Genomic DNA, 56934 nt, shown 5'->3' on the forward strand with positions numbered 1-56934 from the left:
CGCTTTTGGATCCGGCGCACCCTGCGCCGCCAGTTTGGCGAGCTCTTCGAAGTAATGCTCATGCCCTGGCGGCGAGACGGTCATCAGCACGCGAGCCGGCTTTTCGCTGATATTCGTGATGTTGTGCGGTATCCCCGGCGGGATGAACAGATAGGTTCCGGGCGTTGCGCGGACCGTCCTGTCGCCGACGTGCCACTCACACTCGCCCTCGAGCAGGTAGAAGGTTTCCTCCTGCACTCGATGAACGTGCTGCCCAGTGGCGAACCCCGCCGGGATCGTCCAATCGAACATGCTAGTGTGTTTGGTATTTTCGCCGGTGACGAGGAAAACCATAGGGTGTCCGCGCAGCATGACCCCCTTCCTCTCATCGGGCATGCGAATGACGACGTCGGCGCTCATGTGATCCTCCTTCGGCTAGGTGCCTGCTTTTGCAAGCACGTCTCCAAGATCTGCGGTCGGCGCCGGGAAGTCGTGAATTTGTTCCCAAATATCTGCTAAAATCATCGAATGACAGTCGGGAGCGACCTCTATCAGTTCGGCCCGTTCCGCCTCGATGCGGAGGTGGGCATTCTGTACCGAGGGACCGAGCCGACCATGCTTGGGCAGCGTGCCGTGGCTTTGCTGTGCAGGCTTCTTGAAAACGCCGGCGCGCCGGTGTCCAAGGATGTGCTGGTCGAAGCCGCCTGGGGCGGGTTGGCGGTCGCAGATAACAATCTGACGGTTCAGATCGCAGCCTTGCGCCGCGTGCTGGCAGAGACGGCAGATGCTGAGACCTGGATCGAAACGCTGCCGCGCCACGGCTACCGCTATGTCGGACCTGCAGTCGCTACCAACGTTTCTGATGCGTCGGCGACCGCGGGGGCAGGGGCGGCATCAACACCGACATTGCCTGACAAGCCGTCTATCGCCGTCCTGCCATTCTCGAACCTGAGCGGCGATCCGGAGCAGGAATACTTCGCCGATGGGATGGTCGACGACATCATCACGGGTTTGGCGCGGATCAACTGGGTTTTCGTCATAGCGCGAAATTCGACCTTCACCTACAAAGGCCGCGCCGTGGATGTGAAGCAGGTCGGCCATGAGCTTGGTGTGCGCTATGTGCTCGAGGGTAGTGTACGCAAGGTCGGCGATAGCGTGCGCGTGACCGGCCAAATGATCGACGCTTCAACCGGCGCGCACGTTTGGGCAGAGCGCTACGACCGCAGCTCACAAGATATTTTCGCGCTTCAAGACCAGATCGCACTGTCAGTAGTGGGCGCGCTAGCGTCGAGCGTACGGAAAGCCGAGATCGAACGCGTCAGGCGGAAACGCCCTGACAGTCTCGATGCCTACGATCTCGTGCTGCGCGCCCAGCCCGACGTCGATTCAGGTATGCCGGAGCAGGTGACGAGAGCATTGGCGCTTCTGGATCGTTCGATCGCGCTCGAACCCACTTATGCGCTTGCACATGGCAATGCCGCGATGTGCCACCACTGCCTATTCCTTCGCGCCGGCCTTAAGGAGGTCAACCGCGCTGCCTCTATCCGACACGCCCGATTGGCCATCGTCCACGGGCAGGACGATGCGCTCGCTTTGACATGGGCTGGATTTTCCATCGGCATGGACGGGCACGATCGCTCCGCCGCATTCACGGTGTTGGAAGCTGCACTGGCTATCAGCCCGTCATCCGCGCTGACATACATACTCGGCAGCGTCGTTCTCGGATGGGGAGGCGAAGCCGAACGCGCGTTAGAATGGAGCGAGCAGGGTATGCGGCTGAGCCCCTTCGATTCTTGGGCTTGGGCCGCATTTGATGCGCAAGCCATGAGCCATCTGCTGCGTGGCCGTTACGAAGAAGCCTGTCGTGCCGCCTACAAGTCCGTTCACGCCAATCCGGCACATAGCATCACTTATGTGCAATTGGCCGCTGCGCTGGTCAAACTTGGCCGGCTAGACGAAGCGAGGGCCGCCGCCGCGCGTGTCCGTGAACTGCATCCAACGTTTCGCTACTCTCGACAGTTCGCGGCGGTTAACTGTGCCCCGGCGCTCGCCGAATGCCTTGGTGATGCGCTAAGTACGACTGGCCTGCCGGAATAGCGGCAAAGATTCTGCACGTCTCCATATTCACCGGCTCGCGCCATCATCCGCAATCTTGGGGCATCTGCGGGTCAGGCCGTGAGGTCGGCCGGGACATATTGGTCTGCTTCTGAAAATCGATGCCTGGTAAGGCGACGAAGAAGTTCAGGTGCTCCGACAGCGGCCCCTTGCAGTAGGACGGCCGGTCTTGTGTGCCGTCGGCTCTCCATGCTCTGCGGCCCGAGCCGCCCGACAAAAGGCCCGGTATGACTTGGCGGCCAAACGATAAAATGCCGCTGATCGAGGCGCTACGCCTTGAACGCCCCGTTCGAAGTCGACTCTCGTCGGTCGGAGTGTCTGGGTTCGCCATCGGCTTGCTCATTGCGGGTAGCTCTTATGGATACCTTTGTGAAGAATCCGCACCTCCTCTCCCTGCCGGTCTTTTGTAGACGGCAGGATGAGGTCGAGTCCGATGCGAGCTGTCGATTCGCCTTGCGGCATAGCCCTTGCAAACTGTAGCGACGGGATCGGCGTCGGGTCGGATTCGGTCAAATCCCGCCAGGATCTCGATGCGGCGGTCGAGGCCTTATCGAAGGAGGCTGGAGGTGTGGAAATAAATTTCTTGACGTTCATTGCATACGTATGCATATTTTGACGATCTTTTTGAATGCGGGATGCAAGTCCTTTCAAATGTCGTGCCGGTCAGATTTGCCAGGCTGCGGTCCTGTGCTGGATCTTTGAGGGCGGTCACCTGGGGATTTGTTCCTGCGTTCCGTCGCGGGATCACAAGGAGGAAGTGATGAAAAAGATGGTTTCAATGGGGATGGCTGCTCTTGCTGCCGTGCTGCTATCCACGTCAGCGAATGCCGGCAAGTCCGACGATACGATTAACGTCGTGTGGGATCGTGAAACCACGACACTCGATTTCTACTATGCCATCGACCATGAGGCATTGAGCCTGGCCAGGAATGTGTGGGACGGGCTTGTCGATCGCGACCCCGCAACTGGCAAAATCCTTCCCAACCTTGCGACGGAGTGGTCGTGGGAATCCGATACCAGCCTTGTCATGACGCTGCGCGAAGGTGTGCGCTTCCAAAACGGCGAGGAATTCGATGCCGACGACGTCGTTTTCACGATGAACTACGTGGCGGACCCCGCCAACAAGGTCCGCTCGCTGATGATGGTTTCGTGGATTGCCGGCGCTGAAAAGATCGATAAGTACAAGGTCCGGATCAAACTCAAGTACCCGCTTGCTTCCGCCCTGGAATATTTATCGCTCGGCGTGCCGATTTATCCGAACGAATATTACGCCAAGGTCGGTCCCAACGGCTTCGCAACCGCACCGATCGGTACCGGCCCCTACAAAGTGGCATCTTTCAAACCCGGCGTCGAATACGCACTTGAGCGAAACGACGATTATTTCAAGGGCGGGTCCAAAAGCTTCCGGCTATTAAAAACGTCGTTGTGCGGACCCAGAAGGACAACAACCTGATGGTTGGTCAGATAATGACCAAGCAGGCGGACTTTATCTGGAGAATTTCCGCCGACCAGACCGACCAGCTTGAAAAAATGCCCGAGGTTCGTGTCGTTCGCTCGCCAACCTACCGAGTCTCGGTCCTTGCTTTCGGCCTTCAGGAAGGGCCGTTTAAGGACGTTCGTGTGCGCAAGGCAGTAGCTTATGCCATCAACCGCAAATCCATCGCGGAAAATCTCGTGCGCGGTGCTTCCGAGCAACTCGACACCATCTGCGCGGTCGCGCAAACGGCTTGTCCCAAGCCTGGTGTCGTCTATGACTACAATCCGGACAAGGCGCGGGAACTTCTCGCGGAGGCGGGTTATCCCGATGGGCTCGACACCACGCTTACGGGATCGTCTTTCCGCTATATCGCCGAGGCTGCGGCCGGCGACCTGAACAAAGCCGGCATTCGCGCAAAACTGGAATTCCTGATCCTTGGGCCATTCCGTGAGAAGTGGACCTCGGGCAAGGCTCCCATCTTCAACCTGGGCACCGGCTTCTGGGGCCTCGGCGATGCTTCTCTGGCCTTCAACAACTACTTCGGCGGCACGGAATCGGATCTCTCGCGTGATCCGATCGTCTTGGATGCCCTCAAGAAGGCGAACGCCGAGCACGATCTGGCCAAGCGTGAGGCGCTCTATAAGCAGGCCCAGGACCGCATCCTGGACCAGGCTTACTGGGTGCCGTTGGTCAGCGTGACGACCAACTATGTGCTGGCCAAGAACCTGAACTTCACGCCTGAGAAGGATGAAGTCCAGCGCTGGTATCTCGCCAACTGGAACTAGGAACCTTTTCGATCGTCCAGCCAGGAGCGAGGGAAGCTTCTCCCGCTCCTGGCTTCAACCAGGGAAAGGCAGCGAATCCGACATGGCCCGCTATGCGATACAACGGCTGTTACTGGCGATCCTGGTCGCCTTTACCGTTTCGGCTGTCTCGTTCGGAACCCTGAGACTGTCGAACGATCTTGCACAGGCGCTTGCCGGTGAATCCGCGACCGTAGAGCAGGTCGAACAGATCCGGATCACCTATGGTTTGAACCGTCCTCTTATCTTCCAGTATTTCGACTGGCTGAAAGGAGTGCTCTCAGGCGACCTTGGAACATCGTATTATTTCAATCAGCCAGTGATGAACATCATCTTCGAACGGATGCCCGTGACGTTCACGCTTGCCAGCATTGCGCTCAGCCTCGCCATCGTCGTGTCAGTGCCACTTGGCATCATTGCGGCCATGAAGCAAAACAGCTGGATCGATCGGCTGGCGCTGTCGGTGGCGGTCGTCGGTCAGGCGATGCCGAGTTTCTGGCTCGGCCTCATGCTGATGTTCTTCTTCGGCGTCCGGATGCAGTGGCTGCCGCTGTCCGGTTCGGACACTTGGGCCAATTTCGTGCTGCCGTCGATCGTGTTGGCCTATTATGCATCGCCCGCCATCATGCGCCTGACGCGGGCGGGCATGATCGAGGTTCTCGGGGCTGATTACATCCGCACCGCCCGCGCGAAAGGGCTGAGCGGCTTCCAGATCATCTTCAAGCATGCGCTTCGCAACGCCATCATGCCTGTCGTGGCGGTGGCGGCCGTGCAATTCGGCTTTCTGCTCGGCGGCTCGACCGTGATCGAGACGGTCTTTGCCATGCAGGGGATCGGTTATTTGAGCTGGGAATCCATCCAGCGCGTTGATTTCCCGGTCGTTCAGGCGATCGTCCTTCTTTTCTCGATGATTTTCGTCGTTCTTACGCTGCTTTCTGACCTGCTGAACGCCTTCATCGATCCTCGGGTGCGTTCATGACCGTGCAAAGTCTGGAAATCGACCAGCCGGCAACGTCGGCAGGGCTTTCCCTGACGCGCAGACTGCTGCGCCACCGGGGTGTCACCGTCGGCGGCTTCCTGGTCCTGCTGACCTTCACAGTCGCTATCCTGGCGCCGCTTTTGGCGCCGACAGATCCCTATCTGCAAAGTTTGACCGAGCGTATGGTGCCGCCGATCTGGGCCGATGGCGGAACGACGGCTCATCTGCTCGGCACGGATTCGCTCGGTCGCGATTATCTCAGCCGTCTGATCTATGGCAGTCAGATTTCGCTGCTGATCGGCTTCGGCACCGCCGCGATCGCGGCGGTTATCGGCATCACCCTAGGCCTGCTGGCCGGCTATTTCGGCGGCCGGGTCGATCTTGCCATCTCCTTCCTGATCACGGTGCGTCTGGCCATGCCGGTGATACTGGTCGCGCTTGCCGTCGTCGGGCTGGTGGGCAATTCGCTGAGCGTGGTCATCATGGTGCTGGGCTTTCTTCTGTGGGACCGGTTCGCGGTGGTGACGCGGGCTTCTGTAATGCGTGTCAGAAATCTCGACTATTTCCTCGCCGCCCGCGCCATCGGCTGTTCGCCGTTGCGCATCATGCTGGGCGAGGTGCTGCCCAATGTCATGGGACCGATCCTGGTCGTTGGAACGCTGGAGGTGGCACACGCCATCTTGCTGGAGGCCGCGCTTTCCTTCCTTGGTCTCGGCGTGCAGCCACCGCTCCCCTCATGGGGGCTGATGATCTCGGAAGGGCGCGACTACATCTACTTCTCGCCATGGGTCATTGCGATCCCCGGTGTCGCGCTCTTTCTGCTCGTCATCGGCATCAACTTCCTCGGCGACGGCATCCGCGACGTCTCCGCCCCAGGAGGCCGGCAATGAACAGGATCCTCGACGTACGCGGCCTGCGGGTCGACATTGCCAGTGAGAACGTCAGCGTTCACGCCGTCAGGGGACTCGACCTTGAGGTCAGTCGCGGCGAGACGCTGTGCGTGGTCGGCGAATCTGGCAGCGGCAAGTCCGTCACCGCCCTGTCCATCCTCAATCTTCTGCCGCGCCAGGCCAACCTCACCGCCGAGCGCATGACGTTCGGCGACATCGATCTGTTGTCCCTCTCGAAACAGCGTTTCGCCGCTCTGCGCGGTAGCCAGATCGGCATGATCTTTCAGGATCCGATGACCAGCCTCAATCCGGCCTATACCATCGGCAACCAGATGATGGAGGTGCATCAGCGCCACCGCCGTGCTGGTAAGGCTGCGGCGCGCGCGCGCGCCATCGAGCTTCTGGAACGCGTCGGTATTTCCAATGCGCAGGCGCGGCTGGCGCAATATCCGCATCAACTGTCAGGTGGCCTGCGCCAGCGCGTGATGATTGCCATGGCGCTGATGTGCGAGCCGGCGCTTATCATTGCCGACGAGCCGACCAGTGCCCTCGACGTCACGATCCAGGTTCAGATCCTGAAGCTTTTGAAGACGCTTCAGACCGATCTCGGCATCGCGGTCATCCTCATCACGCATGATCTGGGCGTCGTTGCTCGGGTCGCTGACCGAGTGGCGGTGATGTATGCCGGCCAGATCGTCGAGACCGGTCCGACGAATGTCGTGTTCGGTACGCCACGCCATCCCTATACGGCCGGGCTTCTGCGCAGCATTCCCGTTCCGGGCAAAGGGGACAGGTACACCCGGCTCCAGGCCATCCCCGGCACCGTGCCTAATCTGACATCTCATATCCATGGCTGCGCCTTCGCGTCCCGTTGCGAACGGAGGCAAGCCGACTGCACGCAAAACGCCGTGCCATTGGAAGGCGACTCGCACGCCTATCGCTGTTTCCACCCGCTGCAAGCAATCAAGGAGGCTCGTCATGCCGTTGGCTGAGACCCATGACCTCCTTCTCGATGTGAAGGACGTCCAGAAGACGTATATGCTTTCGGCCGGCTGGTTCTCGGCCGGCAAGCGCCTGCAAGCGGTGCGGGAGGTTTCGTTGACCTTGCGCAAGGGCGAGACGCTCGGCATCGTTGGTGAATCCGGCTGCGGCAAATCCACTCTCGCCAAGATCCTGCTGAACCTTGTGCCGGCCAACGCTGGCGAGATTTCGGTAGGCGGCCAGCCGGTCGACAGTATTTCGCGCATGGATTTCAGCCGGCGCGTTCAACCGGTCTTCCAGGACCCTTATTCGACGCTCAATCCGCGGCGCACGGTGGTGGAAACGGTGGCCCAGCCGCTCGCCGTCCACAAGATCGGTGACCACCGCTCGCGCAGGGTTGCCGCGACGGACCTGCTGGACAAGGTGGGGCTGCCGAAGCGGGTGCACGACGCCTTTCCGCACCAACTCTCCGGCGGCCAGCGCCAGCGGGTCGCAGTGGCGCGGGCGCTCATTCTCAAGCCCGACCTTTTGATCTGCGACGAACCGACTTCGGCGCTTGATGTCTCCATTCAAGCCCAGATCCTCAATCTGATCCAGGACTTGCAACGCGAACTGGGGATAGGGATCGTTTTCATCAGCCACAACCTGGCTGTGGTAGAGCATGTCGCCGATACCATCGCCGTGATGTACCTTGGACGCGTCGTCGAATCGGGGCCGGCCAAGGCCGTCCTGTCCGATCCTCGTCACCCTTACACGCAGGCGCTGCTTGCGTCGGTTCTGACGCCGGAACCCGATTTGGGGTTGCCGGTAGTCGATCTGGGCACATCCTTTCCCGACCCCACCAATGTGCCGTCCGGTTGCAGCTTTCATACCAGGTGCCGCATCGCCACCGAACGATGCCGTATGGAGGCTCCGAGCAAGCGGGAAGTGGCCAGGCAGATCGTCGAGTGCCACCTGGCATAGGCGTGATCCATTTAACGATGCGCCGGAACGGCGCTGGGCTGACATCAACAGACAAGGAGAGAGTTTGATGCGCGAGCATGGGATGAGCGAGTACAAGCGGATCATCAATTCGCAGGTTCGCGGGCGTAATGCGCCGCGGCCGACCGATCCGGTCGAGCGACGCGAACTGTTGCAGGAAATGCTCGAAGTGTTCGACGAGCCGGTTCCCGACAGCCTGCAGGTCTTCGACCGCTTCATCCCGGCGCCCGGCCGCGAGATCCCGATCCGGGTGTTCCGCCACAAGAAGGCACCAAAGGGCGTGCCGCAGCCGACCATCTACTACATCCACGGCGGCGGTTACATGCTGGGCAGCCTCGACACCCACACGACGCCGCTGTGCAACCTGGCGCTCGCCACCGGCGCGCAGGTCATCTGCGTGCATTACCGGCGCGTCCCCGAGAATCCGTTCCCGGCCGGGCTGGAGGATTGCTACTTCATCCTCAAATGGGTGCATGAGGAGGCCAAGCGCTATTATATCGACGTCGACACCGACAGGGTCGCGGTTGCCGGCGAAAGCTGCGGCGGCGGCCTGACGGCGGCCGTCAGCCTGATGGCGCGCGACCGCAACGGGCCGAAGATCGCGCTGCAGGTCCTGCTCTATCCCGGGCCGATGAACACCGACTACGAGACCGACAGCTACGTGCGCATCAACCACGATCCGCAGTTCAACGGCAAGACGCTGGAATTCATCATGGATTCCTATCTGGTCGGTGTCTCGCGCACAGACCCCTATGCAGTGCCGCTGCAGGCGAAGGACTTCAGCCGCCTGCCGCCGGCCTTCATCCATGTGGCAGACCTCGATCCGCTCTATGACGAGGGCATCCTCTACGGCAAAAAGCTGGAGGAGGCGGGCGTCAAGGCGACGGTGCGAGTCGCCCACGACCTCGAGCACAGCTTCCCGCGCGCGGTCAGGGTTTCGCCGCAAGCGCGCGCTGAATGCCGGGTCCTGTATGCCGCCATCCGCGAAAGCCTGAAGACCGATCCCGATCTCGTGACGGAACTCTGGCAGGACTGACCGCGCGTCCCAAAAGAGGAACGGTACCAGAACGTTTTCGGGGCAGCCGTGAAGTTGCCCCGGAGCGGATCAGCAGGGAAGCACAGGTGAGGTATGAACGGCGCTGACATGCTTTGCGACGTGTTGCTCGTCAACGACGTCGATGTCTGCTTCGCAAATCCGGGCACGTCGGAAATGCATTTCGTGGCGGCGCTGGATCGCAAGCCAAGGATGCGGTGCGTGCTTGGTCTGGCGGAAGGTGTGGTGACCGGTGCTGCCGATGGTTATGCTCGCATGGCCGACAAGCCGGCGGCGACACTGCTGCACACCGGGCCAGGCCTCGCCAACGGTCTCGCCAATCTTCACAATGCGCGCCGCGCGCGCACGCCGATCGTCAACATCGTTGGCGATCATGCAAGCTATCACCTGCAATACGACGCGCCGCTGACCAGCGACATCGAGAGCCTGGCACGGCCGATGTCGCACTGGGTCGGCCGCATCTCAGGGCCCGGCGACGTGCGCGCCCGGACAGAGGAGGCCTACACCGAGGCCCTGCGTCGGCGCGGCGTTTCCACCATGATCCTGCCGGCCGATGCAGCATGGGGCGAACTGTCCGCCGAAATGCCTGTGCCGGTGGCGCGTCCGGCGCCGCTGCCGGTTTCCGCCGATACACTGTCGGCCGCCGCCAGGGCACTGCGCAGCGGCAAGCGCGTGGCGATGATCCTTGCGGGGAAAGCCTTGCGCGCGGTCGCACTCGAGTCGGCCGGGCGCATCGCCGCCGCCACCGGTGCGGCGCTGTTTTCGCAGACCTCGGACCGGACGGAGCGTGGGGCAGGGCAGGTCGCAGCACGGCCGGTCCCTTACAATGTCGAACAGGCTATCCATGCCTTGCGCGAATTCGAGGTGGCGATCTGCGTCGGCGGCAGGCAGCCGGTCAGCTTCTTTGCCTATCCCGGCAAGCCAGGCACCATGCTTGCGCCCGGTTGCGAGGTCATTGAACTGGCCAGCCACGAAAACGATCTTGCCGCGGCGCTCGGCATGCTGGCTGAGGAGATCGGTCTGCGCAAGGATTCGCCCTTCGTGCCCAATCGCTTCACGCAAGACCAGATCCCGATGCCGACGGGACCCCTCAATGCCGATTCCGTCTGCACCGTGGTTGCGCGCGGGCTTCCGGAAAACGCCATCATCTGCGAGGAGTCCATTACCTCTGGAGGCAGGCTGACCACGCTCGCGCCGGGGCTCAGACCGCACGACCACATTCCGCTGACCGGAGGCGCGATCGGCGAAGGCATTCCGCTGGCGGTCGGCGCCGGCATCGCCTGTCCGGATCGCAAGATCGTCGCCATGCAGGCTGACGGCAGCGGCATGTATACGGTCCAAGGTCTGTGGACGCAGGCACGCGAGAGGCTGGACGTAGTGACGATCATCTTCGCCAACCGCGCCTATGCGGTCCTCCAAGGTGAGATGCGCAATGTCGGCGTCAACGATTTCGGCCGCAATGCACGCCGTATGCTGGACCTCGACGCGCCCGACCTCGATTGGTGCTCGCTGGCTCGCGGCATGGGTGTGGAAGCCGCCCGCGCCGAGACGATCGAGCAATTCAGTGATTTGTTCGACACAGCCGTATCGCGAAAAGGACCATTCTTGATCGAAGCCATCATCTGACAGGCTGCGACGCAGAAATACAGGTTTGGAAAGCCCGGACGAGGTGCCGTGCGGCAGCCGTTCCGTCAAAGGTGAGGAGACAATTCGATGCTCGAACATGGAATGAGTGAATACAAACGGATCGCCAACAAGGCACGCGGACGTGACAAGCCGCGCCCGACCGATCCCTCGGAGCGCCGGGAACTGTTCGAGGAATATTGCGCGGTCTTCCGTGAACCCTATCCTGACAGTCTCGAAATCGTCGAGCGGTTCATCCCCGCACCGGGACGCGAGATTCCGATAAGGCTTTACCGGCACAAGGATGCGTCGCCAGACGTTCCGCAGCCCACGCTGCTTTACCTGCATGGCGGGGGTTACATGCTGGGCAGCCTCGATACCCATGCGACAGTCGCCGCCAACATGGCGGTTGGAACGGGAGCGCAGGTGGTGCTGGTGCACTACCGACGGGTTCCGGAAAACCCGTATCCGGCTGGTCTGGAAGACTGCTATTTCATGCTCGAGTGGCTGCACGAAAACGCCAGGCGCTACAACATCGATCCCGACAGAATCGCGGTTCTTGGCGATAGCTGCGGCGGCGGGTTGACTGCGGCCGTCAGTTTGAAGGCACGGGACCAAAAAGGGCCGAAGATCGCGCTGCAGGTACTGCTCTATCCCGGCCCGATGAACACCGACTACCAGACCGACAGCTATATCCGCATCAATCACGATCCGCAGTTCCGCGGCAAGGACCTGGAGTTCATCATGGATTCCTACTTGATCGGCGCTTCGCGGACGGATCCGTATGCTGTGCCGCTACAGGCTACGAATTTCGGCAATCTTCCTCCCGCCTTCATTCACGTGCCGGAACTCGACCCGCTCTACGACGAGGGCATTCTCTACGGCAGGAAACTGACGGAGGCCGGCGTCAAGGCGACGGTCCGTGTTGCGCGTAATCTCGAACACAGCTTCCTTCGCGCGGTGACGGTTTCGCCCGAGGCGCGCGAAGAAGCCCGTGTCCTCTATGAGGCTATCCGCGACGGATTGGGGATCGGCAGGCGTTAGCTTCAAGCGACGGCATGACGGCGGGTCTCCGTGACCGGGCGAGAAAGGCGTGACCTCTCTTTTCGAGGGATCACGCCACCGGCGTCGGTTGGGATTTTTGGCAGTAAATTTCCATTTGTGGACCTGTTCTCGCAATGGGCCCTTTCAAGCGAAAGGGAGACAAAGTTAGCGCTTGACATCAAATGAATACGTATGCAGAAATTGCGCATCAGCGAGGTCATTGATGCAAATCCCGTCCAACGCCGTATCGACATGGATCACACCGCGCGTTTCGGAGACGGACGGCTGCGGCCATATCAACAACACGACGCTGCCGGTATGGTTCGAGGCTGGGCGTCGCGCGTTTTTCCGTGCGGTTTCGCCGGCGCTTTCCTTCGACAATTGGAACATGGCAGTGGTGGCCATGCAGGTACGGTTTCAAAGGCAGATTTATCTGGCCCACGACGTCCGCATCGCGACCTGGATTTCCAAGCTCGGCAACAAGAGCATTGTCGTCAGTGAGGTAGCCTTGCAGAACGAGGCGCCCTGCGCGCTGGGCGAGTGCTCCTACGTTTATTTCGACTACGCCAGCCAGACGGCCGAACGCGTTCCCGATGAGATCCGGCAGCGTTTGGCGCCCATGCTGTGCGAGACCATGAAAGCGATTGCCTCATGACCGAAAACGAGGGGTATTTCTTCGAAGATCTACGAGTCGGCATGTCGGCTTCCATCACGCGCACCGTGACGATCGAGGATATAGAGACCTTTTCCGCCATCACCGGAGACAGCAATCCGATCCATCTCGATGAGGAGTGGGCGTCGAAAACGCGTTTCGGCGGGCGCATCGCGCACGGCATGCTGACCGGCGGTCTCGTCTCGGCCGTGATGGGCACCCGTTTGCCGGGGCCCGGAAACATCTACCTCAGGCAGACGCTCGAATTTCGTGGGCCGGTTCGGCCCGGAGATGCGGTGACGGCCACGGTCTCGGTCACGCGCCTCGATCCGGCCAAGAACCGCGTTTTTCTCGATACGGTCTGCCATTGCGGTGAGAGCGAGGTGCTTCGGGGCGAAGCCGTTTTGCGTGTGCAATCGCGCGTTGAACCCCTATAACGGAGCCATTTTCGATAAAATGGGGAGGCATCCGTGACCGCAAGGACAGAAGGTAGCCGCAAGCCGCTCGCCACGTCGCAGGACGTCGCCAGGCTGGCCGGTGTTTCGCAATCTACGGTTTCGCGAGCGTTGGCGGACCATCCGTCGGTTTCCGAAGATACCCGCAAGAAGGTGTGGGAGGCAGCTGATGCGCTGGGCTATCGGCCCAATGCGCTGGCACGCAGCCTCATCACCCAGCGCTCCGGCCTGATCGCGATCGTGGTGGCATCGATGGACAACCCGTTCTACTGGGAGGTCCTTACTTTGTTCAGCCAGGCCTTGCAGGCAGCCGGCTTGCAATTGCTCTTGTTCACGATCGGGCCGAGGGAAAACTTCGATTCCGTCGTGCGCAAGGTACTTCAGTATCGTGTCGACGGCATCATCGTGGTTTCCGCAGTCCTGTCTTCGCAGGCGATCATCGAGTGCCGCGAGGCTGGTCTGCCGGTCGTCCTTTTCAACCGCTATGTCGACAAGACGGGCCTGAATGTAGTCACCTGCGACAATGTCGAGGGCGGCAAGGCCGTCGCGACCTTTCTTGCCAATACCGGCCACAGGACGTTCGGTTTCATTTCCGGCGTCGAGGACACCTCGACCAACCGCGATCGCCTGGAGGGGTTCCGGCAGCAGCTCGACCATCTCGATCTGCCGATGCCGACCCTGGAATATGGCGGCTACACCTATGAAAGCGGCCGCGAAGCGGTCAAGCGCCTGGTCTTCCAGGGCGAGAGACCCGATGCGATATTCTGCGCCAACGACATCATGGCGATCGGCGCGCTGGACGGCCTGCGACTGGACCTCGGGCTGCGCGTGCCCGACGACATCTCTCTCATCGGCTTTGACGACATCCCGATGGCCAGTTGGTCCGGTATCGAACTCACGACCGTTCGGCAACGGCGCGCACGCATGGTCGAAGCGAGCCTGCAAATCCTGAGCAGCAATCTTGCCGCTCCCGGGCTGGAGCCCGTTTTCCATCTTGAACCCGGACGCCTGATTGTGCGCCAGACGGTTCGTCTCAAGGTAAGCCACGACAGTCAGGTCGTCGCATCAGCATAAGGAAAGCGACATGATACGTCAGCTCAAGCAACCGTCCGCCCCCGTCAATGGACAGGGCAGCGATCCCTCCGTTCGAGCTGCCGTGGAAGCCATCATCGCGGCGGTTTCGGAGCGGGGTGACGCGGCGGTGCGCGACTATTCGGTCAAGTTCGACGCCTGGGACAGGGCCGACTACAGGCTGACCCGCAAGGAGATCATGGAATGCGTGTCGGAACTCCCGGCTCGTGCGATCGAGGACATCAAGTTCGCGCAGGAACAGGTCCGCAACTTCGCGCAGAAGCAGAGAGAATGCCTGGTTGACCTCGAGGTCGAGACCCGGCCCGGCGTCATCCTGGGACACAAGAACATCCCTGTCGGCTCCGTCGGCTGCTACGTACCCGGCGGCAAGTATCCGCTGCTCGCCTCAGCCCATATGTCGGTCATCACGGCGAAGGTGGCGGGGGTCGATCGCATTGCCACCTGCGCGCCGCCTTACAAGGGCAAGCCGGCAGCCGCAATCGTGACCGCCCAGCACCTGGCCGGCGCCGACGAGATCTATTGCCTGGGCGGCGTGCAGGCCATTGCCGCCATGGCGGTCGGAACTGAGACCATTCGCCCGGTCGATATGCTGATCGGCCCGGGCAACGCCTTCGTGGCGGAAGCCAAGCGGCAACTCTTCGGCCGCGTCGGCATCGACCTGTTCGCCGGACCGACGGAAACACTGGTCATCGCTGACGAGACAGCGGACGGCGAGATCTGCGCCACCGATCTGCTGGGCCAGGCCGAGCACGGGCCGGATTCTCCGGCGATCCTGCTGACCACGTCGGAGGTGCTGGCGCGCCAAACGATGGAGCATATCGAGCGGTTACTCACCATCCTGCCGACGGCTGCCCATGCCGAAAAGGCCTGGCGTAACTGCGGTCAGGTTATCGTTTGCGACTCCGACGAAGAGATGATCGCCGAAGCCGACCGCATCGCCTCCGAGCATGTCCAGGTGATGACGAAGGATCCGGACCTGTTCCTGAACCGCATGCGCAATTACGGTTCCCTGTTTTTGGGCGCACGCACCAACGTCGCCTATGGCGACAAGGTGATCGGCACCAACCACACGCTGCCGACGCTGGGCGCGGCGCGCTACACCGGGGGGCTGTGGGTCGGAAAATTCATCAAGACCTGCACGTTCCAGAAGATCCTGACGGATGAGGCGAGCGTCGAGATCGGCGAATACTGTTCGCGCCTGTGCATGCTGGAAGGTTTCGCCGGCCACGCCGAGCAGGCCAATATCAGGCTGCGGCGCCTCGGGCAGAAGAACATCCCCTACGCACAGGCCGCGGAATAGCGCTCCCCGTCATCCGTCGGCGACGTCGCTGAATTTTCACCGGGCGGCGTCCATCGTGGACGCCATGATTGAACTGGTTGTGGGTGGCTGAAGCAATGAGCCGGGCAGGGCAGTCTGACGCACATTTCCTCAACGGAGGAGTGTCTTTCTGGTACTCCGATATCGGAGGGCCTCCGGCGAAGCGCGCGGCTCTGGATGGCAACTGCGACGTCGACATCTGTATCGTCGGCGGTGGCTTCACCGGGCTCTGGGCCGCCTACTACCTTAAACAGCAGGCGTCGAAACTTTCCGTCGCCATCATCGAAAAGGAGTTCGCGGGTTTTGGAGCGTCCGGGCGGAATGGTGGCAACCTGACAGGCCTGTTCACTTGGTCCCGTCAGAATTACCTGAAGCATTGTTCGGCTGAGCGGCTTCTGGCGATGGAGATCGCGGTCCGTAACTCGGTTAACGAGGTCATCGATACGGCAAAGGCGGAAAGCATCGATGCCGACGTCGTCCACGCCGGAAATCTGGCCGTCGCCACCACCGCGGCCCAACTCGGCAGAATCCGGGACCGCCACAAGGATTTCATCGAAAGGCGCGGCTATCGGCCGGAAGAAGTGCAGCTGCTATCGCGCGAGGAGATACTGGATCGCGTCAGAATCGAAGGCGCTCTGGGCGGCATTTTCAACAGCAACTCAGCGCGCGTCCAGCCGGCCAAGCTGGCGCGTGGTCTTGCAGCAGTCGTGGAAGCAATGGGCGTATCGATCTACGAAGGCACGACCGTCCTGGAGATGGACCGGGGTCGGGTCAGGACCACGCACGGCACCGTTCGCGCCGGCATCGTGGTTCGCGCGACGGAAGGTTTCACGCCCCATTTGCCGGGCTACAGTCGCGAGATCGCGGCTATCAACAGCGCCATTATCGTGACCGAACCACTCTCTGACGAGATGTGGCAAAAAATCGGCTGGGCCGGCCACGAGACGGTCAGTGAGAATTCGTACGCCTACAACTACTGCCAGAGGACGCGCGAGGGACGTATCACTATCGGTGGGCGAGGCGTGCCTTATCGTTTCCGCTCCCGCACCGACGTGATGGGGCAGGCGGATGGTGCCACCGTTGACGTCCTCAGGCGCGACTTCATGCGCCTTTTCCCGCAGGCAAAGGACGTCAGGTTCGAGCAGGTCTGGTGCGGCGTGCTCGGTTGGCCACGAGACTGGTGCCCGACGGTGGGTTTCGACAGAAGCGGCGGCTATGCCTGGGCTGGCGGCTATGCCGGATCCGGCGTGGCTATATCAAACCTTGCCGGCCGCACGCTGCGGGATCTCATCCTGGATCAGGGGACCGAACTCACGGCGCTTCCGTGGGTGGGCCATAAATCCCCGAACTGGGAGCCGGAGCCACTTCGCTGGCTCGGTATCCATGCCGGCTACCATCTCTATGGTCTGGCTGACTATATGGAAAAGATGAATGGCAGGAAAACGTCCAAAATTTCTTACATCGCTAATAGATTGACAGGAAGAAACATATAGTCGCGAATGGTTATGAGTAATAATTTCAAATATATTTGATATTCATATTCTATACAGAATGATTTGCGGTCAAAATAAAAGAGGAAGAATGACATGCCGATAAAATACGAGAAGCACGGCGAAATCGCGACGTTCACCATCGAGAACGGCTCCGTGAACCCTCTCACGCCGGCGATGCATTTAGAGATGCTCGAGGCATTGCGTGACTTCACGCGCGATCGCAGCATCAAGGTCGGTATCCTGAAGGGTGCCGGCGACCGAGCCTTCTGCGCCGGTGACGACGTCAAGACGCCGCGCCCGCCGACCAGCGACGAAGACCGCGTCCTGCGTCACTTCTTTGGGCCTGAGAGCGATACGGATTTCAACTATCCGGGGTTCGAGCGCGAGGTCCTGACCTTGCGTCGCTTCAAGCCGATCATCGGTGCGGTGAAGGGCTGGTGCCTTGGCGAAGGGCTGTTCTATCTGCTGCATCTGACCGACATTCGCGTCGCCGGGGAGAGCGCGAAATTCGGATTCCCGGAAATTGCCTATGAGATGGCCGGCGCCAGCGGCTTCACGCGTCTGTACCGGCATCTGCCGCGGACCGTTGCGATGAAGATGCTGATGACCGGCGATCCCATCGATGCTGTCGAGGCAGCGCGCTGCAATCTGGTGAACGACGTCGTGCCCGACACCCAGGTCCTGGAGCGAGCCGAGCAGATTGCGGCGCGGATTTCGCGGCATACGGCGCTGGCCATCCGCCTGGAAATGGAGGCGTTCGTCCGCGGCGAAGACCTCGACAGCAACACCGCCTATGCGATGGCCGATCACCTCTACCGCATCCAGAGAATGAAATACCGCGACTGGGCCGGCGCCGTCGAATTCGAATCGGAAGGCAAGAAATGAGCGTGCTCGATATCCACGGTCGCATGAAAGCCGACCGTATCCGGCTGGAAGCCTACGCCTTTCCGCCCAATGTGCCGGCGCTGGTGTTCGAGGCGGCGAAGGAATGCCCGGATGAGATCGCCCTGTCCTTCTTCGAGGACGGCCTGCAGATCACCTATCGCGACCTTGCAGACCGGATCAGCCGGCTAGCCGGCGGTCTAAGCGCGAGCGGTGTCGGACAAGGCATCCATGTCGGGGTGATGGTGACGAACACGCCGGCCTTCCCGGTGACGTGGTTCGCGCTGCTCAGTCTCGGCGCGGTGATGGTGCCCATCAACACGCGCTATACCGCGCGTGAAGTCGACTATGTGCTGACCAAGGCGGAAGCGACCTATCTTGTGGTCGAGGAGGAAATCCTGGGCAACCTCGACACGGCGGTGCAGAAACTGCCGGTGCCGGCCGAGCGCACCATCGTTGTCGGTGGCGATCGCAACGGCTACGGGAATTGGCAGGCGTTGGTGTCGCACGATGGGCTAGCGCCTGGCTATCATCTGCCTGTCAGCCAATCGAACATCGCAAACATCCAGTTCACCTCCGGCAGCACAGGCTTCCCCAAGGGCTGTGTTCAAACCCATCGGTTCTGGCTGGAGGCCGGTCTGGTGATGGCGAAGGCCTATCAGCCCGAGCATCGGCGAATCCTGGTCTACCAATCCTTCTTCTACATGGATCCCCAGTTCCTCATGCTGGCGGCGATCTTCAATCGTGGAACCGCCTTCATTTCCCGCGGGCCTAGCCGCAAGCACTATGCCGATTGGGTCAACCAGCACAGCATCGACTTCGCCTTCATGCCCGAATTCGTGTTCAAGGATCTGAAGGAAAAAGGCGATAAGCTGCCGTCGCTGAAGCGTGTCAACATTTTCGGCTGGGGCCGCGAGAATCATCAACTGGCACAGGACTGGTTCCCGTTCCCGGTACGCGAATCCTTCGGCATGACCGAGATCGGCACCACGCTCTACCAGCCGGAAGAGGCGGTGCGCATGGTCGGAAGCCGCTCCTGCGGCCTTGAGGCCGCCAACCGGCATTGCAAGGTCATGATCGGCACCGAGCGGGAAGCCGAGCCCGACGAAGTGGGCGAACTCTGGGTGAAAGGCCCGGGCGTCATCAAGGAATATTATGGTGACGCCGACGCCAATGCGAAAAGCTTCGTCGGCGACTGGTTCCGCACAGGCGACCTGTTCAGCCGCGACATTGAAGGTTTCTACTATTACCGGGGCCGCTTGAAGGACACGATCAGACGTAGCGGCGAAAACATCGCCGCCCAGGAAGTCGAGGCGGTGATGCGGGGATGTCCCTACATCGTCGAGGCGGCGGCCGTCGGTGTACCGGACGAAGAGCGCGGACAGGAAGTCAAGGTGTTCGTCACTTGCGTCGACGGCATCGACCTTCGAGACAAGGCGGAACACCTCAACGCCATTTTCGCCGCCTGCGAACGCGATCTCGCGCGGTTCAAGGTTCCCCGCTACATCGAACAGATCGATGCGTTTCCTAGAACGGGCTCGAACAAGATCGACAAGCCGCAGCTTCTCAGGGAGCGGAGCAATATCGAAACGCTGTCTTTCGATCGCAAAAGTGCTGCGTGGGTGAACCTTGCGGCCGGTACGGCTCAATCGACTGTCTGATGTGCAGAATCCGTCGGAGTAAGCCGCGAGTTCCTCTATGCCGAGGATCGATAGGGCTTGATGCGGCAATGCCTCCGACGTTATCCCGGTGTCGATGATAGGATGCCTGACGGTCAATCGTAATCATCAGGGTAGGGGTCCTTGCGTGGAACACCATCTCCAGCGTCTCGCAAGGATAGACCCGAACGAAGAACATGGGGCTATAGCAAAGTCGCATGTGCGTTACCTGTACGGCGACCGTCACGCCGTCCAGCAGGACGCTCTCGTGGCTCCAGTCGAACTGGTAGGCCTCGCTGGGCGCGAAGCTCAGTGGGGTTTAGGTCTCGGGCCTCGGCGCTGCCGCGTTGCTCTTCCCAGTCTTGCGCATGCCGCCACACCGAGCTGGAGCGTCATAGCCGAGACTGTGAAGCTCCTCGAAGATCTGGATCAGCGTCAGACGCTCACGCTGCGGCTTCGCCGCATTCGCCGCATTCGCCGACAGCAGCCGGCTCGCCGTTTTCAGTTCCAGATCGCCGTCAAGACACCAGTCGATATGATCCAGCACCCGTTGCATCCGGACATGAATGCGCGGCCGCCAATACCAGTAGTAGACGTGGCCCCTGCGGAGAAGATTCTGGATTTCGTGGCGCTTTGCCATGCCGGACTGCCTTCACGCTCTGAAGGGCAGGCAGTCCGAATGTGCCTCAGCCCTGTGCCTCAGTTTCGTGCACAAGGACAAGACGACCCCGAAATGGATCCGCAGGGAACGAATTCCTCAATGAAATCAAAAGCTGGAAAACGGTTTGGCTGGGGAACCTGGATTCGAACCAGGACTAACGGAGTCAGAGTCCGTGGGTCTACCGTTAACCTATTCCCCAACGGGCATGTTTTTCAATGCCTTGGCAGAGTGGACTGAAGTGCCCGCCACCGCCGCAGGACGCGTCGACGAAACGCCATGCGCCTGTACGGCCCGCCTTTTAGCCGCCGCCTGAAAATAGTCAAGCCTGCACATGGGTTCAATCGGCGAAACGATCAATCGGCGCGCCGGCCGAACTGCGAGTGCTCGAACAGCACCACCACGACAAGGCCGATGAGCAGCGGGATGATCAGGTAGAGCAGCCGGAACGCCAGCAGAGCCGCCACCACGCGGGCCGGATCCATGTCGGAAAGTCCTGCCAGGAACACCACCTCGAACACGCCGAGGCCGCCCGGCGCGTGCGATATCTGCGCGATCGAGAACGACACGAGGAAGATGCCGAGAACGATCAGGTAACCCGGATTCCCGGCCTCGGGCAGTGCGAAGTAGACGATTCCGGCCGCTGCCAGCAATTCGACCGGACCGACCAGCAACTGGCGCGCCACGATCGGCAGGCGCGGATAATGAAGCTGGAAGGCGCCAAGCTTGAGCGGCTGCAGGTGCAGCCAGCTTCCGAACGCATAGGCCGCGACGATGGCGATCATCGCCAGGCCGGCCCCGGTCGACAACCATTCGTGGCCCATGTCCGAAAAACGGTCGAACAGATGGGGTTCCAGCATCAACACGACGCCGGAGACGAGCAGCGTCGACAGGACGAAGGTGATCCAGCAGACGGCCACCAGGACGCCGACCTCATGCCCCGTCAACCCGCGCGAACCGTAGGCGCGATAGCGAATGACGGCGCCCGACAGCACCGAGCCGCCGATGTTGTGCGACAGCGCATAGGTGGTGAAGGAACACAGCGTCACGAACAGCCAGGGCAGGCGCTTTCCGACATGGGTGAGCGCGATGTGATCGTAGCCGGCGAGCGCGGCATAGGCCGCCACAGCGCAGAGCGCCGACAATAGCCATCGATGCGCCGGGATCGCGGCAAGCCCGTCACCCACGTCGTCGATCGAGATACCACGCAATTCGCCGTAGAGCAGCCATAGCGAGAAAGCGACCGCCGACATTCCGACCACCGGCCAGAAGAAGCGCCGTATGATCATGAACCGAGGGTTTTCGGTTTTTCTTCCAGTCTTGCCTGACACCTTCCCCAACCCGTTCCGCTTTTCAGCAATGCCTCATCGAAGCCGGCACTTCAACCTTAGCCGTCTCAGAGGAGCTTTACGCTTGGTGATCCGGCAGGGCGCTGCTACTGTGGCGCCAACTTAAGGATAATGCGCCTGCGGCGTCCGGGATTCCGGTTCGCGCGGCGCTGGAAGGATCGACAGTGGAAGACCGCGACGCCGGCGCCGATACGCCGGAAGCGGGCGAGTCCCGGCAGGTTCCGGCGCCATCGGCGTCGATGGGCCGTAAGTCCGTCGATAGCCCGAAAATCCCCGCTATGCCGTCCGTGAACGGATGGGCCGCCGACAGGCCGAACGATTCCGGCGAAACGGGGCATTCCCCGAAAGGCCGCAAACGGCGCAAGCGTCGGCGCGGCCGCAAGGTTTTCGCGCGCGACGGACAGCAGCCGGCGACGGATGGCCCCGCGACGGGAACTATTGTCGTTCCGCCGTCCGCACCTGCGGTGCCGGCACCATCGCAGGTCCTGCCTGCGGTCGAACAGCGGAGGCCGCGCCACGAACTGCCGGTCTTCGCCGCCCTTGACCTCGGCACCAACAATTGCCGCCTGCTTATGGCTATTCCGGCGCGCTACGGGCAGTTCCGCGTCATCGACGCCTTCTCGCGCATCGTCCGGCTGGGCGAGGGGCTGTCGGCATCTGGCCGGCTTTCCCAGCAGGCGATGGACCGGGCCGTCGAGGCGCTCAAGGTGTGCGGCGACAAGCTCAGGGCGCGCAAGGTCCGGCGGGCACGGCTGATCGCCACCGAGGCGTGCCGTTCGGCCGAGAACGGGCAGGAATTCCTCGATCGCGTCGAGCGCGAGGCGGGGCTGAAGCTGGAGATCATCGACCGCCAGACGGAAGCGCGGCTTGCCGTTTCGGGATGCGGTTCGCTGGTGGAACGAAACACCAGAGGCGTGGTGCTGTTCGACATCGGCGGCGGCTCGTCGGAGATCGCGTTGATCGACTTGAGCCGCCACCGTTCGCCGCGCCTGGCCAATCATATCGTGTCGTGGACGTCGCTGCCGGTCGGCGTTGTGTCGCTGGCCGAACGCTATGGCGGACGCACTGTCACCGGTGATGTCTTCGATGCGATGGTGGCCGATGTCGCCGACCGCTTGCAGGCCTTCGAAGGGCGCGGGCGACTGGACCATCTCGTCAACGGACCGGACTTCCACCTGCTCGGCACCTCCGGCACGGTGACCACGCTGGCCGGCGTCCATCTCGAACTGGAGCGCTACGACCGTCGCCGCGTCGACGGCCTGTGGATGGACAGCGACAATGTCGACCGCATGATGGCAAGGTTGCTCGGTTGGGATTTTCAGCAGCGCGTCGCCAATCCCTGCATCGGCGCCGATCGGGCCGATCTGGTGCTGGCGGGCTGCGCCATCCTGGAGGCGATCCGCGCGGTCTGGCCGGCGGAGCGCCTGCGCGTGGCAGACCGTGGCTTGCGCGAGGGTATCCTGAGCGAATTGATGGCAGACGAGGGCGCGTGGCGCGACCTGGCACGGGGGCGGTCGTGACGAAAAAACCGGGCAAGACAGGAGGGGCATCGCGCGTGCTGCGAACCCGCGTGAAGAAGAAAAGCGGCTTGAAGGAATCGTCGCGCCGCTGGCTGGAACGGCATCTCAACGACCCGTACGTGCAGCGCTCCAAGGCGGACGGCTACCGCTCGCGCGCCGCCTACAAGCTGATCGAGATCGACGACAAGCATCACCTGCTCAAGCCCGGCATGAAGGTCATAGACCTGGGCGCGGCGCCCGGCGGCTGGTGCCAGGTGGCGGCGGAACGCACGAAGTCGAGCGCCGAGCATCCGCATGTCGTCGGCATCGATTATCTGGAGATGGACGCCGTGCCGGGCGCCGTCATCCTGCTAATGGATTTCCTTGACCCGGAGGCGCCGGCAAAACTGTCCGAAGTGCTGGGCGGCGAGCCCGACGTCGTCCTGTCCGACATGGCAGCCCCCACCACCGGCCATCGCCGCACCGACCATCTGCGTACCATGCATTTGTGCGAAGTGGCGGCCGACTTCGCCGTCTCAGTGCTGAAACCCGGCGGCCATTTTCTCGCCAAGACCTTTCAGGGCGGAACTGAAGGATCGCTGCTGGATATGTTGAAGAAGAATTTCCGCTCCGTCCATCACGTCAAGCCACCGGCCTCGCGCGATGAATCGGTGGAGCTCTATCTGCTCGCCAAGGATTTTCGCGGCCGCACGCCGCCTATCTAAGCGCGGTCAGCCGGTCGTCGAAGTGACCGTCTCCTTCGTTCTGGTGGGTTGGCCCTTGTAGCCGGACACGGCGTTGCCCGCATCCGGCGCCAGCCGCACGAACCAGATCGAGGCGGCAGCCGAAACGGCCGCCACCAGGAAGAAGGCGATGTGGAAATCGCCGAGCGTTAGCGGGCCGCCATGGATGCCGGTCAGCGCCTCCAGGATGCCGCCGGCCAGAGCCACGCCAAGCGCGATGTTGAGCTGTTGCGCCATCGCCGCCAGCGGTGTCGCCTTGCTGATGTCTTCCGGTGCGATGTCGGCATAGGCCAGCGCGTTGACGCCGGTAAAGAACATGGAGCGGATGAAGCCGCCCAACAGGATGATGCCGATCATCACCGCGTAGGGCGTCTGAGGCGTGAAGAAGCCGTAGACGGCGATGGTGCCGGCCGCGATCAGCGAACCGAAGATCAGCACCCGGCGGAAGCCGAAGGCGCGGAAAACCCATGCCGTCGTCAGCTTCATGCCAATGGCGCCGATGGCCGTGACGAAGGTGATCATGCCCGATTGGAACGGCGTCAGCCCGAAAGCGAGCTGGAACATCAGCGGCAGCAGGAACGGCACGGCACCGATGCCGATGCGGAACATGCCGCCGCCCACCACCGATGCGCGGAACACCGGATTGCGCAACAGGTCGAGCGCCAGCAGCGGGCTTTGTGCGCGCCGGGTATGCAACAGGTAGAGTGCGCCGCATACGAAACCGACCAACACGGTGATGAAGCCGGTGGCTGGCGGCAGCGCCGGCAGCGAAATGACCGACAGGCCGAAGACCACACCGGATGCGGCAATTCCGCTGAGCGCAAAGCCGATGAAATCGAGCGGCGGGGTCGGCTCCCGGTCCATATCCGGCAGGAACCGCGTCGCCAGCGCAATGCCGATCAGGCCGATGGGCACGTTGATGAGGAAAATCCAGTGCCAGGAGAAGTAGGTGGTGATGAAACCGCCGACCGGAGGCCCCACAAGCGGGCCGACCAGAGCCGGAACGCTGAGCCACGACATCGCCGCCACGAGGTCGTGCTTCGGCGTCGAGCGGACGAGCACGAGGCGCCCGACAGGCGTCATCATGGCGCCGCCCATGCCCTGCAGGAAGCGCGAGACGACGAAGGCACCGAGCGAATTGGAGAAGGCGCAGGCCACCGAACCGATGACGAAAACGGCGATGGCCGCGCGAAATACGTTCTTCGCGCCGAAGCGATCGGCCATCCAGCCGCTGACCGGGATGAAGATCGCCAGCGACACAAGATAGGAGGTCAGCGCCAGCTTGAGCGCGATAGGACTGGTCTGAATATCGGCCGCGATCGCCGGCAGCGACGTGGCGATCACCGTTGAGTCCATGTTTTCCATGAACAAGGCGACCGCGAGGATGAGCGGTATGAGGCGATTCAAGGCCGTACCCGGATTTGCTGGTCTCGCACGCCGACCGGGGGCAGATCGACAGCGGCGCGGGTTATCACGCCTTGGCGGTCCTGTCGCGTTAATTCCCTGTCACCTTTTGCGATACGAAGCCGATGCGGCGTGTGGCTGCTTTCCATCGGCGGCAAGACGTGTTACCAGCCGGCGCCAATCCTGAAAGGGAAGTTCACGAGTCGGCGCTGTCCATCCCCGGTTTGCAGCGCCTTTCCTGCATTCAAGGTGGCCCATGGCGAAAATCATCGAAACCGCGACCGGCGCTCTGGCGCTGACCTTCGACGACGTGCTGTTGCAGCCCGGCCATTCGGAAGTGATGCCGGGTGAGACCGATATCCGTACGCGCATTGCCGGCGATATCGACCTCAACGTGCCGATCCTTTCGGCGGCCATGGACACCGTCACCGAAGCAAGGCTCGCCATCGCCATGGCGCAGGCGGGCGGCATCGGCGTCATCCACCGCAACTTTTCACCGGCCGATCAGGCAGAGCAGGTGCGGCAGGTCAAGAAATTCGAGTCCGGCATGGTGGTCAATCCCGTCACCATCGGTCCCGACGCGACGCTCGCCGATGCGCTGGCATTGATGAAGGCGCATGGCATTTCCGGCATCCCGGTGGTCGAGAACGGCGGCAGCGGCGGCCACAACGTCGGCCGCCTCGTCGGCATCCTGACCAACCGCGACGTCCGCTTCGCCTCTGACCCGGCGCAGAAGGTCTATGAACTGATGACGCGGGAGAACCTCATCACGGTCAAGGAAACCGTCGATCAGGAGGAAGCCAAGCGGCTGCTCCACCGACATCGCATCGAAAAACTGCTGGTGGTGGACAAACAGGGCAGGTGCGTCGGTCTCATCACCGTCAAGGACATCGAGAAGTCGCAGCTCAACCCGCATGCCAGCAAGGATGCGCAGGGGCGACTCAGGGCGGCGGCGGCGACCAGCGTCGGCGACGACGGCTTCGAGCGCGCCGAACGGCTGATCGATGCCGGCGTCGACCTGCTGGTCATCGACACCGCGCACGGCCATTCGCAGAGGGTTCTGGATGCCGTCGCGCGGGCCAAGAAACTCTCCAATTCCGTGCGCATCCTGGCCGGCAACGTCGCCACCGCCGAGGGCACGCAGGCGCTGATCGACGCCGGCGCCGACGCTGTCAAGGTCGGCATCGGACCGGGCTCCATCTGCACAACCCGCATCGTCGCCGGCGTCGGCGTACCACAACTGTCAGCCATCATGTCGGCTGTCGAGACGGCACAGAAGGCGGGCGTGTCGGTCATCGCCGATGGCGGCATCAAATTCTCCGGCGACCTCGCCAAGGCGCTGGCCGCCGGGGCGGGCGCGGCCATGGTCGGCTCGCTTCTGGCCGGGACGGACGAAAGCCCCGGCGAGGTCTATCTCTACCAGGGACGCTCCTTCAAGGCGTATCGCGGCATGGGCTCGGTCGGTGCCATGGCGCGCGGCTCGGCCGACCGCTACTTCCAGGCGGAAGTGCGCGACACGTTGAAACTGGTTCCCGAAGGGATCGAAGGCCAGGTTCCATACAAGGGACCGGTGGGCGGCGTGCTGCACCAGCTTGCGGGTGGCCTGAAAGCCGCTATGGGTTATGTCGGTGCGCGCGATCTTGCCGATTTCCGCGAGCGCGCCAACTTCGTGCGCATCTCGAACGCCGGACTTCGTGAAAGCCACGCCCATGACGTCACGATCACCCGCGAAAGCCCCAACTACCCTGGCGGAGCCTGATCGGCCGGCGCAGGCGGGACAATTTCTGGATGCGGTGACCGGCCTTTCCCGCCACGCCGCGGCGCTCTGCCTCGCCTCGGTCGTGGTCTTCCTCGTGATGACGACGCTGGAATTCCTCTATTTCGAGCGCCTGAGCGGCGGCCTGCTGTCGCTGGACATGCGCATAACGGGCTTCACGCCGGACGACGCCATGGCCTGGCTGATGGCGCTGGGACGGCGCGGCAGCGAGATCATCATCGTCTGGCATTACCTGACGTTCGATCTTCTGTTCCCGGCGCTGTTTTCAGCGACGCTCGTCAGCCTGATCCTGTGGACCGGCCATCACCTGCCGCGCTTCGCCGCCCTGTCTAAGCAGGGACAGGCGATGCTGGCGCTGGGCCTCGTGCTGCCTTACACGCTGGCCGACTACGTGCAGAACATCGTCGTCATCCGGCTGTTGCTGGATTTCCTCAATGCCAGTCCCGACTCGCTGGCATTCGCCTCGGCGTTGATCGTCACGCGCTTCGCGCTGGTGGTGATTCCGCTTGCCGTGATCGCGACGTTTTACCTGGCTGGACGCAGACGGGCCTGAACAAGCCTCGCGGTATCACAGATCGAAGACGGCGATCCTGCGCTTGTCGAACTTGATACCGACTTCTCCGCGGACCAGCCGGAGCGCCGCTTCGCCGAAGACCGCGCGCCGCCAGCCTTGCAGGGCAGGGACGTCGGCCTCTTCACCTTCAGCGGCGATGCGGTCGATATCGTCGCTGGAGGCCAGGACCTTGGCGGCAACTCCCTGCTTTTCGGCGACGATGCGCAACAGCACCTTGAGCAGTTCGGCGGCCGCGCTGGTGCCTTCCGGCGGCTGGAAGGTCTTTGGCAGCTTCGGCATCTCTTCCTTCGGGATGGCGAGGGCGGCGTTGACGGTACCGAGCAATCCCGCCGCGCTCGATGAGCGCTCCCAACCCTTGGGCGTGGTGCGCAGCCGGGCAAGGGCTGCGGCATCGCGCGGCTGCTGCTGGGCGATCTCGTAGATCGCATCGTCCTTCAGCACCCGTCCGCGCGGCACGTCCCGCTCGCGCGCCTCGCGCTCGCGCCAGGCGGCCACCGCCTGCAGCACGGCCAGTTCCTGCGGCTTGCGCAGGCGCATCTTCAGCCGCTTCCAGGCGTCCTCCGGGCGCGGATCGTAGGTCTCGCGCGCCGTCAACACCGCCATTTCCTCGTTCAGCCAATGGGCACGGTCTTCGCGCTCCAGTTGGGCCGCCAGATGCTTGTAGACGTCGATGAGATGGGTAACGTCGGCCAGAGCATAGTCGAGTTGCTTGTCCGACAGCGGCCGGTGGCGCCAGTCGGTGAAGCGCGAGGACTTGTCGAGCCGTGTCCCGGTGATCTTCTGCACGATCTGGTCGTAGGAAACGCTGTCGCCGAAACCGCACACCATGGCCGCCACCTGGGTGTCGAAAACCGGATGAGGAACGAGGTCGCCGAGATGGACAATGATCTCGATGTCCTGCCGGGCGGCATGGAAGACCTTCGTCACCTTCTCGTTGCCCATCAGGCGGAAGAAGGGGGCGAGGTCGAGATCGGGCGCCAGCGGATCGACCAGCGCCGTCACGCCGGGCGCGGCCATCTGGATCAGGCACAGGATCGGCCAGAAGGTCGTTTCGCGGATGAACTCGGTATCGACGGTGACGAAGTCCGACTTCTCCAGCGCGGCAATGGCGGTTTCGAGTTCGGCTTGTGTGGTAATGACGTGCATCAAATTGCTTTTTCGATGAAGGAAACACCTCTTCCTTTCCAGCCGACAGGGCTTTCGTCAAGGCAAACCGGGCGATGATGGCGCGAAACCGGCCTGCTGCGACCGCCTCGCCTTGACAAAACGGACCTCCCATGCGCTTTTCGCGCCGATTTCGGGGCCGGATTCCAAGGCGCCCAACCATCATGATCTGAACGGAAAATCCGCCATGCACCGCTATCGCAGCCACACCTGCGCTCAATTGAGGAAGGCCGACGTCGGCCAGACCGTCCGCATCTCCGGCTGGGTTCACCGGGTGCGCGACCATGGCGGGCTGCTGTTCATCGACCTGCGCGACCATTATGGCCTCACCCAGATCGTCGCCGATCCCGATTCGCCGGCCTTCAAGGTGGCCGAGACGCTGCGCGGCGAGTGGGTCGTCCGTATCGATGGCGAGGTCAAGGCCCGCACGGAAGAAGCCATCAACCCCAACCTCCAGACCGGCGAGATCGAGGTCTTCGCCAAGGAGATCGAGGTTTTGTCGGCGGCGAAGGAACTGCCGCTGCCGGTGTTCGGCGAGCCGGATTATCCCGAAGACATCCGCCTCAAATACCGCTTCCTCGACCTGCGCCGCGAAACGCTGCACGCAAACATCATGACGCGCACTCGTGTCATTTCCGAGATGCGCAGGCGTATGGGCGAGATCGGCTTCAACGAATTCCAGACACCGATTCTCACCGCTTCGTCGCCCGAAGGCGCGCGCGACTTCCTGGTGCCGAGCCGCATCCACCCCGGCACATTCTACGCGCTGCCGCAGGCGCCACAGCAGTACAAGCAGCTTTTGATGGTTTCGGGCTTCGATCGCTATTTCCAGATCGCGCCTTGCTTCCGCGACGAGGACCCGCGCGCCGATCGCTTCTATGGCGAATTCTACCAGCTCGACCTTGAAATGAGCTTCGTCGAGCAAGAAGACGTGTTTGCCACCATGGAACCGGTGATGCGCGGCGTTTTCGAGACGTTCGCCGAGGGCAAGCCGGTGACGCAGGAATTTCCCCGCATCGCCTACGACGAGGCGATGCGCAAATACGGCACCGACAAGCCGGACCTGCGCAACCCTATCGTCATGCAGGACGTCTCCACGCAATTCCGCGGCTCTGGCTTCAAGGTGTTTGCCAACATCCTGGCCAACGACCCGAAAGCGGAAGTGTGGGCGATCCCCGCCAGGACCGGCGGCAGTCGCGCCTTCTGCGACCGCATGAATTCGTGGGCGCAGGGCGAGGGCCAGCCGGGCCTCGGCTACATCTTCTGGCGCAAGGAAGGCGACAAGATCGAAGGTGCCGGTCCGATCGCCAAGAACATCGGCGAGGAACGCTCCGAGGCGATACGCCAGCAACTTGGCCTTGAAGACGGTGACGCCGCCTTCTTTGTCGCGGGCGATCCGAAAAAGTTCGTCGCTTTCGCCGGTGCGGCACGCACGCGGGCAGGGGAAGAACTGAACCTCGTCGACCGCGACCGTTTCGAATTGTGTTGGATCGTCGATTTCCCGTTCTACGAATGGAATGAGGACGAGAAGAAGATCGACTTCGCCCACAACCCTTTCTCCATGCCGCAAGGCGGCATTGAAGCGTTGACCAGCCAGGATCCGCTGACGATCAAGGCGTTCCAGTACGATATGGTCTGCAATGGCTACGAACTCGCCTCGGGCGGCATTCGCAACCATCTGCCGGAAACCATGGTCAAGGCCTTCGAGATCGTCGGGCTGGATCGCGCCACCGTCGAGGAGCGCTTCGGCGGCCTCTACCGTGCCTTCCAGTACGGCGCGCCGCCGCATGGTGGCATGGCGGCCGGCGTGGATCGTGTGGTGATGCTCCTGGTGGGCGCGAAGAACCTGCGCGAGATCGCCATATTCCCGATGAACCAGCAGGCCTACGACCTGCTGATGAACGCACCTTCGGAAGCCACGCCGCAGCAGTTGCGCGAACTGTCGCTTCGCGTTGCGGCGCCGAAGAAGGAAGACTGACGGACTCAGCCGCCCGTTTTTGAACGATTGACAGCTTGCCGGATTTTCTCGGCAAGCTGTGTGGCTTCGGCCTCGGTGTTCACGGTCAACAGGAAACCCTGCGCCCGCACCGGATCAAGAATCTTCGGCGCCATGAGGATCTTGCCGTCCGCGATGATCGCCAGCGTCCTGCCCACGTTTTCGGTTGAGATTCGCTCGTACTTCTGCGCGCCGGCAGGTGTGAGCGCAACGTTGAACCCCGGCTTGCCTTCGACCCATTCCACATGGCCGACGCTGGTGAAGTCCGCAGGTCCCAACAATGTCCTCGGTTCGACTTCCAGTGTTTGACCGCTACCTTCGACGACAAGTCGCGAGCCGCTTCCGGCTTTCTGGGCGACAAGCCTGATCTCGATGGGGGCAAAGTCCGGATTAGCCTGCGAGATCGCGGGACCCGCAAGAAACATCACCAGCAGGAAAACAAGGCCAAAGACCCCGGTCAGACGCATGCGCTTGCCTCCCGTTGATATCGCTACGGAATCGGCTCTCTGACGACTGTATCGCCGGTGAACGCGGCTTTCACCTAGTGCCGCGACTGCCGCTTCGGCTCGTAGTGGCCATCCGGCCTGCGGTCGAACAGGTCTCGAATCTGCGGGTGGCGCACCGGTTCGTCGGAATCGTCTTCCAGCAGGTTCTGCTCGGAAACGTAGGCGATGTATTCCGTCTCCGAATTTTCGGCCAGCAGGTGATAGAACGGCTGGTCCTTGTTTGGTCGCACCTCGGCGGGAATGGACTGATACCATTCCTCGGTGTTGGCGAACTGCGGATCGACATCGAATATGATGCCGCGGAACGAGAACAGCCGATGGCGAACCACCTGTCCGATCGCAAATTTGGCTGTCTTCATCGTACTCATACTCGCACCTCAACGGCCTATTTGGCGCAGGTGAGCAGTCAATTCAATCCCGTCGCGCTTGACGCGCGGGGAAGCTCACAGTAGCGCCGGAGGGCAATCAACCGCGATTTCGACGAAAGGCCCGATCCAGAACGATGACCGACGTCTTCGGCCTTGTCCTGCCGTTCTTCGGCCTGATCTTCATCGGCTTCGCGGTGGCACGCATCGCCAGACAGCCGCTGGAAGCGCTCGGCTGGATGAACACATTTATCATTTATGTCGCGCTGCCGGCGTTGTTCTTCCAGCTTCTGGCCAAGACGCCGTTCGAAGAGCTCACGGAATGGACCTTCATCCTTGGCTCCGTGGCGGCGACTTACATCGTCTTCTCACTGATGTTCGCCCTGTCGATGCTGATGCCGGGCGGCAATATCGCGGAATCCACAATCAAGGGCCTGTCCGCCGCTTACGGAAATATCGGCTACATGGGGCCGGGCCTTGCGTTGCTTGCCTTCGGCGAACGGGCGGCGGTGCCGGTGGCGCTGATCTTCTGCTTCGAAAACATCGTCCATTTCACCGTCGCGCCGATGATGATGGCGCTGGCGGGCGACGACAACCGCCCTTTGCCGCAACTTGTCCTCGGCGTCGTCCAGCGCATCGTGTTGCATCCCTTCATCATCGCCACGGCCGCCGGCGTCTGTGCCGCCTACTTTCAATTCCAGCCTTGGTTGCCGGTCGAGCGCCTTCTCAGCTATCTGTCCAGCGCCGCCGCCCCTTGCGCGCTGTTCGCAATGGGCGTGACGCTGGCGCTCAGGTCGCTCAAGCGCATTCCCTCAGAGATGGCTCCCATCGCCATCCTGAAACTGATCGTCCATCCGCTGCTGTGCTATGTGCTGCTGAGTTGGATCGGCAATTTCTCGCCGGAATGGGTCTTCTCAGCCGTGCTCCTGGCCTCGCTGCCGACCGCGACCAACGTCTTCGTCATCGCCCAGCAATATAACGTATGGGTGCAGCGCGCCTCCGCCAGCATCCTCATCACCACCTGCCTCTCAGTGGCGACCGTGACCGGCCTGCTCTTCATGATCCGCCACGGCGTCCTGCCGCCGGATCTGTTTCCTTAAGCCTCCAGCGAGCGCGGCGAAGCCGCTGCCGGGCTTCAGCCCCTCGCGCATGAAGAAGCCGCGCAACGGCGAGAAACTGCCCAGCAGGGTAAGGCCGGCGCTGCGCGCCATCTGCGCCGGCAGGAAATCCGACAGCAGCGACATGTTGAGCAGGTTGACCGCGCCGCTGCGCGCCAGGATATCGGGGCGGCGGCGAACGTCGTAGGTGGCGAGAGCCGGGGCTGCGCCGGGATCGCTCCTGTTTCTCGATGCGATATCAATGAGATCGCTGACATCCCTGATGCCGAGGTTAAGCCCCTGTGCGCCGATCGGCGGAAACACATGCGCGGCTTCGCCGACCAGCGCGACACGGTTGGCGGCAAAGCGATGTGGGCTCGCGGCCGCAAGCGGGTAGACCTGCCGTCCGGGCTCGACCGTCACCCGCCCGAGCATCGACTGCGTTCGGCCCTCGACGCGCGCGGAAAGCTCGCCCTCGTCCAGGGCAGTCAGTTCGTCGGCCGTCTCGGGCCGCACCACCCAGACAAGGCTTGAACGATGGCCACCGGGGAGGGGCACCTGCGTGAAGGGGCCGGTTTCGGTGTGGAATTCGGTCGAGGTGAAGGCATGGTCGCTGCGATGCCCGAAATTAAGCACCAGCGCCGCCTGGGGGTAGTTGCGCACCGACGTGCGGATGCCGGCCGCCTCGCGCGCCGGCGACAGGCGGCCGTCTGCGGCGACCGCCAGCAATGCGGAGACCGCACTGCCGTCGGCAAGCGTGGCCGTTGCCCGTTCTGCATCAAGGTGCCAGTCCGAAACCACGGTCTTGCGCCAATCAATACCGGGATGCGCCGCGACGGCTTCGGCAAGCGCCGGGGTCAGCGCGGCATTCGGCAGGTTGAGCCCGAACTGTTCCTCGTCGATCTCGCTGGCGTGGAAGGTCACCGTCGGGCTGCGGATCAGCCGGTTCGTGGCATCGACGATGCGCATCATCTTCAGGGGCGCCGCCTCGTCGCGCAGGCTCTCCAGAACGCCGAGTCGGTCGAGCATGGCGAGCGCCGGATTCATCAGCGCCGTGGTACGGCGGTCGCCGGTCGGCACCGGCGGACCGACAAGCGCAACGGTAAAACCGGCCTGCGCGAAGCCGAGCGCCGCAACAAGTCCGGCCGGGCCGCTGCCGGCGATCAGGATTTGCGGTTCATGCGTGTCCAATTCAGCCTTCTCCGTGGCGGGTCCGGTTGCCTGCCGGATCGTGAAAGGGAATATAGACCCCGGGCCTATCCGATCAACGCGGCTTTTCAGCCTCAGGTCATGACGACGCAGGACAACGATTTCAGTCACCTCGATGCTGCCGGCCGCGCCGCCGCCGCTGTAGCGCGTAAGCCGCGCATCACGGTGACGGCGGTTCTCGTCCTAGCCGTCCTGCTCGCATGGCTGGTCCTCGGCGCGATGGCAGTGCGCGGCGCCGAAGGCGGCCTGCCGGGTGCCGGCGCGCCCGGCGATTTCCTGTTGCGATCCCTGCCGTCGCTGCCGCTTCCGGACGCGCTCGAACGCTTCGCAGCGCTGTGCCTGACGCCACTGCCGGTGAATGGCAGCTGGCCCGCTGCGGAAGCCCCGGCTTTGGTCCTCATGTGGTTCCTGATGGCGATCGCCGCCATGCTGCCCTCGGCCGCGCCGATGATCCGCACCTATTGCGAGATCGCCGATACCGCCCGTGCCAAGGGCGAACCGGTCGTCCATCCGCTCGTCCTAGTGGGCGGCTACCTGACGATCTGGCTTGCCGCGTCGATCGCTTTCGCGGCGGTGACGTTGGTAGTCAGGTACATTGCGCCGGAAGGCCGGCTGCTCGATCCGATTTCCGGTCTCGCGGGCACGGCAGCACTCGCCATTGCCGGCATCTATCAGTTCAGCAACCTCAAGCAGGCCTGCCTGACCAGATGCCGCAACCCTTTCTCCACGCTTTTCGCCCGCTGGAGCGACCGGCCGGCGCGGATTTTCCGGCTCGGGCTGGAACAGGGCGTCTGGTGCCTCGGCTGCTGTTGGGCGTTGATGCTGGTGATGTTCGCCGTCGGCGTGACCAACATCTTCTGGATGGCGCTCATCGGCCTGTTTGCACTTGTCGAAAAGCAGGTAGAAGGGCGGTGGACCAGCCGGGTGGCCGGCACGATACTGCTTGTGTGGGCCGCGATGCTGCTTGTAGTGTCCCACTGAGATCGGGGAATGCCTATGTCCAAGCCAAGCTGGGCGATGAAAGGAGAGCTTGTACTCTCCTGCAATTGCACGGTTTTTTGCCCTTGCGTCTTGTCGTTGGGCAATCATCCGCCAACCGAGGGCTATTGCCAGACCTGGGCCGGGTTCCGCATCGACGCCGGCCATTTCGGCGATACCGATCTGTCGGGCCTCAATCTCGGGCTGGTGATGGAAATTCCGGGCTACATGAGCCGCGGCAACTGGACGGCCGGTCTGTTCATCGACAAGCGCGCTTCGGTTTACGCCACCAAGGCTCTCACCAATATCTTCACCGGCAAGGCCGGCGGCACGACATCGCTGCTGTCGATCCTGGTCGGCAAATTCCTGGGTGTCGAGCAGGTGCCCGTCACCTATGAGACCGAGGGCAAGACGCGTGTCTTCCAGATCCCGAAGATCATCGACGGGGCGGTGACGCCGATCGCCGGCAAGGACAGCGAGCGCGACACCGTCATCCAGAACTCGCAATACTGGATCGCGCCCGAGATTATCGTGGCGAAATCGGACCGCTCGAAGATGCGCGCCTTCGGCCGCAATTGGAATTTCGCCGGCCGTTCGGCCGAAATCTGCAAGCTGGATTGGCGCGGACCGTGAGCAAGAACACCACGAAAGCCCGGCCGGGCGAGAGGGCCAAGGCGAAGGCCAAGCAGATCGCCGAGCGCATTCCGCGCCCGAAAAAGAAGGTGACCTGGCCGCAGGCGCGCGCCTTTTCGGTGCACCTTCTCACCGCATCAGGCTCGTTCCTCGCTTTCGTCTCGCTCGTGGCGGCGAGCGAGGAGCGCTGGACGGCGATGTTCTGGTGGCTCGGGCTGGCGCTGCTGGTCGACGGCATCGACGGTCCCGTGGCACGCAAGCTGGAAGTGAAGGAAATCCTGCCGACATGGTCGGGCGAACTGCTCGACAACATCATCGACTACGTCACCTACGTGATGATCCCCGCCTTCGCGCTCTACCAGCGCGGTTTCATGGGCGAGGGGCTTTCCTTCCTGTCGGCGGCGATCATCGTGGTGTCGAGCGCCATCTACTATGCCGACACCGGCATGAAGACGAAGGAGAACTTCTTCAAGGGCTTCCCGGTGGTGTGGAACATGGTGGTCTTCACCCTGTTCGTCATCGAGCCGGGCCAATGGACGTCGTTCGCGATCGTGGTCATTGCGGGCATCCTCACCTTCGTGCCGATGAACTTCATCCATCCGGTGCGGGTGGTGCGGTTGCGTTCGATCAATCTCGGCATGACGCTGCTCTGGTGTGCCTTCGGCGCACTGGCGCTGGCGCAATCGGCAATGGCGCAGTTCTACAACCAGATCGGCGTGCTCGGCGAACAGGTCGGCCTTTTCACTAAGGTCGGTATCACTGTGACCGGCCTCTACCTGTTCTTCATCGGCGGCGTCATGCAGCTGTTTCCCAAACTCGGCGCGAAGAAAGCCTGATCCATGTCCAAAGCGATCCGTATCCACGCCCATGGCGGTCCCGAAGTCCTGACCTTCGAGGAGGCCGATCCCGGCCGGCCGGGGCCGGGCCAAGCGCTGATCCGCCACACCGCCATAGGCCTGAACTTCATCGACGTCTATTTCCGCACCGGTCTTTATCCCGCACCCAACGGCCTGCCGCTGGTGCCGGGCGGGGAGGGCGCAGGCGTGGTGATCGAGGTCGGCGAGGGCGTCGACTGGCTGAAGCCGGGAGATCGTGTCGCCTACGCCGTCAACGTCGGCGCCTATGCCGAGCAGCGCGTCATAGCCGCCAACCGTCTGGTCAAGGTGCCCGACGGCATCTCCGACGAGCAGGCGGCCGCCATGATGCTGAAGGGCATGACCGCGGAATATCTGCTGAACCGCACCTATAAGGTGAAGGCCGGCGATACCATCCTGTTCCATGCGGCGGCCGGCGGCGTCGGTCTGCTCGCCGGCCAATGGGCCAGGCACATCGGTGCCGTCACCATCGGCACCGCGGGCTCCGCAGACAAGGTGGAACTGGCCAAAGCGCATGGCTACGATCACGTCATCAATTACCGCGAGCAGGATTTCGTCGCTGAGGTGGCGCGCATCACCAATGGGCAAAAGTGCGAAGTCGTCTACGATTCGGTGGGCAAGGACACTTTCGAAGGGTCGCTGGACTGCCTGAAGCCGCTCGGGCTGCTGGCGCTGTTCGGCCAGTCGTCCGGCCCCGTTCCACCGTTCAATCTCGGCGTGCTGTCGCAGAAGGGCTCGCTCTACATCACCCGGCCGACGCTGTTCGTCTACGTGGCGAAGCGCGAAGACCTCGTGGCATCCGCCAAGGCGCTGTTCGATGTCGTTGCCAGCGGGGCGGTCGAAGTGCGGATCAACCAGCGCTATGCGCTGAAGGATGCCGCCAGGGCCCATGCCGACCTGGAGGCACGCCGCACCACCGGGACGACGATCCTTGTGCCCTGACCGTTTGGCAGCCGGCTTTACGCTGAAAATCTTGAAGCTCTTTCAAACGGCTGGCAGCTTTGCGTTTCTTGGCCGGGCCGCTTACCATCATCGCGGGAACACAGAACACGTCTGGAAAACAGACAGGGAGGAACTGTGAGTGAACAACTCGCAACCGGGAACCTCCTTGAGGTTCGCGGTCTGACAAAGATATTTGGCTCGCTTACGGCATGCGATCACATCGACCTGACGATCGCCAGGGGCGAGATCCATGCGCTGCTCGGCGAAAACGGCGCCGGCAAGTCGACGCTGGTCAAGATGCTGTTCGGCTCGCTGGAGCCGCATTCGGGCGAAATCCTGTGGCAGGGACAGCCCGTCCGCATCCAGAACCCCGGCGTCGCCAAGAAGCTCGGCATCGGCATGGTGTTCCAGCATTTCTCGCTGTTCGAGGCGCTGACGGCAGCCGAAAACATCGCGCTCTCGCTGGACGACGGTTCGCCGATCAACCAGATCGCCGCCAAGGCGCGTGCGCTGTCCTATAGCTATGGCCTGCCGCTCGACCCGGATTCGCTGGTCGGCGACCTGTCGGTCGGCGAGCGCCAGCGCATCGAGATCATCCGCTGCCTGTTGCAGCTGCCGCAGCTCATTATCCTCGACGAGCCGACCTCGGTGCTGACGCCGCAAGAAGCCGATAAGCTGTTCGAGACGTTGGAACGGCTGCGCGCCGAAGGAAAATCCATCCTCTATATCTCGCACCGGCTGGAAGAAGTGAAGCGCATCTGCGACCGTGCCACGGTGCTGCGCCACGGCAAGGTGGTCGGCCATTGCAACCCGCGCGAGGAAACGGCGTCTTCGCTGGCCCGCATGATGGTCGGTTCGGAAGTCAAGGCGGTGGTGCGCGCGCCGGTCGAAGGCATCGAGAAGGCGGCTCCGCTGCTTGAAATCCGCAGCCTCACCCGCAAGCCTGCCACCCCATTCTCGATCCCGCTCAAGAACATCGGCCTGACGGTGCGCGCCGGCGAGGTGATCGGCATCGCCGGCGTCGCCGGCAACGGCCAGGGTGAATTCTTCGAAGCCGTCTCGGGTGAAGTGCAGCAGCAGGATGCCGCATCGGTGCGCATTCGCGGCAAGAATGCCGGCCGCCTCGACATCACCGGTCGCCGGCTCCTCGGCGCTGCCTTCGTGCCGGAGGAGAGGCTCGGCCATGGCGCGGCTCCGCGCATGAAGTTGTCGGAGAACCTCCTGCTATCGCGTCACGCGACCGACGGGAAGGCTTTCGTCGGCACCGGCGGCATGGTCAAGGCCAATGCCGTCTACAGCGCCGCCCAACGCATCATCGAGGTGATGGACGTGCGCAAGAGCGCGCCCGACCCGGAAGCCGCAGCCCTTTCGGGCGGCAACCTGCAGAAATTCATCGTCGGCCGCGAACTGGACCGCAGACCGGCCGTGATGGTGGTGAACCAGCCGACCTGGGGCGTCGATGCGGGCGCTGCCGCCCACATCCGCCAGGCGCTGATTGAGCTGGCGCGCTCGGGCTCGGCGGTTCTGGTCATCAGCCAGGACCTCGACGAACTGTTCGAGATTTCCGACGCCATCGCCGTCATGCACAACGGCGAACTGTCGAAGCCGCTGCCGATCGCCGAAGCCACTTTCGAGAAGATCGGCCTGCTGATGGGCGGCGCGGAACCCGGCCATGCCGAACACGCAGCGGAGGTCGTGTGATGCGCCTTGAACTGGTCAAACGCCCGCAGCGCTCGGCATTGTTCTCGGCCCTGTCGCCGTTTATCGCTTTCGCGCTCACGCTGATTGCCGGCGCCATCCTTTTCGCCCTGCTCGGCATCGACCCGGTGTCGGCCTTCTACACCTATTTCATCTCGCCGATCAGCGAGGTGTGGCAGTTGCACGAACTCGCCATCAAGGCCGCACCCTTGATCCTCATCGCGGTCGGCCTGTCCGTGTGCTATCGCGCCAACATTTGGAACATCGGCGCCGAAGGCCAGTTCACGCTGGGCGCCATCGTCGGCTCCATGGTGCCGGTGCTCTATCCCGAGCTGGAAGGCCCGATCGTCCTGCCGCTGATGCTTTTGATGGGCATGATCGGGGGAGGGCTCTATGCCGCCATCCCGGCCTACCTGAAGGCGCGCTTCAACACGAACGAGATCCTGACCAGCCTGATGCTGGTCTATGTGTCGCAGCTTTTCCTCGACTGGCTGGTACGCGGCCCCTGGCGCGACCCTCAGGGCCATGGCTTCCCGCAGACCGTGCAATTCAACGATTCCGCCATCCTGCCCGAACTGATGCCGGCGTCAGGCCGCGCCAACTGGGGCTTCGTCTTCGCGCTCGTCGCCGCCGTCGTGGTCTGGATCATGATGAGCCGCATGCTGAAAGGCTTTGAGGTACGCGTGCTCGGGTCGAGCCCCCGTGCCGGTCGCTTCGCCGGCTTCGGCCTGAACAGGATGATATTCTTCGCCTTCATCCTTTCCGGCGCGCTCGCCGGCCTTGCCGGAATCTCCGTCGTGTCCGGCGAAATCAACCAGTTGAAGCCGGTCATTTCGCCCGGCTACGGCTTCGCCGCCATCATCGTCGCCTTCCTCGGCCGCCTCAATCCGCTCGGCATCGTCGCGGCCGGACTGGTGCTGGCGCTCACCTATCTCGGCGGCGAGGCGGCGCAAACCGCCCTCGGCGTGTCCGACAAGGTGGCGCGCGTCTTTCAGGGTATGCTGCTGTTCTTCGTGCTCGGCTGCGACACGCTTATCCACTACCGCATAAGGCTGGTCGGCCTGCGCGCCAAGGCGCCGGCGACCGACGCCGCGACGGCCGGCAAGCTGGGGGAGGCGCACTGATGGAAATCACGATCAACATCCTGCTGACCATCGCCACGGCGGCGACCCCGCTTCTGGTGGCGGCCATCGGCGAACTGGTGGTGGAACGTTCGGGCGTGCTCAACCTCGGCGTCGAGGGCATGATGATCATGGGCGCCGTGGGCGGCTTCGGCGTCGGCTATCTCACCGGCTCGCCCTGGCTCGGCCTCGTGGCGGCCATTGTGGTCGGCGCGGTTTTCTCGCTGCTGTTCGCGGTCATGACGCTGTCGCTGGCCACCAACCAGGTGGCGACCGGCCTGTCGCTGACACTGCTAGGCCTCGGCCTGTCCGGCATGATCGGCACCGGTTTCGTCGGCCTGCCCGGCGTCAGGCTGCCCGACCTGCACATTCCGCTGCTCAGCGACCTGCCTATCGTCGGCAAACTCGTCTTCGGCCAGGACCCGGTCTTCTACATCTCGATCCTGCTGATCTTCGCCGTCGCCTGGTTCCTGTTCAGGACGCGCGCGGGTCTCACGCTGCGCTCGATCGGCGACAGCCACACCTCCGCCCATGCGCTCGGCATCCAGGTCATCCGTTACCGCTATCTGGCGGTGATCTTCGGCGGTGCCTGCGCAGGTCTCGCCGGTGGCCAGCTTTCGCTCGTCTACACGCCGCAATGGGTGGAGAACATGTCGGCAGGCCGCGGCTGGATCGCGCTGGCGCTGGTCGTGTTCGCCTCCTGGCGGCCGTGGCGGGTGCTGGCCGGCGCCTACATCTTCGGCGCGGTCTGGATCGGCCAGCTTCATGCACAGGCATTCGGTATCCCGGTGCCGTCGCAGCTTCTTTCTTCCTTGCCCTATCTGGCAACGGTCGTGGTTCTTGTTCTAATCTCGCGCAACAAACGTCTGACCATGATGAACACACCGGCATCGTTGGGCCAGCCATTCGTGCCGGATCGCTGATAATAACCAACGGGAAGTCTCAAAGGCACACGGAGAGGAAACACCATGAAGAAACTGCTCATTGCGATGATGACCACGGCAGCGGCGCTGTCCATGGCCGTCACGGCGGAGGCGGCCGACAAGCTGAAGGCGTGCTGGGTCTATGTCGGCCCGATCGGCGATTTCGGCTATTCCTACCAGCACGATCAGGGGCGCCTGCACGCCGAGAAGGAGCTCGGCGACAAGATCGAGACGGCTTATCTCGAAAACGTTTCGGAAGGCCCTGACGCCGACCGCGCCTTCGAGCGCCTGGCGCGCGAAGGCTGCAAGATCATCTTCGGCACCTCCTTCGGGTTCATGGACCCGATGGTGAAGGTCGCCAAGAAGTTCCCCGACATCAAGTTCGAGCACGCCACCGGCTACAAGACTTCGGAGAACCTCGGCGTCTACAACGCCCGCTTCTACGAAGGCCGCTACGTGATGGGCCAGATCGCCGCCAAGATGTCGAAGACCGGCGTCGCCGGCTACATCGTCTCCTTCCCGATCCCGGAAGTGGTGATGGGCATCGACGCCTTCATGCTCGGCGCGCAGTCGGTCAATCCCGACTTCAAGCTGAAGATCGTCTGGGTCAATTCCTGGTTCGATCCGGGCAAGGAGGCCGACGCCGCCAAGGCGCTGTTCGACCAGGGCGCCGACATCATCACCCAGCACACCGACTCGACCGCCGCCCTGCAGGTGGCCGAGGAGCGCGGGCTGAAGGGCTTCGGCCAGTCTTCCGACATGATCAAGTTCGCGCCGAACGCGCAGTTGACCTCGAACACCGACAACTGGGGTCCGTACTACGTCGAGCGCCTCAAGGCGGTTCTCGACGGCACCTGGAAGACGGACAATGTCTGGCTGGGCATCAAGGACGACGCGGTGGAACTGTCGCCCTTCACCAACATGCCCGACGACGTGAAGGCCATGGCCGAAGCCACCAAGAAGAAGATCGCCGACGGCTGGAACCCCTTCACCGGCCCTGTCTTCAAGCAGGACGGCTCGCAGTGGCTGAAGGACGGCGAAGTGGCCGACGACGGCACGCTTCTCGGCCTGAACTTCTACGTCAAGGGCGTGGACGACAAGCTGCCGCAGTAAGCGCAGGTTGTATCAGAAAGCAGGAAAGGGCGCCTGGTGGCGCCCTTTCTTTTGACCGTCCTAGTAATCTACCCGCTGATCGTTGAGATCAGACAGCCTGACCGTAAAGATCGTAGGCGTCGGCGCGATCGATCTTGACCGTCACGATATCGCCGGCCCGCACCGGGCGGCGCGACTGGATATGCACGGCGCCATCGATCTCAGGCGCGTCGTATTTCGTGCGGCCCTTGGCGGCGGTGCCGTTGGCCTCGTCGACGATGACGGACAGGCGTTTGCCGACCTTCTTCTGCAACTGCGCGGCCGAAATCTTCTGCTGGCGCTGCATGAAGCGATGCCAGCGGGCCTCCTTGACCTCCTGCGGCACCGGCTCCAGACCCATGTCGTTGGAGCGCGCGCCGGCAACGGGTTCGTACTTGAAGCAGCCGGCGCGATCGATCTTCGCCTCGTCCAGCCAGTCGAGCAGCATCTGGAAGTCTTCCTCCGTCTCGCCGGGGAAACCGACGATGAAGGTCGAGCGGATGGCGAGGTCAGGACAGGTCTCGCGCCATGAGCGGATGCGTTCCAGCGTCTTTTCGCCGTGCGCGGGCCGCCGCATATTCTTCAGCACCTGCGGCGAGGCGTGCTGGAAGGGAATGTCGAGATAGGGCAGGATTTTTCCATCCGCCATCAGCGGGATGACGTCGGCGACATGCGGGTAGGGGTAGACATAGTGTAGCCGTACCCAGATGCCGAGCTTGCCCAGTTCCTCCGCGAGGTCGAGGAACTTCGCCCGCACTTCGCGTTCGCCGAACAGCGACGTCTGGTACTTGATGTCGATGCCGTAGGCGCTGGTGTCCTGCGAGATGACGAGCAATTCCTTCACGCCCGCCCTGGCCAGCTTCTCGGCCTCGCGCAGCACGTCCGCAGCAGGGCGTGAGACGAGATCGCCGCGCAGGGCAGGGATGATGCAGAAGGTGCAGCGATTGTTGCAACCCTCTGAAATCTTGAGATAGGCGTAGTGGCGCGGCGTGAGCTTGACGCCTTGCGGCGGCAGCAGGTCCACAAACGGATCGTGGGCCGGCGGCGCCGCTTCATGCACCGCCTCCATGACGCTTTCATAGGCCTGCGGCCCGGTGATGGCGAGCACGTTGGGGTGCTTGTCACGGATCAGGTCGGGCGTGGCGCCCATGCAGCCGGTGACGATGACCTTGCCGTTCTCCTTCAGCGCCGTGCCGATGGCACCGAGCGATTCCTCGCGGGCGGAATCGAGGAAACCGCAGGTGTTGACGACGACGAGGTCGGCGCCGTCGTGCTTGCGCGCGATCTCGTAGCCTTCCGCTCGCAGCCGCGTGATGATGCGCTCCGAATCCACGAGCGCCTTCGGGCATCCGAGGCTGACGAAGCTGACGCGAGGGGCTGACATCGGCGGGAAACTTTCAGTTTTTCTGGAAACCGCGGCGCAGTACCACAGTTTTTGCCGCTTGTAATTCGTCGCGTGAAAAGATGCGCCGGCTCAGCCCACGACGCCGTTCACATGCGGCCAGACTTCCAGCGCACCGCGATAGATCATGTCGAGTGCCACGTAGAGGATGATGAGCAGGCCGATATAGGCGATCCAGCGGTGGCGGTGCAGCAGCTTGGCGATGAAGGATGCGGCGAGGCCCATCAATGCGATGGACAGGATGAGGCCGATGATAAGCACGGAGAAATGATCGCGCGCGGCGCCGGCGACGGCGAGCACGTTATCCAGCGACATCGACACGTCGGCGATGACGATCTGCGTGGCGGCCTGCATCAGGGTCTTGCGCGGCGCGCGGCCGGCGATCGTCTTGTCGTTGTTCAGGTCGGCATCCGACAGCGCTTCCGTCGCTTCATGCTCATCTTCGTGCGAAGTGCGCAGTTCGCGCCACATCTTCCAGCACACCCACAGAAGCAGGATGCCGCCTGCCAGCAGCAGGCCGACGATGGCAAGCAGCTTGACGGTGATGGAGGCAAACAGGATGCGCAGTACAGTGGCGGCAAGGACGCCGATCAGAATCGCCTTCTTGCGCTGATCGACCGGCAGGCCGGCCGCGGCAAGACCGATGACGATGGCATTGTCCCCGGCAAGGACGAGATCGATGGCGATGACCTGAAGGAGTGCCGCGAAACCCGCTGCGGTAAAGACTTCCATCGTCCAGGGCACCCCAAGGTTGTCGTGTCAGTGTTTCAATCGGCTACTGCTTCGCCTTGCCCCCTGTCAAGGAAGTTGACGGCCCCGCCCGCCGTGCGAGACTACAGGGGGATGTTGTCGTGCTTCTTCCAGGGGTTCTGCAAATCCTTGTTGCGCAGCATGCGAAGCGCCCGCGCCACCCGGCGCCGCGTCGAATGAGGCATGATGACCTCGTCGACGTAGCCGCGCTCAGCCGCCACGAAAGGCGACAGGAAGCGGTCCTCGTAGCGCTTGGTGTGGGCGGCGATCTTGTCCGTGTCGCCGATGTCCTTGCGGTAGATGATCTCGACGGCCCCCTTGGCACCCATCACCGCGATCTGAGCCGTCGGCCAGGCGTAGTTCATGTCGCCGCGCAGGTGTTTCGATGCCATGACGTCGTAGGCGCCGCCGAAGGCCTTGCGCGTGATCACAGTCACCTTCGGCACCGTGGCCTCGGCATAGGCGAACAGAAGCTTGGCGCCGTGCTTGATGAGGCCGCCATATTCCTGCGCCGTGCCCGGCAGGAAGCCCGGCACGTCGACGAAGGTGACGAGGGGGATGTTGAAGCAGTCGCAGAAGCGCACGAAGCGCGCGGCCTTGCGGCTGGCGTCGGAATCCAGAACGCCCGCCAGCACCATCGGCTGGTTGGCGACGAATCCGACCGTGCGGCCCTCGACACGGCCGAAGCCGGTGACGATGTTCCTGGCGAAGGACGGCTGGATCTCGAAGAAATCACCTTCGTCGCAGGTCTTGAGGATCAGTTCCTTGATATCGTATGGCTTATTGGCGTTTTCCGGGATCAGCCGGTCGAGCGACATATCGTGCTCGGTGATCGGCTCGTAGCATTCAACTTCCGGGATTTCGGCCGTGTTGGAGGCCGGCAACAGATCGACCAGCCGGCGCATCTGCAACAGCGCCTCGACATCATTGTCATAGGCGCCGTCGGCGATCGAGGACTTCGTCGTGTGCACGGAAGCGCCGCCGAGTTCCTCGGCCGTCACTGTCTCGTTGGTGACGGTCTTCACCACATCCGGCCCGGTGACGAACATGTAGGAGGTGTCGCGCACCATGAAGATGAAATCGGTCATCGCCGGCGAATAGACGTCGCCGCCGGCGCAGGGGCCCATGATCAGCGAAATCTGCGGAATGACGCCGGAAGCCAGCACGTTGCGCTGAAAAATTTCGGCGTAGCCACCGAGCGCCGCCACGCCCTCCTGGATGCGGGCGCCGCCGGCGTCGTAGAGGCCGATGATCGGCGCGCGGTTGCGCAACGCCATGTCCTGCACCTTCATCACCTTCTCGGCGTGCGCTTCCGAAAGCGAGCCACCGAACACGGTGAAATCCTTGGCGAAAAGATAGACCGGGCGGCCGTTGACCGTGCCCCAGCCCGTAACGACGCCGTCACCGGCGATCTTCATTTTCTCCATGCCGAAGTCGGTCGAGCGGTGCTCGACATACATATCGAACTCCTCGAACGAACCCTCGTCGAGGAATATCTCGATGCGTTCCCGCGCCGTCAGCTTGCCCTTCTTGTGCTGGCCGTCGATGCGGACCTGACCGCCTCCTGCGCGCGCCATGGCGCGGCGGCGCTCGAGTTCCTGCAACACGTCTTTCATGATGTCCTCCGGGGCGGGTCCTGTCTTGGTAACCACAGGGCGCAGCCTGCGCAAGCGCGGCTTTTGTCCTAGGTCCGGCGTGTTTCGTCGGGCGGGTTTTGCTGCGCTGCAACATAATGCCCTTGCTTTCCGTCGCCGACTCCTCCATATGCACAGGCACAAGGCGCTTGGGCCGGCGAAGGAAGCCGGCTTTCTCTTGAGATTGAGACTGGTTGCGTCTGTTTCCGCCCCGAGAAGATCGGCCGGCGGAAAAGCCCTGCGGCGGAATGCCGTGGGCACGACAGCGCAGCCGAGCGGACAATGCGTCCGCCGCCTTGTCGTTCACAAAATCCATTACATCCGGCGGGTTGCGCCCCGCCGCGATCCTGTTTGCGGCCACGAGGTCGCATGAAAGAAGAAACGTTTTGACCAACGAAAACAATGCGGAGCCGACCGGCTTCGCCGCACTCGGAATTTCCGGCCAGCTTTTGAAGGCCACCCATGCCGCCGGCTTCACCGAACCGAAGCCGATCCAGGTCGAGGCCATTCCGGCTCAGCTGGAGGGCCGCGACGTTCTCGGCATCGCCCAGACCGGCTCGGGCAAGACAGCCGCCTTCGCGCTGCCGATCCTGTCGAAGATCATGGCGCTCGGCACGAAGCGCCGGCCGAAGACGGCGCGCGCGCTGATCCTTGCGCCCACACGCGAGCTCGCCGTGCAGATCGAAGATACCATCAAGATCCTGGCCAAAGGCGCGCATGTCTCCACAGCCCTGGTACTCGGCGGCGTCTCCCGCTTCAGCCAGGTCAAGCGCATCGCGCCCGGCGTCGATTTCCTCGTCGCCACCCCCGGCCGCCTGACCGATCTGGTGCGCGAGAAGGACGTCGATCTCTCCGACACCACCTGGCTGGTGCTGGACGAAGCCGACCGCATGCTCGACATGGGCTTCATCAACGATGTGCGCCGCATCGCCAAGGGCACCCATCCGGGCCGCCAGACGGCGCTGTTTTCGGCCACCATGCCGCAGGAGATCGCCGACCTCGCCAAGGGCCTGCTGCGCGATCCGCTGCGCGTCGAGGTCGCCCCGCAGGGCACGACGGCTGCGGAAATCAAGCAGAGCGTCGTCCTCGCCCGCACGAAACAGAAGCGCCGGCTGCTGTCCACCATGCTGGCCGACGAGGCGATGCGCTCCGTCATCGTCTTTGCCCGCACCAAGCACGGCGCCGACCGCGTCACCAAGGATCTGGAGCGCGACGGCTTCGAAGCCGCCGTCATCCACGGCAACAAGAGCCAGAATGCCCGCCAGAAGGCGCTCAACGGTTTTCGTGACGGCTCGGTGCGCATTCTGGTTGCGACGGACATCGCCGCGCGCGGCATCGACGTGCCCGGCATCAGCCACGTCGTCAACTTCGACCTGCCGGACGAGGCGGAAAGCTACGTCCACCGCATCGGTCGCACAGGCCGCAATGGGCAGGACGGCGTGGCGATCACGCTGGTCGACCCGACCGAGAACGCCAAGCTGCGCCAGGTCGAGAAGATCATCCGCATGAAGCTGCCGGTGATCGCCGATCATCTCGGCGAGCCAGAGCCCGCACGCGAACCGCGCCAGGACGGCGAGCGCCGCCTGGAGGCTGCCAACGACCGTCGGCCACAGCCGCAGGGCCGCAAACCCGGTAATGGCGGACGGAACGAAAGCCGCGGTGAAGCCGGACAGGGCGAGCGTCGTGAGGGCGGGTTCGGCAAGAAGCGCTTCGGCGGCAAGCCGAACGGAAAGCCGGCCTTCGCCAAGAAAGGCGGGGCCGAACGTGCCGTCGACAACGGCAGCGCCAAGCCGTTCCGCGGCAAGAAGCGTTTCGGCGGTCGCAACCGGCCGGCGCGCGCGGCCTGACCTGGCGTCCGACATTTCCCGGCGAGACGCGGTTCCTCAGGAACGCGGGCGTCTCGTCCGGGGAAGGCTCGGCCGCGTTTTCCAGCCTGTGAAAGCCGTGATGAGCCGATGGCGAAGCGAACTGGGCAGCAGCGCCAGTCCCTTCAGCCCGTAGACCAGCCGTCCTGGAAAGGCGATTTCGAAACCGCCGCTTGCGATGCCCTTGCGGATACGGTGTGCCGCATCGCCGGCCGCCATCAGGGCGGGAAGCTTGAAATTGGTCCTCTGCGTCAGCGGCGTATCGATGAAGCCGGGATTGACGACCTGAAGGCGGATGTTGACGCGGTCGAAATCGAACCGCAGCGACTGCGCCATGGCGTTGAGGGCGGCTTTGGTCGCGCCGTAGGCGGCTGTGGTCGGCCAACCGAAATAGGCGCTGATCGACCCTATCATGACCACCTGGCCCTTGCCGCGCTGGCGCATGCGCGCGGCGACCGGCACCAGCCCATGCACGACGCCCATGACGTTGACGTCGAAGCTGCGGCTGAACTTACGCACCGAGAGATTTTCCCCGGACACCGGCACGTAGGCGCCGGCATTGAAGACGGCGAGCACGATCGGCTCGCCGCTCGCTTCAATCGCATCGACGGTGGCCGCCATGCCCTGTTCGTCGCAGACATCGCAGGGGTAGGAGAGGACGCGGCCCGGCAGATCCCTCGTTTCCTCGATCAGGGAATCGATGGGGTCTTCCTCCCGCGCCGTGACGGCGACGGTGAACCCTTCCGCGGCGAGCTCTCTGGCCAGCGCACGGCCAATCCCTGAACTACCGCCGGTAATCCAGGCAATGCCGTCCTTCGGGCTGGCCCGGTAGAGTGCCATTCTCTGTCCTGCTGAAGGTTGCCCCACAAGTGCTCTAGCCGGGGACAAGGCGGAAGGAAAGGATTTTTGCCGCGACAAGGATCAAGTCACCACAAGAACGCCTCCAGTGGGATTCCATGGATAGCCATGCCACTGGTCCAGAGAAAATCCTTCCTTGAAACCGCCGCCTCAGGTTTTTAGACCTGTGGTATTGCAGCACGGAAGGAAAAATCATGCATCGTTCGGTTATCGAGGCGATCGGCAACACGCCGCTCATTCGGCTGCGGCGAGCATCGGAAGCGACCGGTTGCGAGATTCTCGGCAAGGCCGAGTTCATGAATCCCGGCCAGTCGGTCAAGGACCGCGCCGGCCTGTTCATCATCCGGGACGCCGAGAAGCGCGGCCTGCTCAAGCCCGGCGGCGTCATCGTCGAAGGCACGGCCGGCAACACCGGCATCGGCTTGACGCTGGTGGCCAGGGCGCTCGGCTACCGGACCGTCATCGTCATTCCCGAGACGCAGAGCCAGGAGAAGAAGGACACCATCCGCCTGCTCGGCGCCGAATTGATCGAGGTCCCGGCGGTCCCGTACAAGAACCCGAACAACTACGTGAAGCTTTCCGGTCGGCTGGCCGAGCAGATGGCGAAGAGCGAACCGAACGGTGCGATCTGGGCCAATCAGTTCGACAACGTCGCCAACCGCGACGGCCATATCACCACCACCGCGCAGGAAATCTGGGACCAGACCGGCGGCAAGGTCGATGGCTTCGTCTCGGCGGTGGGTTCGGGCGGCACGCTGGCCGGCATCGCCGCCGGCCTGCGCGGGCATAGCAAGGACGTGAAGATCGCCCTTGCCGATCCGCTGGGGGCAGCGCTCTACAATTTCTACACCGACGGCGAATTGAAGTCCGAAGGCAGTTCCATCACCGAGGGCATCGGGCAGGGGCGCATCACCGCCAATCTCGAAGGCTTCCGGCCGGATTTCTCCTATCAGATCAAGGACGAGGAGGCGCTGCCCATCGTCTTCGACCTGATCCAGGAAGAGGGGCTTTGCGTCGGCGGTTCGACCGGCGTCAACATCGCCGGCGCGATCCGCCTGGCGCGCGACCTCGGCCCGGGCCACACCATCGTGACCATTCTGGCCGACTACGGCACACGCTATCAGTCCAAGCTGTTCAACCCTGAATTCCTGCGCGGCAAGAACCTGCCGGTGCCGACCTGGATGGAAGGCAAGAGCGACATTCCGGTTCCGTTCGCGGAGACGCCGTGATGGCGTTCCGGACCCAGGCGCTGTTTCGTGACGACGCCTATCTGAAAACCACCGAAGCCGAGGTCGTCGGGTTGACGGAACGCGGTGGCATCGTGCTGGATCGCACGATCTTCTATGCCACGTCGGGCGGTCAGCCGGGCGACACAGGCTCCTTCGAACGCACCGATGGCGGCCACGTCGCCATCGCCGCCACCGTGACGGGCGAAACGAAGGAGGAGATCATCCATCTGCCGGTGGACGGGCAGGCGTTGCCAGTGGTCGGCGAAAAGGTGAGGCTCTCCATCGACTGGCCGCGCCGGCATCTCCTCATGCGCATGCACGCGGCCTGCCATCTGCTCAGCGTCGTCTGCCCGTTCCCGATCACCGGCGCTTCGGTCGCCGAAAACGACTCGCGCGTCGATTTCGACATTCCAGACACCGGTTACGCTAAGGAAGAGGTGACGGCGCGGCTGATGGAACTGGTCCATGCCGACCACCCGATCTTCATCCGCTGGATTTCCGACGAGGAGTTCGCCGCCAATCCGGGCCTCGTGAAATCGAAGAACGTGCGCCCGCCGAGCGGCACTGGCCGCATCCGGCTGGTCTGCATCGGCGACAACGCCATCGTGGACAGCCAGCCTTGCGGCGGCACACATGTGGCGAGCACAGGCGAGGTGGGTGAAATCCACATCGGCAAGATAGAGAAGAAGGGGCGTGAGAACCGCCGCTTCCGCATCAGGTTCGGACCGCCACCGGTGAATTGATCCATACCCCGGCTCCTGTGTATGAAGAAGCCTGAAGCAGGAGAACGCACATGGCCGAGGACAGCCCCTTCACCGTCGACGCCGACTGGCTCGAACAACGGCTCGGCCAGCCGGGACTGAGCATCGTCGATGCCTCGTGGTATCTGCCGGCGCAAAAGCGCGACGCCCGCGCCGAATACGAGGCCGCACATATTCCCGGCGCCGTGTTCCTCGATCAGGACGACATTTCCGATCCGGACTCGCCCTTGCCGCACACGCTGGCCTCGCCGCAGCACTTTGCCCAGTATGTCGGCACCAGAGGCATATCGGCCGACGACACCATCGTCGTCTACGACGGTCCCGGTTTCTTCTCGGCGCCGCGCGCCTGGTGGATGTTCCGCATCATGGGCGTTTTCCAGGTCTTCATCCTCGAAGGCGGACTGGACGGCTGGAAGGCGGCGGGACGCAAGGTCACCAACGAGCAAACCAGGATCGCCCCTTGCGTCTTCCACGCGGATTTCGACGCCGGGCGCGTCGCCGGTCTGGACGACATGCGCCAGATCGTCGAGGCCGGTGAGGTCCAGGTGGCGGACGCCCGCTCGCCTGGCCGCTTCGCCGGCATCGATCCGGAGCCGCGCGCTGGCGTGCGTGGCGGCCATATGCCTGGCGCCCGTAACGTGCCGGCCTCCGCGCTGTCGGAAAACGGCATGCTCCTGCCGAAGAGTCGGCTGAGGGAAATTGTCGAAGGCGCCGGCATCGACCTGTCGCGTCCGGTCGTCACCTCCTGCGGTTCCGGCATCACAGCGGCTGCGATCACGCTTGCACTGGAAACGCTCGGCCACACCGACAACCGGCTCTACGACGGGTCGTGGACGGAATGGGGTGGTCGCACCGACACGCCGGTGGCGACCGGACCGGCCGCGGCAGGCAAGAAGTGAAAACGGCAGCGATGGACGCGCCCGAACCCATTCAGGTGACGGTCACCTTCCTGGAGATGGCGACGCCGCCAGCGCACTATCCGGCGTTGCCCCACGGCCGGCAGATCGCGCTTCTGCGCACGCACGACATACCGCTGCACTTCTATCGCTACCTGCTGGATCGGGTGGGACGCAAATGGCACTGGGTCAATGCGCTCAGGCTTTCCGACGAGGAACTGGTGGCGGGCCTGCACCGGGAGGACCGAGACATCCGCGTGCTTTATCTCGATGGCGCTCCCGCCGGCTTCTTCGACGTCAAGCCGCACCTGCCGCAAGAGGCCGATCTTGCCTATTTCGGCATGATGGAGCATGCGACGGGGCAGGGGCTCGGCCGCTGGTTCCTCGGTGCCGCCATCGAGGCCTGCTGGTCGCATGGGCCGAAGCGGGTCACGGTGCAGACCTGCACCCTCGACCATCCCGCAGCCCTTCCGCTCTACCAGAAGCTCGGCTTCCAGCCTGTCGCGCAGAAAAAGGAAGTCGTCCAGCCGATGACCTTCACCGAGCGCTCGCAAAGCGTGATGCGGTAACCATTCCTTAACCAAACGGATTCAGGATCGTACCTGGCCGTCATCGACCTGCAACATTGATGCGGTAGACGGAAAAGCGTCGAGGATATGCCGACCGCGGATGAACCGGCGGCGCCACGACGGACGAGGAAGCGGGGCCTTTGCTCCGCTTTTTTGTTGCCCGCGAAAATGCCCTGCCGCCAAGAAAAATGCCCGCCGGTCTCCGGCGGGCATGCAAGGAAGGTCTGGCACGCAAGCGGATCAGGCGGCCAGCACGGCTTTCGGCTCCGCCATTTCGTAGCCGAGCGATTCGGCGACCGCACGGTTGGTGATCTTGCCCTTGTGGACGTTCAGGCCGTTGCGCAGATGCTGGTCGTCGACGATCGCCTTCAACCCCTTGTCGGCAAGCTGGAGCCCGTAGTGCAGTGTGGCGTTGTTGAGCGCATGGGCCGAGGTGACCGGCACGGCGCCGGGCATGTTGGCCACGCAATAGTGGATGACGCCGTCGACCTCGTAGGTCGGATCGGCATGCGTGGTGGCATGCGACGTCTCGAAGCAGCCGCCCTGGTCGATGGCGACGTCGACCAGAACCGAGCCCTTCTTCATGCCAGACAGCATCTCGCGGCTGACCAGTTTGGGCGCCGCGGCACCGGGGATCAGCACCGCGCCGACGACGATGTCTGCGGAAAAGCATTCCTCCTCCAGCGCCTCGACCGTCGAATAGCGGGTGTGGACCCGGCCGTTGAAAAGATCATCGAGCACGCGCAGGCGCGGGATCGAGCGGTCGATGATGGTGACGTCGGCGCCGAGGCCGGCCGCCATGCGCGCGGCCTGCAGGCCGACGACGCCGCCGCCCAGCACGGTGACCTTGCCCGGCAGCACGCCCGGCACGCCGCCGAGCAGTACGCCGCGACCGCCATTGGGCTTCTGCAAGGCGGTAGCGCCGGCCTGGATGGCGAGGCGGCCGGCAACCTCCGACATCGGCGCCAGAAGGGGAAGCCCGCCGCGATCGTCGGTTACCGTCTCGTAGGCGACCGCCGTGACGCCCGAGGCGATCAGACCCTTGGTCTGCTCCGGATCGGGCGCGAGGTGGAGATAGGTATAGAGGATCTGGCCCTCGCGGAGCTGCGCCCACTCGCCCGGCTGCGGTTCCTTCACCTTGACGATCATGTCCGACTTTGCGAACACCTCCGCCGCCGTCCTGGCGATCTGCGCGCCTGCCGCGCGATAGGCGTTGTCATCGGCGCCGATACCGGCGCCGGCGCCCGTCTCGACGAGCACTTCATGGCCGTGCGCGACATATTCGCGGACGGAACCGGGAGTCAGGCCGACGCGGTATTCGTTGTTCTTGATTTCCCTGGGGCAACCGACGCGCATTGTTTTAGTCTCCTCCTGCAGGCCGTTCAGGCCATTTTCTGTATCAACGCATTGGACCATGAAAACGCCCGCATGTGTTTGCGAAATAAGCTTGCATGACGGGCTCTGGATCAATAATCCTTGCGCGAAATTGGAAATTATTCGCAGGATTCACGAAGAATGGCGCTTGATAGGATCGATATCGCTATTCTGGACACACTCCAGAAGGATGGCCGCATTCCCAATGCCGCCCTTGCCGAGAAGATCGGCCTGTCGCAATCGGCCTGCTCCCGGCGGCTCGACAACCTCGAAAAGTCGGGCACGATCCGCGGCTATCACGCCCGTCTTTCCAACGCGGCGCTCGGTCACCAGATGACGGTGATCGTCCATATATCGCTGTCGGGCCAGTTCGAGAAGACGCTGTCCGACTTCGAAGCGGCGATCAAGCGCTGCCCGAACGTCCTGTCGTGCCACCTGATGTCGGGCGAATACGACTATGTGCTGCGCATCGCCGCCCGAGACCTTGCCGACTACGAGCGCATCCACAAGGAATGGCTGTCGGCCATGCCGCATGTGACGAAGATCAATTCGTCCTTTGCGTTGCGCGAAATCGTCGATCGCACCGCGCTCGGCCTGAAACCGGAGATGGCCTGACCGCTGTCAGGCCCGGAAAGCTTCGCTGACGAAGCGGTCCATCGGAATGTCGTACTGCTGCGGATAGATGGTCGGGATACGCTGCAAATCGTAGCCGATGCCGATGACCAGCGGCTTGCGCGGCATCGCCGCCAGCGTGCGGTCGTAGAAACCGCCGCCGTAACCGAGACGATAATTGTCCGGATCGATGCCGACGATGGGCGAGATGACGATATCGGGCAGGACCGGGTCGCCCTGCGACGGAATCGGAATGTTCCACACCCCCTTTTCCAATGGCTCGCCCGCCTTCCAGGCGCGGAAGACCAGCGGATGGCCTTTCTCGACGACCAGGGGCAGGGCGGTGCGGCCGCCGCGCGCATTCACCGAAGCCATCCAGGGCCTCATGTCCGGCTCGCCGCGGAAGGGCCAGTAGAGGCTCACCATCTTGCCGGCGACGTCGCCGATCACCGCGTCGAGCCCCTCGGCGATACGGGCTGCCATGGCCGCACGCGTGTCGGCGGACAGGGCCAGGCGTGCCTGGATGAGCCGTTCGCGCTCGGCCTTGCGCCAGCGCCGCACCTCGGCCGGCATGGTCGCCGGAGCGCGGAAGGCCGGATCCAGTTCATGCATGAAACAGGGTGGCGAGGCATATTGTGCCGGTATGTCGTCGTAGTCGCTTGTCGTCATCTTTGTCTTCCTTTCGTCGCCGAAGCCTATTCCTCCGCCCATGGCGGCGGTTGTCGTAATGCGACATAGGCGCCCGTGTCTGGCAGCGCAAAGGGCGGTTCTGGCTGGACGGGGCAAAATGCGCTAAAAAGCGACTGGATGTCTTGCTGGTGACGAACCCTGAGGGATTTCCGGCATGCGCTACGTTGTCGTCATCGTCGGCTTTGCCGCCTTTTTGATCTGGGACGGAGTTTATAACGACAGCCATTACATTGACGCTGGCGTCAAAAGCCTGCGTCATGTCATCGACTACGTCGCCAGGTAAGTGTGACCGGCCCCGTATCAGCACAATCGCCTAGCGAAAGCCGAGACACGAGAGAATCGCCACCACAACCACGCCGACAACACCGGCATAGAGCGCGTACTGCATTGCAATCTCCGAATTTGGACGAGTTCTCGGAGCTTGTTAGCCGAGCAGCGGCCCGGCCACTTTGATCTGGCGCAAATTTGCTGTTCCGGTCAGAACGCGCTTCCGAAACAAGCGGTTGCGCGGCTGTGCCACGATGATGGCCGAGCCGCGAGCATTCGAAGGCCAGAACCATCCCTGGCGCTTGAGGCCAAAGTGGCCGACGAGATAATTAAATCATTGTAATCTTGCGCCTATTCTCACCTCAGGACGTTGTCTCTCCACAATGCTGCTGAAATCGCGGCGCCAGTGGTCGCGCGAGTCCATGGCCACGCCATGGAAAAGCAGGAGGGCTACGCCGTGCATAAGAGGATCATTGCGGGCCTGGTTGCCATCGCCCTCGTGCTAGGTCTGGTCGTCGTGGTGGGTCCCGGAATCGCGGCGCGCTATCGGTCCGGTCAGGCGTCAGTCCAAAATGTTCAAGCAAAGAGCGGCCCGAGACCGACCGCAGTCGTCACGGCGGCGGCCGAAACGACGGACTTTCCCGTCATGCGCACCACCACCGGGTTCCTGTCGTCGCCTGCAGTGGTCGATATCGGCTCGCGCATATCCAGCCAGATCATGGAAATTCCGGTCAAGGACGGCCAGACGGTCAAGCCGGGCGACGTGCTGTTCAGGCTCGACGACCGCGCCCTCAAGGCGCAACTCGCCAAGGACCGGGCAGGCCTGGCCAAAGACCAGGCGGCGGCCGTCAGTGCGCAGGCCGATCTCGACCGGGCACGCGATATCCTTGCCAAGGGCGCCGGCACCCAGCAGGCTTACGACGAGCAGCTTGCGACCACCAAAGGGCTGGAAGCGGCGGTGCAGGCGGATCAGGCCGCTATCCAGGTCGACCAGGTACAGCTTGCCTATGCGACGATCGCCGCCCCGACCTCCGGACGCCTCGGCCTCATCAACGCATCGGTCGGCGATCTCGTCGGCTCGGGCAATGGCCAGTCGGGCGCAGGTTCGGGACAGCAACCGAGTTCTTCCCAGCCGCTCGTCACCATCACGCAGATGAACCCGCTGACGGTGACCTTCACCCTGCCTGAAACGGATCTTGGCCTTCTGCAGGCCGCTATCGCCTCGCCGGAGCAGGCGACGGTGTCGCTTAGCAGCAAGGACGGTGCGCCACTCGCGCAGGGCGTACTGGATTTCCTCGATTCTTCGGTCGACACGGCGTCCGGCACGATCGCCGCCCGCGCCTCGGTGGACAACGCAGACGGCAAGCTGTGGCCCGGCCTTTATGTCGATGTGGCGATCCGGTTCGGAACGCTGAAGGACGCGGTGACGGTGCCGACCGTCGCCCTACAAGCCGGCCAGAAGGGATCGTATGTCTTCGTCGTCGGCCCCGATGGCAAGGTCTCCATGAAGACCGTGACGATTGCCATGTCGAACGACCGGCAGACGGCTCTCTCGTCCGGTCTGGGCGCGGGTGAGAAGGTGGTGGTGGAAGGGCAGGGGCGCCTTAAAGACGGCACCCCGGTCACCGAGGACAAGGGAGCGGTCAAGGCGGATGTGACCAAGGCGACCACCGCCGGGGCGGAGAAACGGGGATGATTTCCGAATTCTGCATCCGCCGGCCGGTGGCGACGCTATTGATGTCGATTGCCCTGGTCCTCGCCGGCGCCTTCGCCTACAGGCTGCTCCCGGTGGCGGCGCTGCCAAGCGCCGAGTTTCCGGTGGTCAACGTCTCGGCCTCACTGCCGGGCGCTTCGCCCGAGACGATGGCGACCTCGGTCGCCACGCCGCTCATCAAGCAGCTGTCCACCA

Annotated in this window: 54 protein-coding genes, 1 tRNA gene and 1 pseudogene (2 of these 56 only partly in view); 40 read left to right on the plus strand and 16 right to left on the minus strand. The window is 63.0% G+C overall.

Annotation, left to right across the window (positions count from 1 at the left end; all coding sequences use genetic code 11):
• A protein-coding gene (locus tag FGU64_RS03075) for a cupin domain-containing protein (protein WP_139950829.1) crosses the window boundary here: on the minus strand, window positions 1-399 show its 5' portion. Its footprint begins 63 nt before the window's first position; only the first 399 of its 462 coding nucleotides appear in the window; it begins with the start codon at window positions 397-399; its stop codon lies beyond the left edge, outside the window.
• Between the two features lie 108 nt (window positions 400-507).
• Between FGU64_RS03075 and FGU64_RS03080 the strand changes: the two genes are divergently transcribed.
• Window positions 508-2076, plus strand: a complete 1569-nt coding sequence (locus FGU64_RS03080; RefSeq protein WP_139950830.1) for a winged helix-turn-helix domain-containing protein — start codon at window positions 508-510, stop codon at window positions 2074-2076.
• Between the two features lie 357 nt (window positions 2077-2433).
• On the opposite strand, the gene FGU64_RS03085 is transcribed toward FGU64_RS03080, so the two are convergent.
• The gene (locus tag FGU64_RS03085) at window positions 2434-2688 is read right to left on the minus strand and encodes a hypothetical protein (protein ID WP_139950831.1); all 255 of its coding nucleotides are present in this window, start codon (window positions 2686-2688) and stop codon (window positions 2434-2436) included.
• A gap of 166 nt (window positions 2689-2854) precedes the next feature.
• Here FGU64_RS03085 and FGU64_RS23685 point away from each other — a divergent pair, with 166 nt between their 5' ends.
• The 16 genes from FGU64_RS23685 (at window position 2855) to FGU64_RS03165 (ending at window position 19479) form a co-directional block, all read left to right on the plus strand.
• Window positions 2855-3547: an ABC transporter substrate-binding protein gene (locus tag FGU64_RS23685; protein WP_180375620.1), complete on the plus strand. Its 693-nt coding sequence runs from the start codon at window positions 2855-2857 to the stop codon at window positions 3545-3547.
• Window positions 3547-4356: an ABC transporter substrate-binding protein gene (locus FGU64_RS03095; RefSeq protein ID WP_281405286.1), complete on the plus strand. Its 810-nt coding sequence runs from the start codon at window positions 3547-3549 to the stop codon at window positions 4354-4356. Before FGU64_RS23685 ends, FGU64_RS03095 begins: the two co-directional genes overlap by 1 nt.
• 82 nt (window positions 4357-4438) lie before the next feature.
• Window positions 4439-5353 carry an ABC transporter permease gene (locus FGU64_RS03100; protein ID WP_139950834.1) on the plus strand — a complete coding sequence of 305 codons (915 nt, stop codon included), beginning with the start codon at window positions 4439-4441 and terminating at the stop codon, window positions 5351-5353.
• Entirely contained in the window at window positions 5350-6243 is an 894-nt protein-coding gene (locus FGU64_RS03105; protein WP_139950835.1) for an ABC transporter permease, read from the plus strand. Before FGU64_RS03100 ends, FGU64_RS03105 begins: the two co-directional genes overlap by 4 nt.
• Window positions 6240-7235, plus strand: a complete 996-nt coding sequence (locus FGU64_RS03110) for an ABC transporter ATP-binding protein (protein ID WP_139950836.1) — start codon at window positions 6240-6242, stop codon at window positions 7233-7235. Before FGU64_RS03105 ends, FGU64_RS03110 begins: the two co-directional genes overlap by 4 nt.
• Window positions 7222-8187, plus strand: a complete 966-nt coding sequence (locus FGU64_RS03115) for an oligopeptide/dipeptide ABC transporter ATP-binding protein (protein WP_139950837.1) — start codon at window positions 7222-7224, stop codon at window positions 8185-8187. The genes FGU64_RS03110 and FGU64_RS03115 overlap by 14 nt, the downstream gene beginning before the upstream one ends.
• A 67-nt stretch (window positions 8188-8254) precedes the next feature.
• Window positions 8255-9241 (plus strand): alpha/beta hydrolase, encoded by a 987-nt coding sequence (locus FGU64_RS03120; protein ID WP_180375622.1) that lies wholly within the window; start codon window positions 8255-8257, stop codon window positions 9239-9241.
• Between the two features lie 93 nt (window positions 9242-9334).
• Window positions 9335-10885 carry an acetolactate synthase large subunit gene (locus FGU64_RS03125; RefSeq protein ID WP_139950839.1) on the plus strand — a complete coding sequence of 517 codons (1551 nt, stop codon included), beginning with the start codon at window positions 9335-9337 and terminating at the stop codon, window positions 10883-10885.
• Between the two features lie 87 nt (window positions 10886-10972).
• Window positions 10973-11926 carry an alpha/beta hydrolase gene (locus FGU64_RS03130; protein ID WP_139950840.1) on the plus strand — a complete coding sequence of 318 codons (954 nt, stop codon included), beginning with the start codon at window positions 10973-10975 and terminating at the stop codon, window positions 11924-11926.
• Window positions 11927-12149: 223 nt separating this feature from the next.
• A complete protein-coding gene (locus FGU64_RS03135) occupies window positions 12150-12581 on the plus strand; it encodes a thioesterase family protein (protein WP_139950841.1) in 432 nt (143 codons plus the stop codon).
• Window positions 12578-13015: a MaoC family dehydratase gene (locus FGU64_RS03140; RefSeq protein WP_139950842.1), complete on the plus strand. Its 438-nt coding sequence runs from the start codon at window positions 12578-12580 to the stop codon at window positions 13013-13015. The genes FGU64_RS03135 and FGU64_RS03140 overlap by 4 nt, the downstream gene beginning before the upstream one ends.
• A 129-nt stretch (window positions 13016-13144) precedes the next feature.
• Window positions 13145-14107: a LacI family DNA-binding transcriptional regulator gene (locus FGU64_RS03145; RefSeq protein WP_246671231.1), complete on the plus strand. Its 963-nt coding sequence runs from the start codon at window positions 13145-13147 to the stop codon at window positions 14105-14107.
• Between the two features lie 10 nt (window positions 14108-14117).
• Window positions 14118-15425 (plus strand): histidinol dehydrogenase, encoded by a 1308-nt coding sequence (gene hisD, locus FGU64_RS03150; protein ID WP_139950844.1) that lies wholly within the window; start codon window positions 14118-14120, stop codon window positions 15423-15425.
• A 68-nt stretch (window positions 15426-15493) separates the two neighbouring features.
• Complete coding sequence (locus tag FGU64_RS03155) at window positions 15494-16936, plus strand: FAD-dependent oxidoreductase (RefSeq protein ID WP_246671232.1); 1443 nt, start codon at window positions 15494-15496, stop codon at window positions 16934-16936.
• 93 nt (window positions 16937-17029) lie between these two features.
• The gene (locus tag FGU64_RS03160) at window positions 17030-17821 is read left to right on the plus strand and encodes an enoyl-CoA hydratase/isomerase family protein (RefSeq protein WP_139950845.1); all 792 of its coding nucleotides are present in this window, start codon (window positions 17030-17032) and stop codon (window positions 17819-17821) included.
• A complete protein-coding gene (locus tag FGU64_RS03165) occupies window positions 17818-19479 on the plus strand; it encodes a class I adenylate-forming enzyme family protein (protein WP_139950846.1) in 1662 nt (553 codons plus the stop codon). The genes FGU64_RS03160 and FGU64_RS03165 overlap by 4 nt, the downstream gene beginning before the upstream one ends.
• Window positions 19480-19627: 148 nt before the next feature.
• Here the strand turns inward: FGU64_RS03165 and FGU64_RS23475 are convergent.
• The 3 genes and pseudogenes from FGU64_RS23475 to FGU64_RS03185 form a co-directional block, all read right to left on the minus strand.
• Window positions 19628-19948 (minus strand): annotated as a pseudogene (locus FGU64_RS23475) (IS21 family transposase); the annotation flags it as partial.
• Between the two features lie 314 nt (window positions 19949-20262).
• Window positions 20263-20336, minus strand: a tRNA-Gln gene (locus FGU64_RS03180).
• A gap of 154 nt (window positions 20337-20490) precedes the next feature.
• Window positions 20491-21423 carry a lysylphosphatidylglycerol synthase domain-containing protein gene (locus FGU64_RS03185; protein ID WP_139950848.1) on the minus strand — a complete coding sequence of 311 codons (933 nt, stop codon included), beginning with the start codon at window positions 21421-21423 and terminating at the stop codon, window positions 20491-20493.
• Between the two features lie 338 nt (window positions 21424-21761).
• On the opposite strand from FGU64_RS03185, the gene FGU64_RS03190 reads away from it, so the two are divergent.
• Both FGU64_RS03190 and FGU64_RS03195 read left to right on the plus strand, forming a co-directional pair.
• Window positions 21762-23003, plus strand: a complete 1242-nt coding sequence (locus FGU64_RS03190) for a Ppx/GppA phosphatase family protein (RefSeq protein WP_246671316.1) — start codon at window positions 21762-21764, stop codon at window positions 23001-23003.
• Complete coding sequence (locus tag FGU64_RS03195; protein ID WP_139950850.1) at window positions 23000-23707, plus strand: RlmE family RNA methyltransferase; 708 nt, start codon at window positions 23000-23002, stop codon at window positions 23705-23707. The genes FGU64_RS03190 and FGU64_RS03195 overlap by 4 nt, the downstream gene beginning before the upstream one ends.
• A 6-nt stretch (window positions 23708-23713) precedes the next feature.
• On the opposite strand, the gene FGU64_RS03200 is transcribed toward FGU64_RS03195, so the two are convergent.
• Entirely contained in the window at window positions 23714-25132 is a 1419-nt protein-coding gene (locus FGU64_RS03200; protein ID WP_139950851.1) for an MFS transporter, read from the minus strand.
• A gap of 253 nt (window positions 25133-25385) precedes the next feature.
• On the opposite strand from FGU64_RS03200, the gene guaB reads away from it, so the two are divergent.
• Together guaB and FGU64_RS03210 are read left to right on the plus strand one after the other, a co-directional pair.
• The gene (gene guaB, locus FGU64_RS03205) at window positions 25386-26888 is read left to right on the plus strand and encodes an IMP dehydrogenase (RefSeq protein ID WP_139950852.1); all 1503 of its coding nucleotides are present in this window, start codon (window positions 25386-25388) and stop codon (window positions 26886-26888) included.
• Between the two features lie 34 nt (window positions 26889-26922).
• A complete protein-coding gene (locus FGU64_RS03210) occupies window positions 26923-27459 on the plus strand; it encodes a hypothetical protein (RefSeq protein WP_246671233.1) in 537 nt (178 codons plus the stop codon).
• A gap of 15 nt (window positions 27460-27474) precedes the next feature.
• On the opposite strand, the gene rnd is transcribed toward FGU64_RS03210, so the two are convergent.
• Window positions 27475-28626, minus strand: a complete 1152-nt coding sequence (rnd, locus tag FGU64_RS03215) for a ribonuclease D (RefSeq protein ID WP_139950854.1) — start codon at window positions 28624-28626, stop codon at window positions 27475-27477.
• Between the two features lie 205 nt (window positions 28627-28831).
• Here rnd and aspS point away from each other — a divergent pair, with 205 nt between their 5' ends.
• Window positions 28832-30622, plus strand: a complete 1791-nt coding sequence (aspS, locus tag FGU64_RS03220; RefSeq protein WP_139950855.1) for an aspartate--tRNA ligase — start codon at window positions 28832-28834, stop codon at window positions 30620-30622.
• Between the two features lie 5 nt (window positions 30623-30627).
• Here the strand turns inward: aspS and FGU64_RS03225 are convergent, their stop codons facing one another.
• Together FGU64_RS03225 and hspQ are read right to left on the minus strand one after the other, a co-directional pair.
• A complete protein-coding gene (locus tag FGU64_RS03225) occupies window positions 30628-31107 on the minus strand; it encodes a hypothetical protein (RefSeq protein ID WP_139950856.1) in 480 nt (159 codons plus the stop codon).
• 74 nt (window positions 31108-31181) lie between these two features.
• Window positions 31182-31505, minus strand: coding sequence for a heat shock protein HspQ (hspQ, locus tag FGU64_RS03230; RefSeq protein ID WP_136353920.1), 324 nt, complete (start codon window positions 31503-31505; stop codon window positions 31182-31184).
• A gap of 143 nt (window positions 31506-31648) precedes the next feature.
• Here hspQ and FGU64_RS03235 point away from each other — a divergent pair, with 143 nt between their 5' ends.
• The gene (locus tag FGU64_RS03235; protein ID WP_139950857.1) at window positions 31649-32611 is read left to right on the plus strand and encodes an AEC family transporter; all 963 of its coding nucleotides are present in this window, start codon (window positions 31649-31651) and stop codon (window positions 32609-32611) included.
• Here the strand turns inward: FGU64_RS03235 and FGU64_RS03240 are convergent.
• On the minus strand, window positions 32540-33799 hold the full coding sequence (locus FGU64_RS03240) for a UbiH/UbiF family hydroxylase (RefSeq protein WP_139950858.1): 1260 nt from the start codon (window positions 33797-33799) through the stop codon (window positions 32540-32542). The genes FGU64_RS03235 and FGU64_RS03240 overlap by 72 nt on opposite strands.
• 99 nt (window positions 33800-33898) lie before the next feature.
• On the opposite strand from FGU64_RS03240, the gene FGU64_RS03245 reads away from it, so the two are divergent.
• The 8 genes from FGU64_RS03245 to FGU64_RS03280 all read left to right on the plus strand — a co-directional run bounded on the left by FGU64_RS03245 (window position 33899) and on the right by FGU64_RS03280 (window position 42100).
• Window positions 33899-34798, plus strand: a complete 900-nt coding sequence (locus FGU64_RS03245) for a DUF2182 domain-containing protein (protein WP_139955252.1) — start codon at window positions 33899-33901, stop codon at window positions 34796-34798.
• Window positions 34799-34813: 15 nt separating this feature from the next.
• Entirely contained in the window at window positions 34814-35428 is a 615-nt protein-coding gene (locus FGU64_RS03250; RefSeq protein ID WP_136353912.1) for a DUF1326 domain-containing protein, read from the plus strand.
• Entirely contained in the window at window positions 35425-36264 is an 840-nt protein-coding gene (pcsA, locus tag FGU64_RS03255; protein ID WP_139950859.1) for a phosphatidylcholine synthase, read from the plus strand. The genes FGU64_RS03250 and pcsA overlap by 4 nt, the downstream gene beginning before the upstream one ends.
• A gap of 3 nt (window positions 36265-36267) precedes the next feature.
• Window positions 36268-37245: a quinone oxidoreductase gene (locus FGU64_RS03260; protein ID WP_139950860.1), complete on the plus strand. Its 978-nt coding sequence runs from the start codon at window positions 36268-36270 to the stop codon at window positions 37243-37245.
• Between the two features lie 135 nt (window positions 37246-37380).
• A complete protein-coding gene (locus tag FGU64_RS03265) occupies window positions 37381-38946 on the plus strand; it encodes an ABC transporter ATP-binding protein (RefSeq protein ID WP_139950861.1) in 1566 nt (521 codons plus the stop codon).
• On the plus strand, window positions 38943-40067 hold the full coding sequence (locus tag FGU64_RS03270; protein ID WP_139950862.1) for an ABC transporter permease: 1125 nt from the start codon (window positions 38943-38945) through the stop codon (window positions 40065-40067). Before FGU64_RS03265 ends, FGU64_RS03270 begins: the two co-directional genes overlap by 4 nt.
• A complete protein-coding gene (locus FGU64_RS03275) occupies window positions 40067-40987 on the plus strand; it encodes an ABC transporter permease (RefSeq protein ID WP_139950863.1) in 921 nt (306 codons plus the stop codon). The genes FGU64_RS03270 and FGU64_RS03275 overlap by 1 nt, the downstream gene beginning before the upstream one ends.
• 45 nt (window positions 40988-41032) lie before the next feature.
• A complete protein-coding gene (locus FGU64_RS03280; RefSeq protein WP_139950864.1) occupies window positions 41033-42100 on the plus strand; it encodes a BMP family ABC transporter substrate-binding protein in 1068 nt (355 codons plus the stop codon).
• Between the two features lie 88 nt (window positions 42101-42188).
• Here the strand turns inward: FGU64_RS03280 and rimO are convergent, their stop codons facing one another.
• The 3 genes from rimO to FGU64_RS03295 form a co-directional block, all read right to left on the minus strand.
• A complete protein-coding gene (gene rimO / locus FGU64_RS03285) occupies window positions 42189-43502 on the minus strand; it encodes a 30S ribosomal protein S12 methylthiotransferase RimO (RefSeq protein ID WP_136353898.1) in 1314 nt (437 codons plus the stop codon).
• A 90-nt stretch (window positions 43503-43592) separates the two neighbouring features.
• Window positions 43593-44252: a TerC family protein gene (locus FGU64_RS03290; RefSeq protein WP_139950865.1), complete on the minus strand. Its 660-nt coding sequence runs from the start codon at window positions 44250-44252 to the stop codon at window positions 43593-43595.
• Window positions 44253-44353: 101 nt separating this feature from the next.
• The gene (locus FGU64_RS03295) at window positions 44354-45886 is read right to left on the minus strand and encodes an acyl-CoA carboxylase subunit beta (RefSeq protein ID WP_139950866.1); all 1533 of its coding nucleotides are present in this window, start codon (window positions 45884-45886) and stop codon (window positions 44354-44356) included.
• A gap of 404 nt (window positions 45887-46290) precedes the next feature.
• Between FGU64_RS03295 and FGU64_RS03300 the strand changes: the two genes are divergently transcribed.
• Complete coding sequence (locus FGU64_RS03300; protein ID WP_246671234.1) at window positions 46291-47751, plus strand: DEAD/DEAH box helicase; 1461 nt, start codon at window positions 46291-46293, stop codon at window positions 47749-47751.
• Between the two features lie 36 nt (window positions 47752-47787).
• Here the strand turns inward: FGU64_RS03300 and FGU64_RS03305 are convergent, their stop codons facing one another.
• A complete protein-coding gene (locus FGU64_RS03305) occupies window positions 47788-48609 on the minus strand; it encodes an SDR family NAD(P)-dependent oxidoreductase (protein WP_139950868.1) in 822 nt (273 codons plus the stop codon).
• A 212-nt stretch (window positions 48610-48821) separates the two neighbouring features.
• Here FGU64_RS03305 and FGU64_RS03310 point away from each other — a divergent pair, with 212 nt between their 5' ends.
• From FGU64_RS03310 to FGU64_RS03325, 4 genes are read left to right on the plus strand one after another with little or no spacing between them, the layout of a single operon-like run.
• Window positions 48822-49856 (plus strand): cysteine synthase A, encoded by a 1035-nt coding sequence (locus FGU64_RS03310; protein WP_139950869.1) that lies wholly within the window; start codon window positions 48822-48824, stop codon window positions 49854-49856.
• A complete protein-coding gene (locus FGU64_RS03315; RefSeq protein WP_139950870.1) occupies window positions 49856-50599 on the plus strand; it encodes an alanyl-tRNA editing protein in 744 nt (247 codons plus the stop codon). Before FGU64_RS03310 ends, FGU64_RS03315 begins: the two co-directional genes overlap by 1 nt.
• 50 nt (window positions 50600-50649) lie before the next feature.
• On the plus strand, window positions 50650-51516 hold the full coding sequence (sseA, locus tag FGU64_RS03320) for a 3-mercaptopyruvate sulfurtransferase (RefSeq protein WP_139950871.1): 867 nt from the start codon (window positions 50650-50652) through the stop codon (window positions 51514-51516).
• A gap of 11 nt (window positions 51517-51527) precedes the next feature.
• Window positions 51528-52082: a GNAT family N-acetyltransferase gene (locus FGU64_RS03325; RefSeq protein ID WP_139955253.1), complete on the plus strand. Its 555-nt coding sequence runs from the start codon at window positions 51528-51530 to the stop codon at window positions 52080-52082.
• Between the two features lie 240 nt (window positions 52083-52322).
• Here FGU64_RS03325 and ald read toward each other — a convergent pair whose 3' ends face one another.
• Window positions 52323-53438 (minus strand): alanine dehydrogenase, encoded by a 1116-nt coding sequence (gene ald / locus FGU64_RS03330; protein ID WP_139950872.1) that lies wholly within the window; start codon window positions 53436-53438, stop codon window positions 52323-52325.
• Window positions 53439-53597: 159 nt separating this feature from the next.
• Here ald and FGU64_RS03335 point away from each other — a divergent pair, with 159 nt between their 5' ends.
• The gene (locus tag FGU64_RS03335; protein WP_136353877.1) at window positions 53598-54071 is read left to right on the plus strand and encodes an Lrp/AsnC family transcriptional regulator; all 474 of its coding nucleotides are present in this window, start codon (window positions 53598-53600) and stop codon (window positions 54069-54071) included.
• 6 nt (window positions 54072-54077) lie between these two features.
• Here the strand turns inward: FGU64_RS03335 and FGU64_RS03340 are convergent, their stop codons facing one another.
• Window positions 54078-54737 (minus strand): 5-formyltetrahydrofolate cyclo-ligase, encoded by a 660-nt coding sequence (locus FGU64_RS03340; protein WP_139950873.1) that lies wholly within the window; start codon window positions 54735-54737, stop codon window positions 54078-54080.
• Window positions 54738-54912: 175 nt separating this feature from the next.
• Between FGU64_RS03340 and FGU64_RS23690 the strand changes: the two genes are divergently transcribed.
• From FGU64_RS23690 to FGU64_RS03350, 3 genes are all read left to right on the plus strand, one after another.
• Window positions 54913-55041 carry a hypothetical protein gene (locus tag FGU64_RS23690; protein ID WP_281405287.1) on the plus strand — a complete coding sequence of 43 codons (129 nt, stop codon included), beginning with the start codon at window positions 54913-54915 and terminating at the stop codon, window positions 55039-55041.
• Window positions 55042-55671: 630 nt separating this feature from the next.
• Window positions 55672-56721 (plus strand): efflux RND transporter periplasmic adaptor subunit, encoded by a 1050-nt coding sequence (locus FGU64_RS03345; protein WP_246671235.1) that lies wholly within the window; start codon window positions 55672-55674, stop codon window positions 56719-56721.
• Window positions 56718-56934 carry the 5' end (the start) of an efflux RND transporter permease subunit gene (locus FGU64_RS03350; protein WP_139950875.1) on the plus strand. Its footprint extends 2870 nt past the window's final position, so the window shows 217 of its 3087 coding nt (coding positions 1-217); its start codon is at window positions 56718-56720; its stop codon lies off the right edge, out of view. The genes FGU64_RS03345 and FGU64_RS03350 overlap by 4 nt, the downstream gene beginning before the upstream one ends.

Source organism: Mesorhizobium sp. 8 (assembly GCF_006351905.1).
In the GTDB taxonomy this organism is placed as follows: domain Bacteria; phylum Pseudomonadota; class Alphaproteobacteria; order Rhizobiales; family Rhizobiaceae; genus Mesorhizobium; species Mesorhizobium composti.

Coding starts and splice junctions, on each gene's coding strand:
- FGU64_RS03135 (WP_139950841.1), top strand. CDS start 12,150: ATGCAAATCCCGTCCAACGCCGTATCGACATGGATCACACCGCGCGTT.
- FGU64_RS03190 (WP_246671316.1), top strand. CDS start 21,762: ATGCCGTCCGTGAACGGATGGGCCGCCGACAGGCCGAACGATTCCGGC.
- sseA (WP_139950871.1), top strand. CDS start 50,650: ATGGCCGAGGACAGCCCCTTCACCGTCGACGCCGACTGGCTCGAACAA.
- FGU64_RS03185 (WP_139950848.1), bottom strand. CDS start 21,423: ATGATCATACGGCGCTTCTTCTGGCCGGTGGTCGGAATGTCGGCGGTC.
- FGU64_RS03110 (WP_139950836.1), top strand. CDS start 6,240: ATGAACAGGATCCTCGACGTACGCGGCCTGCGGGTCGACATTGCCAGT.
- FGU64_RS03080 (WP_139950830.1), top strand. CDS start 508: ATGACAGTCGGGAGCGACCTCTATCAGTTCGGCCCGTTCCGCCTCGAT.
- hspQ (WP_136353920.1), bottom strand. CDS start 31,505: ATGAAGACAGCCAAATTTGCGATCGGACAGGTGGTTCGCCATCGGCTG.
- FGU64_RS03235 (WP_139950857.1), top strand. CDS start 31,649: ATGACCGACGTCTTCGGCCTTGTCCTGCCGTTCTTCGGCCTGATCTTC.
- FGU64_RS03275 (WP_139950863.1), top strand. CDS start 40,067: ATGGAAATCACGATCAACATCCTGCTGACCATCGCCACGGCGGCGACC.
- FGU64_RS03250 (WP_136353912.1), top strand. CDS start 34,814: ATGTCCAAGCCAAGCTGGGCGATGAAAGGAGAGCTTGTACTCTCCTGC.
- FGU64_RS03310 (WP_139950869.1), top strand. CDS start 48,822: ATGCATCGTTCGGTTATCGAGGCGATCGGCAACACGCCGCTCATTCGG.
- FGU64_RS03130 (WP_139950840.1), top strand. CDS start 10,973: ATGCTCGAACATGGAATGAGTGAATACAAACGGATCGCCAACAAGGCA.
- FGU64_RS03165 (WP_139950846.1), top strand. CDS start 17,818: ATGAGCGTGCTCGATATCCACGGTCGCATGAAAGCCGACCGTATCCGG.
- FGU64_RS03095 (WP_281405286.1), top strand. CDS start 3,547: ATGGTTGGTCAGATAATGACCAAGCAGGCGGACTTTATCTGGAGAATT.
- hisD (WP_139950844.1), top strand. CDS start 14,118: ATGATACGTCAGCTCAAGCAACCGTCCGCCCCCGTCAATGGACAGGGC.
- FGU64_RS03315 (WP_139950870.1), top strand. CDS start 49,856: ATGGCGTTCCGGACCCAGGCGCTGTTTCGTGACGACGCCTATCTGAAA.
- FGU64_RS03125 (WP_139950839.1), top strand. CDS start 9,335: ATGAACGGCGCTGACATGCTTTGCGACGTGTTGCTCGTCAACGACGTC.
- FGU64_RS03280 (WP_139950864.1), top strand. CDS start 41,033: ATGAAGAAACTGCTCATTGCGATGATGACCACGGCAGCGGCGCTGTCC.
- FGU64_RS03085 (WP_139950831.1), bottom strand. CDS start 2,688: ATGAACGTCAAGAAATTTATTTCCACACCTCCAGCCTCCTTCGATAAG.
- rimO (WP_136353898.1), bottom strand. CDS start 43,502: ATGTCAGCCCCTCGCGTCAGCTTCGTCAGCCTCGGATGCCCGAAGGCG.
- FGU64_RS03345 (WP_246671235.1), top strand. CDS start 55,672: ATGCGCACCACCACCGGGTTCCTGTCGTCGCCTGCAGTGGTCGATATC.
- FGU64_RS03260 (WP_139950860.1), top strand. CDS start 36,268: ATGTCCAAAGCGATCCGTATCCACGCCCATGGCGGTCCCGAAGTCCTG.
- FGU64_RS23685 (WP_180375620.1), top strand. CDS start 2,855: ATGAAAAAGATGGTTTCAATGGGGATGGCTGCTCTTGCTGCCGTGCTG.
- FGU64_RS03325 (WP_139955253.1), top strand. CDS start 51,528: ATGGACGCGCCCGAACCCATTCAGGTGACGGTCACCTTCCTGGAGATG.
- ald (WP_139950872.1), bottom strand. CDS start 53,438: ATGCGCGTCGGTTGCCCCAGGGAAATCAAGAACAACGAATACCGCGTC.
- FGU64_RS03245 (WP_139955252.1), top strand. CDS start 33,899: ATGACGACGCAGGACAACGATTTCAGTCACCTCGATGCTGCCGGCCGC.
- FGU64_RS03290 (WP_139950865.1), bottom strand. CDS start 44,252: ATGGAAGTCTTTACCGCAGCGGGTTTCGCGGCACTCCTTCAGGTCATC.
- FGU64_RS03225 (WP_139950856.1), bottom strand. CDS start 31,107: ATGCGTCTGACCGGGGTCTTTGGCCTTGTTTTCCTGCTGGTGATGTTT.
- FGU64_RS03115 (WP_139950837.1), top strand. CDS start 7,222: ATGCCGTTGGCTGAGACCCATGACCTCCTTCTCGATGTGAAGGACGTC.
- rnd (WP_139950854.1), bottom strand. CDS start 28,626: ATGCACGTCATTACCACACAAGCCGAACTCGAAACCGCCATTGCCGCG.
- FGU64_RS03120 (WP_180375622.1), top strand. CDS start 8,255: ATGCGCGAGCATGGGATGAGCGAGTACAAGCGGATCATCAATTCGCAG.
- FGU64_RS03140 (WP_139950842.1), top strand. CDS start 12,578: ATGACCGAAAACGAGGGGTATTTCTTCGAAGATCTACGAGTCGGCATG.
- FGU64_RS23690 (WP_281405287.1), top strand. CDS start 54,913: ATGCGCTACGTTGTCGTCATCGTCGGCTTTGCCGCCTTTTTGATCTGG.
- guaB (WP_139950852.1), top strand. CDS start 25,386: ATGGCGAAAATCATCGAAACCGCGACCGGCGCTCTGGCGCTGACCTTC.
- FGU64_RS03100 (WP_139950834.1), top strand. CDS start 4,439: ATGGCCCGCTATGCGATACAACGGCTGTTACTGGCGATCCTGGTCGCC.
- FGU64_RS03305 (WP_139950868.1), bottom strand. CDS start 48,609: ATGGCACTCTACCGGGCCAGCCCGAAGGACGGCATTGCCTGGATTACC.
- FGU64_RS03160 (WP_139950845.1), top strand. CDS start 17,030: ATGCCGATAAAATACGAGAAGCACGGCGAAATCGCGACGTTCACCATC.
- FGU64_RS03340 (WP_139950873.1), bottom strand. CDS start 54,737: ATGACGACAAGCGACTACGACGACATACCGGCACAATATGCCTCGCCA.
- FGU64_RS03105 (WP_139950835.1), top strand. CDS start 5,350: ATGACCGTGCAAAGTCTGGAAATCGACCAGCCGGCAACGTCGGCAGGG.
- FGU64_RS03295 (WP_139950866.1), bottom strand. CDS start 45,886: ATGAAAGACGTGTTGCAGGAACTCGAGCGCCGCCGCGCCATGGCGCGC.
- aspS (WP_139950855.1), top strand. CDS start 28,832: ATGCACCGCTATCGCAGCCACACCTGCGCTCAATTGAGGAAGGCCGAC.
- FGU64_RS03335 (WP_136353877.1), top strand. CDS start 53,598: ATGGCGCTTGATAGGATCGATATCGCTATTCTGGACACACTCCAGAAG.